General features: G+C 71.7%; 51 protein-coding genes (2 of these 51 running past the window's edge). 26 read left to right on the top strand and 25 right to left on the bottom strand.

Translation table 11 applies throughout. The features are described from left to right. Window positions 1–299, bottom strand: partial view of a LamG-like jellyroll fold domain-containing protein gene (locus tag ACIO1C_RS20030; protein WP_401865362.1) — the beginning only. It extends 1846 nt beyond the left edge of the window; 299 of the gene's 2145 nt are visible here — the first part of the coding sequence; it begins with the start codon at window positions 297–299; the stop codon falls past the left edge of the window. 83 nt (window positions 300–382) lie between these two features. Further along, window positions 383–3109 (bottom strand): bifunctional FO biosynthesis protein CofGH, encoded by a 2727-nt coding sequence (locus ACIO1C_RS20025; protein WP_401865359.1) that lies wholly within the window; start codon window positions 3107–3109, stop codon window positions 383–385. A gap of 386 nt (window positions 3110–3495) precedes the next feature. Between ACIO1C_RS20025 and ACIO1C_RS20020 the strand changes: the two genes are divergently transcribed. After that, on the top strand, window positions 3496–4158 hold the full coding sequence (locus tag ACIO1C_RS20020) for an SGNH/GDSL hydrolase family protein (protein WP_401865356.1): 663 nt from the start codon (window positions 3496–3498) through the stop codon (window positions 4156–4158). 337 nt (window positions 4159–4495) lie between these two features. Next, the gene (locus ACIO1C_RS20015; protein ID WP_401865797.1) at window positions 4496–5986 is read left to right on the top strand and encodes a CehA/McbA family metallohydrolase; all 1491 of its coding nucleotides are present in this window, start codon (window positions 4496–4498) and stop codon (window positions 5984–5986) included. Window positions 5987–6011: 25 nt separating this feature from the next. Here the strand turns inward: ACIO1C_RS20015 and ACIO1C_RS20010 are convergent, their stop codons facing one another. Then, window positions 6012–7409, bottom strand: a complete 1398-nt coding sequence (locus tag ACIO1C_RS20010; RefSeq protein WP_401865353.1) for a sporulation protein — start codon at window positions 7407–7409, stop codon at window positions 6012–6014. A 209-nt stretch (window positions 7410–7618) separates the two neighbouring features. On the opposite strand from ACIO1C_RS20010, the gene ACIO1C_RS20005 reads away from it, so the two are divergent. From ACIO1C_RS20005 to ACIO1C_RS19995, 3 genes are all read left to right on the top strand, one after another. Next, window positions 7619–9385, top strand: a complete 1767-nt coding sequence (locus ACIO1C_RS20005) for an asparagine synthetase B family protein (RefSeq protein ID WP_401865350.1) — start codon at window positions 7619–7621, stop codon at window positions 9383–9385. 28 nt (window positions 9386–9413) lie between these two features. Beyond that, entirely contained in the window at window positions 9414–9854 is a 441-nt protein-coding gene (locus tag ACIO1C_RS20000; protein ID WP_401865347.1) for an NUDIX domain-containing protein, read from the top strand. Between the two features lie 69 nt (window positions 9855–9923). Beyond that, window positions 9924–11243: a UDP-glucose dehydrogenase family protein gene (locus ACIO1C_RS19995; RefSeq protein WP_401865344.1), complete on the top strand. Its 1320-nt coding sequence runs from the start codon at window positions 9924–9926 to the stop codon at window positions 11241–11243. 2 nt (window positions 11244–11245) lie between these two features. Here ACIO1C_RS19995 and ACIO1C_RS19990 read toward each other — a convergent pair whose 3' ends face one another. From ACIO1C_RS19990 to ACIO1C_RS19980, 3 genes are read right to left on the bottom strand one after another with little or no spacing between them, the layout of a single operon-like run. Then, entirely contained in the window at window positions 11246–11440 is a 195-nt protein-coding gene (locus tag ACIO1C_RS19990; protein ID WP_401865342.1) for a DUF397 domain-containing protein, read from the bottom strand. Continuing rightward, window positions 11437–11643 (bottom strand): DUF397 domain-containing protein, encoded by a 207-nt coding sequence (locus tag ACIO1C_RS19985; protein ID WP_401865339.1) that lies wholly within the window; start codon window positions 11641–11643, stop codon window positions 11437–11439. The genes ACIO1C_RS19990 and ACIO1C_RS19985 overlap by 4 nt, the downstream gene beginning before the upstream one ends. Further along, window positions 11640–12533, bottom strand: a complete 894-nt coding sequence (locus tag ACIO1C_RS19980; protein ID WP_401865336.1) for a Scr1 family TA system antitoxin-like transcriptional regulator — start codon at window positions 12531–12533, stop codon at window positions 11640–11642. The genes ACIO1C_RS19985 and ACIO1C_RS19980 overlap by 4 nt, the downstream gene beginning before the upstream one ends. 49 nt (window positions 12534–12582) lie before the next feature. Between ACIO1C_RS19980 and ACIO1C_RS19975 the strand changes: the two genes are divergently transcribed. The 5 genes from ACIO1C_RS19975 to ACIO1C_RS19955 all read left to right on the top strand — a co-directional run bounded on the left by ACIO1C_RS19975 (window position 12583) and on the right by ACIO1C_RS19955 (window position 16902). After that, a complete protein-coding gene (locus tag ACIO1C_RS19975) occupies window positions 12583–12783 on the top strand; it encodes a hypothetical protein (protein WP_401865333.1) in 201 nt (66 codons plus the stop codon). Further along, the gene (locus ACIO1C_RS19970; RefSeq protein ID WP_401865331.1) at window positions 12770–13033 is read left to right on the top strand and encodes a hypothetical protein; all 264 of its coding nucleotides are present in this window, start codon (window positions 12770–12772) and stop codon (window positions 13031–13033) included. The genes ACIO1C_RS19975 and ACIO1C_RS19970 overlap by 14 nt, the downstream gene beginning before the upstream one ends. A gap of 196 nt (window positions 13034–13229) precedes the next feature. After that, window positions 13230–16190, top strand: a complete 2961-nt coding sequence (locus tag ACIO1C_RS19965) for a BTAD domain-containing putative transcriptional regulator (protein ID WP_401865328.1) — start codon at window positions 13230–13232, stop codon at window positions 16188–16190. Between the two features lie 202 nt (window positions 16191–16392). Next, window positions 16393–16566 (top strand): sigma-like protein, encoded by a 174-nt coding sequence (locus tag ACIO1C_RS19960; RefSeq protein ID WP_401865325.1) that lies wholly within the window; start codon window positions 16393–16395, stop codon window positions 16564–16566. Between the two features lie 183 nt (window positions 16567–16749). Further along, window positions 16750–16902: a hypothetical protein gene (locus tag ACIO1C_RS19955; RefSeq protein ID WP_401865322.1), complete on the top strand. Its 153-nt coding sequence runs from the start codon at window positions 16750–16752 to the stop codon at window positions 16900–16902. 71 nt (window positions 16903–16973) lie between these two features. Here the strand turns inward: ACIO1C_RS19955 and ACIO1C_RS19950 are convergent, their stop codons facing one another. From ACIO1C_RS19950 to ACIO1C_RS19940, 3 genes are all read right to left on the bottom strand, one after another. Beyond that, entirely contained in the window at window positions 16974–17516 is a 543-nt protein-coding gene (locus ACIO1C_RS19950; RefSeq protein WP_401865319.1) for a hypothetical protein, read from the bottom strand. A 44-nt stretch (window positions 17517–17560) separates the two neighbouring features. Further along, a complete protein-coding gene (locus ACIO1C_RS19945; protein WP_401865316.1) occupies window positions 17561–19996 on the bottom strand; it encodes a PQQ-binding-like beta-propeller repeat protein in 2436 nt (811 codons plus the stop codon). Window positions 19997–20133: 137 nt separating this feature from the next. After that, complete coding sequence (locus tag ACIO1C_RS19940) at window positions 20134–21060, bottom strand: VOC family protein (RefSeq protein ID WP_401865313.1); 927 nt, start codon at window positions 21058–21060, stop codon at window positions 20134–20136. Between the two features lie 329 nt (window positions 21061–21389). Here ACIO1C_RS19940 and ACIO1C_RS19935 point away from each other — a divergent pair, with 329 nt between their 5' ends. Next, window positions 21390–22037: a TetR family transcriptional regulator gene (locus ACIO1C_RS19935; RefSeq protein ID WP_161311362.1), complete on the top strand. Its 648-nt coding sequence runs from the start codon at window positions 21390–21392 to the stop codon at window positions 22035–22037. Window positions 22038–22254: 217 nt separating this feature from the next. On the opposite strand, the gene ACIO1C_RS19930 is transcribed toward ACIO1C_RS19935, so the two are convergent. Beyond that, window positions 22255–22836 (bottom strand): TetR/AcrR family transcriptional regulator, encoded by a 582-nt coding sequence (locus ACIO1C_RS19930; RefSeq protein ID WP_401865310.1) that lies wholly within the window; start codon window positions 22834–22836, stop codon window positions 22255–22257. A 134-nt stretch (window positions 22837–22970) separates the two neighbouring features. Between ACIO1C_RS19930 and ACIO1C_RS19925 the strand changes: the two genes are divergently transcribed. Then, window positions 22971–23687 (top strand): pyridoxal 5'-phosphate synthase, encoded by a 717-nt coding sequence (locus ACIO1C_RS19925; protein ID WP_401865307.1) that lies wholly within the window; start codon window positions 22971–22973, stop codon window positions 23685–23687. Between the two features lie 185 nt (window positions 23688–23872). Here the strand turns inward: ACIO1C_RS19925 and ACIO1C_RS19920 are convergent, their stop codons facing one another. Next, on the bottom strand, window positions 23873–24211 hold the full coding sequence (locus ACIO1C_RS19920; RefSeq protein ID WP_401865304.1) for a MerR family transcriptional regulator: 339 nt from the start codon (window positions 24209–24211) through the stop codon (window positions 23873–23875). Window positions 24212–25157: 946 nt separating this feature from the next. Here ACIO1C_RS19920 and ACIO1C_RS19915 point away from each other — a divergent pair. The 3 genes from ACIO1C_RS19915 (at window position 25158) to ACIO1C_RS19905 (ending at window position 27796) form a co-directional block, all read left to right on the top strand. Further along, on the top strand, window positions 25158–25409 hold the full coding sequence (locus ACIO1C_RS19915; protein WP_401865301.1) for a hypothetical protein: 252 nt from the start codon (window positions 25158–25160) through the stop codon (window positions 25407–25409). A gap of 673 nt (window positions 25410–26082) precedes the next feature. Next, a complete protein-coding gene (locus ACIO1C_RS19910; protein ID WP_401865299.1) occupies window positions 26083–26841 on the top strand; it encodes an SDR family NAD(P)-dependent oxidoreductase in 759 nt (252 codons plus the stop codon). Between the two features lie 52 nt (window positions 26842–26893). Next, window positions 26894–27796 carry an AraC family transcriptional regulator N-terminal domain-containing protein gene (locus tag ACIO1C_RS19905; protein WP_401865296.1) on the top strand — a complete coding sequence of 301 codons (903 nt, stop codon included), beginning with the start codon at window positions 26894–26896 and terminating at the stop codon, window positions 27794–27796. A gap of 70 nt (window positions 27797–27866) precedes the next feature. Here the strand turns inward: ACIO1C_RS19905 and ACIO1C_RS19900 are convergent, their stop codons facing one another. Continuing rightward, the gene (locus tag ACIO1C_RS19900) at window positions 27867–28481 is read right to left on the bottom strand and encodes a GNAT family N-acetyltransferase (RefSeq protein ID WP_401865293.1); all 615 of its coding nucleotides are present in this window, start codon (window positions 28479–28481) and stop codon (window positions 27867–27869) included. A 227-nt stretch (window positions 28482–28708) separates the two neighbouring features. On the opposite strand from ACIO1C_RS19900, the gene ACIO1C_RS19895 reads away from it, so the two are divergent. Then, entirely contained in the window at window positions 28709–29857 is a 1149-nt protein-coding gene (locus ACIO1C_RS19895) for a flavin-containing monooxygenase (RefSeq protein WP_401865291.1), read from the top strand. A gap of 304 nt (window positions 29858–30161) precedes the next feature. Here ACIO1C_RS19895 and ACIO1C_RS19890 read toward each other — a convergent pair whose 3' ends face one another. The 3 genes from ACIO1C_RS19890 to ACIO1C_RS19880 form a co-directional block, all read right to left on the bottom strand. After that, window positions 30162–30692, bottom strand: a complete 531-nt coding sequence (locus tag ACIO1C_RS19890) for a hypothetical protein (RefSeq protein ID WP_401865288.1) — start codon at window positions 30690–30692, stop codon at window positions 30162–30164. Window positions 30693–30725: 33 nt separating this feature from the next. After that, entirely contained in the window at window positions 30726–32063 is a 1338-nt protein-coding gene (locus tag ACIO1C_RS19885) for an MFS transporter (protein ID WP_401865285.1), read from the bottom strand. 127 nt (window positions 32064–32190) lie between these two features. After that, window positions 32191–33459, bottom strand: a complete 1269-nt coding sequence (locus tag ACIO1C_RS19880; RefSeq protein WP_401865283.1) for an MFS transporter — start codon at window positions 33457–33459, stop codon at window positions 32191–32193. A 124-nt stretch (window positions 33460–33583) separates the two neighbouring features. Between ACIO1C_RS19880 and ACIO1C_RS19875 the strand changes: the two genes are divergently transcribed. After that, the gene (locus ACIO1C_RS19875; protein WP_401865281.1) at window positions 33584–34576 is read left to right on the top strand and encodes a GlxA family transcriptional regulator; all 993 of its coding nucleotides are present in this window, start codon (window positions 33584–33586) and stop codon (window positions 34574–34576) included. Between the two features lie 39 nt (window positions 34577–34615). On the opposite strand, the gene ACIO1C_RS19870 is transcribed toward ACIO1C_RS19875, so the two are convergent. The 3 genes from ACIO1C_RS19870 to ACIO1C_RS19860 all read right to left on the bottom strand — a co-directional run bounded on the left by ACIO1C_RS19870 (window position 34616) and on the right by ACIO1C_RS19860 (window position 36728). Beyond that, window positions 34616–35263: an ATP-binding protein gene (locus ACIO1C_RS19870; protein WP_401865278.1), complete on the bottom strand. Its 648-nt coding sequence runs from the start codon at window positions 35261–35263 to the stop codon at window positions 34616–34618. A 537-nt stretch (window positions 35264–35800) separates the two neighbouring features. Further along, complete coding sequence (locus ACIO1C_RS19865) at window positions 35801–36313, bottom strand: EF-hand domain-containing protein (RefSeq protein ID WP_401865276.1); 513 nt, start codon at window positions 36311–36313, stop codon at window positions 35801–35803. A gap of 40 nt (window positions 36314–36353) precedes the next feature. Continuing rightward, window positions 36354–36728: an STAS domain-containing protein gene (locus tag ACIO1C_RS19860; protein ID WP_401865273.1), complete on the bottom strand. Its 375-nt coding sequence runs from the start codon at window positions 36726–36728 to the stop codon at window positions 36354–36356. A 319-nt stretch (window positions 36729–37047) separates the two neighbouring features. Between ACIO1C_RS19860 and ACIO1C_RS19855 the strand changes: the two genes are divergently transcribed. Both ACIO1C_RS19855 and ACIO1C_RS19850 read left to right on the top strand, forming a co-directional pair. Continuing rightward, window positions 37048–37638: a sigma-70 family RNA polymerase sigma factor gene (locus ACIO1C_RS19855; RefSeq protein WP_401865270.1), complete on the top strand. Its 591-nt coding sequence runs from the start codon at window positions 37048–37050 to the stop codon at window positions 37636–37638. Further along, the gene (locus ACIO1C_RS19850; protein WP_401865267.1) at window positions 37635–39044 is read left to right on the top strand and encodes a zf-HC2 domain-containing protein; all 1410 of its coding nucleotides are present in this window, start codon (window positions 37635–37637) and stop codon (window positions 39042–39044) included. Before ACIO1C_RS19855 ends, ACIO1C_RS19850 begins: the two co-directional genes overlap by 4 nt. Before the next feature lie 299 nt (window positions 39045–39343). Here the strand turns inward: ACIO1C_RS19850 and purU are convergent, their stop codons facing one another. Then, on the bottom strand, window positions 39344–40213 hold the full coding sequence (purU, locus tag ACIO1C_RS19845; protein ID WP_401865264.1) for a formyltetrahydrofolate deformylase: 870 nt from the start codon (window positions 40211–40213) through the stop codon (window positions 39344–39346). Between the two features lie 87 nt (window positions 40214–40300). Then, a complete protein-coding gene (locus tag ACIO1C_RS19840) occupies window positions 40301–40747 on the bottom strand; it encodes a hypothetical protein (RefSeq protein ID WP_327238648.1) in 447 nt (148 codons plus the stop codon). A gap of 174 nt (window positions 40748–40921) precedes the next feature. On the opposite strand from ACIO1C_RS19840, the gene ACIO1C_RS19835 reads away from it, so the two are divergent. Further along, complete coding sequence (locus ACIO1C_RS19835) at window positions 40922–42196, top strand: ABC transporter substrate-binding protein (RefSeq protein ID WP_401865262.1); 1275 nt, start codon at window positions 40922–40924, stop codon at window positions 42194–42196. Between the two features lie 64 nt (window positions 42197–42260). Here ACIO1C_RS19835 and ACIO1C_RS19830 read toward each other — a convergent pair whose 3' ends face one another. Together ACIO1C_RS19830 and ACIO1C_RS19825 are read right to left on the bottom strand one after the other, a co-directional pair. Continuing rightward, on the bottom strand, window positions 42261–43862 hold the full coding sequence (locus ACIO1C_RS19830; RefSeq protein WP_401865259.1) for a hypothetical protein: 1602 nt from the start codon (window positions 43860–43862) through the stop codon (window positions 42261–42263). A gap of 236 nt (window positions 43863–44098) precedes the next feature. Next, on the bottom strand, window positions 44099–45481 hold the full coding sequence (locus ACIO1C_RS19825) for a transcriptional regulator (protein WP_401865257.1): 1383 nt from the start codon (window positions 45479–45481) through the stop codon (window positions 44099–44101). A 302-nt stretch (window positions 45482–45783) separates the two neighbouring features. Here ACIO1C_RS19825 and ACIO1C_RS19820 point away from each other — a divergent pair, with 302 nt between their 5' ends. The 3 genes from ACIO1C_RS19820 to ACIO1C_RS19810 all read left to right on the top strand — a co-directional run bounded on the left by ACIO1C_RS19820 (window position 45784) and on the right by ACIO1C_RS19810 (window position 49026). Then, window positions 45784–46470, top strand: coding sequence for a bifunctional DNA primase/polymerase (locus tag ACIO1C_RS19820; protein ID WP_401865255.1), 687 nt, complete (start codon window positions 45784–45786; stop codon window positions 46468–46470). Between the two features lie 94 nt (window positions 46471–46564). Then, window positions 46565–47443: an ABC transporter ATP-binding protein gene (locus ACIO1C_RS19815; protein ID WP_401865253.1), complete on the top strand. Its 879-nt coding sequence runs from the start codon at window positions 46565–46567 to the stop codon at window positions 47441–47443. After that, window positions 47440–49026, top strand: coding sequence for a transporter (locus ACIO1C_RS19810; RefSeq protein WP_401865250.1), 1587 nt, complete (start codon window positions 47440–47442; stop codon window positions 49024–49026). Before ACIO1C_RS19815 ends, ACIO1C_RS19810 begins: the two co-directional genes overlap by 4 nt. A gap of 646 nt (window positions 49027–49672) precedes the next feature. Here the strand turns inward: ACIO1C_RS19810 and ACIO1C_RS19805 are convergent. Further along, on the bottom strand, window positions 49673–50539 hold the full coding sequence (locus ACIO1C_RS19805; protein ID WP_401865247.1) for an alpha/beta fold hydrolase: 867 nt from the start codon (window positions 50537–50539) through the stop codon (window positions 49673–49675). 484 nt (window positions 50540–51023) lie between these two features. Next, on the bottom strand, window positions 51024–51716 hold the full coding sequence (locus ACIO1C_RS19800) for a metal-dependent transcriptional regulator (protein ID WP_327236096.1): 693 nt from the start codon (window positions 51714–51716) through the stop codon (window positions 51024–51026). A gap of 249 nt (window positions 51717–51965) precedes the next feature. Here ACIO1C_RS19800 and ACIO1C_RS19795 point away from each other — a divergent pair, with 249 nt between their 5' ends. The 3 genes from ACIO1C_RS19795 to ACIO1C_RS19785 all read left to right on the top strand — a co-directional run bounded on the left by ACIO1C_RS19795 (window position 51966) and on the right by ACIO1C_RS19785 (window position 55447). Continuing rightward, the gene (locus ACIO1C_RS19795; RefSeq protein ID WP_327236095.1) at window positions 51966–52721 is read left to right on the top strand and encodes an SIS domain-containing protein; all 756 of its coding nucleotides are present in this window, start codon (window positions 51966–51968) and stop codon (window positions 52719–52721) included. A 541-nt stretch (window positions 52722–53262) separates the two neighbouring features. Next, window positions 53263–53847 carry a carbonic anhydrase gene (locus ACIO1C_RS19790; protein ID WP_401865242.1) on the top strand — a complete coding sequence of 195 codons (585 nt, stop codon included), beginning with the start codon at window positions 53263–53265 and terminating at the stop codon, window positions 53845–53847. Between the two features lie 73 nt (window positions 53848–53920). Then, a complete protein-coding gene (locus ACIO1C_RS19785) occupies window positions 53921–55447 on the top strand; it encodes a SulP family inorganic anion transporter (protein WP_401865239.1) in 1527 nt (508 codons plus the stop codon). Window positions 55448–55596: 149 nt separating this feature from the next. On the opposite strand, the gene ACIO1C_RS19780 is transcribed toward ACIO1C_RS19785, so the two are convergent. Beyond that, on the bottom strand, window positions 55597–56587 hold the 3' portion of the coding sequence (locus ACIO1C_RS19780) for a PAS domain-containing protein (protein ID WP_401865236.1). Its footprint extends 497 nt past the window's final position; the window shows 991 of its 1488 coding nt (coding positions 498–1488); its start codon lies off the right edge, out of view; its stop codon occupies window positions 55597–55599.

Genomic DNA, 56587 nt, shown 5'->3' with positions numbered 1-56587 from the left:
CCGTCGGCGTCCTGCCACCACGCCTCGAACTCGCCTCTGACGCCGGAGAACTCGCCCGGACGGTCGTCCTCCACCGGGTCGTACAGGACCGCGCGCAGAACCGGTGCGTCGCTCACGTACGGCCGGGTCTCCCCCGCCCCGCAGGGTTTGACGCCGGTCTGGAGGTCCGCCACCACCGGCTGCTTCGGCGGCAGATTCTCGGCAGCCGTCGCCGCCACCGCCCCGCCCTGTCCCGCCACCACCGCCGCGACGGCGAGTGCCACCGTCGCGAGGCGTCTTCGGCCTACGTGCCTGGTCATGTGCTGCCCCTCCCCTTCGGCCGCCGGGTTTCGACGGGCCGAAGGGGACGCTAACAACGATCACTGACACAACCCACCGGGTTTCAGACCTCGTTGGGCACCAGCTCGTTGGGCACGGCCTCGTGGGGCGCGGTCTCATTCGGCACCAGCGGCAGCAGTTGGGGCAGATGGCCGTCCGAGGCCTTCGCCGCCGCCACCCGCTCCTCCGGGACCTCGCCGTACAGCGTGGTCCTCGGGCGGGACGGGCGGCCCGCCGCGTCGGCGATGGCGATCAGGTCCTTGACCGAGCGGTACGAGCCGTAACTGGAGCCCGCCATGCGGGAGATGGTCTCCTCCATCAGCGTGCCGCCCAGGTCGTTCGCGCCCGAGCGGAGCATCTCCGCCGCGCCCTCCGTGCCCAGCTTCACCCAGCTCGTCTGGATGTTGGTGATGTGGGGGTGCAGGAGCAGGCGGGCCATCGCCATCACCGCGCGGTTGTCGCGGTCCGTCGGCCCGGGGCGGGCGATGCCTGCCAGGTAGACGGGGGCGTTGGTGTGGATGAAGGGCAGGGTCACGAACTCCGTGAAGCCGCCCGTCTCCTGCTGGATCCTGGACAGCGTGCGGAAGTGGCCCAGCCAGTGGCGCGGCTGGTCGACATGGCCGTACATCATCGTGGAGCTGGAGCGGATGCCCAGCTCGTGCGCCGTCTTGACGACCTCGATCCACGTGGCCGTCGGCAGCTTGCCCTTGGTGAGGATCCAGCGCACCTCGTCGTCCAGGATCTCCGCCGCCGTGCCGGGGATCGAGTCAAGTCCCGCCTCCTTGGCGGCCGTCAGCCACTCGCGGATCGAAAGGCCCGTCCGTGAGGCGCCGTTGACGACCTCCATCGGGGAGAAGGCGTGGACGTGCATGCCCGGGACGCGCTTCTTCACCGCGCGGGCGATGTCGAAGTACGCCGTCCCCGGCAGGTCCGGGTGGATGCCGCCCTGCATGCAGACCTCCACCGCGCCCACCTCCCAGGCCTGTTCGGCGCGGTCGGCGACCTGGTCGAGGGAGAGGGTGTACGCGTCGGCGTCCGTACGGCGCTGGGCGAAGGCGCAGAAACGGCAGCCCGTGTAGCAGACGTTGGTGAAGTTGATGTTGCGCGTCACGATGTACGTGACGTCGTCGCCGACCACGTCCCGGCGCAGCGTGTCGGCGATACGGGTCAACGCGTCCAGCGCCGGACCGTCCGCGTGCAGCAGCGCCAGCGCCTCGTCGTCCGTGAGCTTCGTCGGGTCGGCGGCGGCCTGGCTGAGCGCCTGCTTCACGTCCGCGTCGATGCGGGACGGCACCATGCCGGGCGCGGCGGCCTCGCGCAGCTCCTCCCAGTCGCCGTACACGTGGTCGAAGTCGTCACGGCGGTCGGACGTACGGCCCTCCGTGTCGATCGTGCGGTGCAGATCCGTACGGCCGGAGGCGGTGAAGCCCTCGTCCGGCTCCTGCCAGGGAATGCCGACCGGGGTGACGTCCTCGCGCGCCAGGCCCGTCTCCGGGTCCGACAGCGCCCGCACGTGCGGCATCAGCCGGGGGTCCAGCCACGGCTCGCCCCGCTGGAGGAACTCCGGGTAGATGGTGAGCCGTTCACGCAGCGCGAACCCGGCGGCGGCGGTCCGCTCGGACAGTTCGTCCACCATCGGCCACGGGCGCTCGGGGTTGACGTGGTCGGGGGTGAGCGGGGAGACACCGCCCCAGTCGTCGATACCCGCGCCGATCATCAGCGCGTACTCGCGGTCGACCAGGTTCGGCGGCGCCTGCACGCGCGCCGACGGCCCCATGATGTGCCGGGTCACGGCGATCGCGGCGGCCAGTTCGTACAGATCGGCGTCCGGCATCCCGCGCATGGCCGTGTCCGGCTTGGCGCGGAAGTTCTGGATGATGAACTCCTGGAGGCCGTGGTACGCCCGGCTGGTCTTGCGCAGCGCGAAGAGCGCCTCGGCGCGCTCCTCGTACGTCTCCCCGATGCCGATCAGGATGCCGCTGGTGAAGGGGACGTTGGAGCGGCCCGCGTCCTCCAGCACCCGCAGCCGCACGGCCGGCTCCTTGTCGGGCGAGCCGTGGTGCGGGCCGCCGGGCTCGCTCCACAGGCGGGTCGCGGTCGTCTCCAGCATCATGCCCATCGAGGGCGCGACCGGCTTGAGCCGCTGGAGGTCGGTCCACGTCATGACCCCGGGGTTGAGGTGGGGCAGCAGCCCCGTCTCCTCCAGGACGCGGATGGCCATGGCCCGTACGTACGCGAGTGTGTCGTCGTACCCCTCGGCCTCCAGCCATTCCCGCGCCTCCGGCCACCGGTCCTCGGGCCGGTCGCCGAGCGTGAACAGCGCTTCCTTGCAGCCCATTTCGGCCCCGCGCCGGGCGATGGCCAGGACCTCGTCGGGCGAGAGGAACATGCCGTGCCCGGCGCGGCGGAGCTTGCCGGGCACGGTCACGAACGTGCAGTAGTGGCATTTGTCACGGCACAGCCGGGTCAGCGGGATGAAGACCTTGCGGGAGTACGTGATGATCCCGGGCCGCCCGACCGCCTCCAGGCCGGCGTCCCGGACGCGCGCGGCCGAGGCGCAGAGGTCGGCGAGGTCGTCGCCGCGCGCCTGGAGGAGGACGGCGGCCTCGCCGACGTCCAGCGCGACGCCGTCCCGGGCCCGTTTCAGCGCCCGCCGCATGGAGTTGGCGGTGGGGGCGCTGGGAGGGGTGGGGGCGGTGGGGGCTTCGGCGGCCGGCGCGCCGGCCTGGGTGTCGGCCTGCGCTGCGGTCGGTCGTCCGGCCCTGGGCTGATCAGGCACCTGCGTCGTCATCCTTCGAGGATACGTACGCCCGCGGGAAAGGGCCGGGGCCGCCTTCCGGACAACCCGGGCGGGTACGGATGCGGGTGGACGTGCCGCGAGGCTTGCGCGGCCCGCGAACGCGCAGTAGAAAACAATCAAGATCTCACCTGCGGGGACACGGCCCGGCTGACCCCCGCGACACCCCCGCGCGCGAGAGACCCGCCCCCACCCAGGGCGGTACGGACCCCTGTCCGCTCATTTCCCCTCGTCCCCCCACACGCTGTACCTGAGGAGTTCTGATGCGTTCTCTTTCCCCTGCCCTTTCCCCTGCCCTTCCGCCGGCCACTTCGCCGGCCGCTTCGGCAGCCGGTGCGCCCGCGCGGCGCCGCCGCAGGACCGCCCTGCTGGGTGCGGCGGTGACCGCGGCCTTCGTCGCCGGCCTGATGGCCCCCGCGACCGCCTCAGCCGAGTCCAACGGCGGTCTGCGGATCATGCCGCTCGGTGACTCGATCACCGCCGGCTCCAACATCGCGGGCGCCTACCGAAACCGCCTGTGGGAGCGCGCCGCGACCGACAAGCGCCTGGTCGACTTCGTCGGTACGCAGTACCACGGACCCACCTCGCTCCCCGACCGCGACAACGAGGGCCACTCCGGCTTCCGCATCGACCAGATCGACGCCCAGGTGGCCGACTGGGCGAAGCGGGCCAATCCCCGTACGGTCCTGCTGCACATCGGCACGAACGACATGACCCAGAACTACAACCTCGCCGGGGCTCCGGCCCGGCTGTCCGCCCTGATCGACCACCTCACGGCCGCGGCGCCGAACGCGGACGTCTTCGTCGCGAGCATCATCCCCTTCACCAACCCGGGGGTGGAGGCGCGGGGGAAGGCGTACAACGCGGCGATTCCCGGCATCGTGAACCAGTGGGCGCAGAAGGGCCGCCGCGTCCACTTCGTCGACATGCACAGCGCCCTGACCTCCGCCGACCTCGCGGACGGGGTCCACCCGACGGCGACCGGGTACGCCAAGATGGCCGACCGCTGGTACACGACGCTGCGTACGGGTCCCTGGATCTGACAGCTCCGTAACCCCGTAGCCAGGCAGCGCTACGGCCGCGCCACCGGCCACCGGGCCGGGCGGCGCGGCCGTTCGCGCAAGCGTGCCCCTTCCGTCACGGGCCCCCGTCGTCTCCCCGCCATCCGCCGATCCCCCGCCCTTGCCCACCGGTTCACGGCCGAGGCCGAGACTCCGGGGGAACGATCTCGCGCGACCGCTTGTGTCCTTCTCGACCGCCGGGGGAATCGCCGCCATGCAGCTGGACGACGACACAGACACCGCTACCGCTACCGACACAGACCCACCCACCGACACCGGCGCCGACTCCGGCAACACGCCGGACCGGCGGACGCTCCTCATGACGGGGGCCGCCGCCGCGCTTACGTTGAGTACCGTGAGTTTCGCGAGCCCAGCCTCCGCCGACAGCACCCGCCCCGGGGCGGACGCCGACGGCCCCCAGGTGACCAGGACCGTGCGCGGCACCCTCCCGCCCGGCTCCCCCGACTTCGTCCACCTGCCTGTCGAGGTCCCGCGCGGCGTCCGCGAGCTCCACGTCTCGTACACGTACGAACGCCCGGCCGTCCCCCCGGGCACCCAGGGCAACGCCCTCGACATCGGCATCTTCGACGAGCGCGGCACCGACCTGGGCGGCCGTGGCTTCCGGGGCTGGTCGGGCGGCGCCCGCACCGAGTTCTTCCTGCGTGCCGACGAGGCCACCCCCGGCTACCTCCCCGGCCCCGTACGGGCCGGCACCTGGAACATCGCGCTGGGCCCGTACACCGTCTCCCCGCAGGGTCTGGCGTACGAGGTCACCGTCACGCTCACCCTCGGCCCGCCCGGCACCACCCCCGCCCCCAGCTACCCGCCACGCCGGGCGAAGGGGCGGGGCCGCGCCTGGTACCGGGGCGACTGCCATCTCCACTCCGTGCACTCCGACGGCCGCCGCACCCCGGCCGAGATCGCCGCGCTCGCCCGTACGGCCGGCCTCGACTTCATCAACACCAGCGAGCACAACACGTCCGCCGGGCACCGCGCGTGGAACGGCCTGTGGGGCAACGACCTGCTGATCCTCACCGGCGAGGAGGTCACCACCCGCAACGGCCACGTCCTCGCGATCGGGATGGACGCCGGTACGTTCGTCGACTGGCGCTACCGGGCCCGCGACAACCGCTTCGGGCACTACGCCCGCGAGATCCGCCGCGCGGACGGTCTGGTCGTGCCCGCCCATCCGCACGCGACCTGCATCGGCTGCAACTGGAAGTTCGGCCTGGGCGACGCGGACGCGGTGGAGGTGTGGAACGGCCCGTACACCGTGGACGACGAGGTCTCCCTCGCGGACTGGGACAACACCCTTGTCGTGGGGGGCCGTTCGAACCAGGCCTGGACCCCGGCGATGGGCAACAGCGACGCCCACCGCGACCCCGACGCCATCGGCACCCCGCAGACGGTGGTCCTGGCCGAGGACCTGACCCGCGAGGCGATCCTGGCGGGCATCCGCGCGGGCCACAGCTACGTCGCCGAATCGGCCCGCGTCTCCCTGACGTTCACCGCCTCGGGCGGCCGGGGCGCCCACGCGGGCATCGGCGACCGCCTGCGGGTGGCGGACGACGACCCGGTGACGGTACGCCTGGAGGTCACCGGAGCCCCCGGCTGCACCACCCACTTCGTCACCGACCAGGGCACGCTCCACACCACCACCCTCCCGGCCTCGGGCACCGGCACGGCGGAGTGGCGAACGACGGCGGCGTACGCCACGTACGTCCGCGCGGAGGTCCGCCACCCGCCAACGGTCCCGGGCCTGCCGGGCCCCTTGGCGGCCTTCACCAACCCGGTGTTCCTGGGCGGGTAGCCGGCCCGGCAGCCGCATGCACCACTCACGCGGTTACGCCGAGTTCCCGCTTGGTCCGGTGGATGAACTCGCGGACGGCCGGCTCACGCCGCCAAGGGGCGAGGGCGGTGTTGAACTCGCGGACGTAATCCAGGGCCCGGGACGACTGCACGCGGGCGAGGATGCCGACCGAGCGGTTGCCCAGTTCGAGGCCGTGGTCGAGGTCGCGGGCCTGGAGGTGGGCCGTCCCCACGATCGCCAGGCGCATACCGACGGAACGGGTGAAGGCATCGGACGGCATGGCGGCGGCCCGCTGGTTCCAGGCCAGGGCGGCCTTGGGGTTCTTCAGGTCACGGAAGACCTCGGCGGCGTCGGCGGACAGCCGGGCGTGGTGATAGAAGTCGATCCATGTGGGTTCGTCGCCGCTTCCCTGCTTCGCCTGTTCCAGGAGGGTCTCGGAGGCGGCCAAGGCCCGGGCGGCGGCCCTGGGATCGTTCTCGCGGGCGTGAGCGCGGGCCTCGATCAGCTTGGTGAACGCCAGCACTCTGGGCACGGCCTGTCCCTTGGCCCGCTCGAAGGCGCCCTGGGCCATGTCGAGAGCCTCGCCCGCGAACCCGCGCAGGAGCGACTGCATGGCCATGGTGGTCAGGACATAGCAACCCAGCTGAACGTCCCCGCCGGCCCTCGCCAGACGGAGAGCCTGGATGAAGTGCCTTTGGGCGACGTCGTGTTCTCCGATGTCGAAGGCTGTCCAACCGGCCAGCCTCGAGAGCTCCCCGGTGACCGAGAAGAGTTCGCGGCCGACCTCGTCGGAGAAGGATCCCCGCAGCAACGGGGCCGCCCGCTCCTGGAGACAAGCCGTGACGGAGTCGGCCTTCCAGTTCCCGCCGCCGTATTTGGAGTCCCATCGCCGGGCGTCGTCGGCGGCCTCCCGTAGTTCATCCAGGTCGGCCCGGCCGACCCGGCGGCCACCGTCGTGGTCGGCGGTCTCGTCGGCAGGGGTGACCAGCCACCGGGTCACCGGGGTGGTGAACGCGGACACGGCGAAGCCGGACGCGCCGGTGCTGAGGAAATCGCGGCGGTTCACGGAGCTCCAGAACGAAGTGGCGACGCGGACGGCGCCGGCGGGATCTCGCGGGAAATCCAACCCCACGTTCACGTCCGGTGTCTCCGCATCGCCCATACCGATTTCGGCAAGGCTGACAGGCCGCCCCAGCCGTTCACCGATCGTCTGCGCGAGGAGCTTGGGCACCGGCCACCTCGGTGTCATCCCCCGCCGGCACCAGTTCGCCACGGACGTGTGCGAGTAGTCGGTCGTGATCCCGGCTTGCCGGGCAAGCTGATTGATCCGGTGGGCGAGGTACTTGTGGCTCGCACCGCAGCCCTCGATGAGCCGGGCCAGATCCGCGTTGGGCGGACGGCTCCGGCGGACGGTCGATGCCACGACGTCCCCCTTGTGTCGGGTCACCGAGGGTATTGCCTTCCGGGCCCGCGGCGAACCGCGCACGCGAGTTGTGAGCCCCCCTGCGAGCCCTCCCCGCGATCACCGCCAACCGGTGTGATGAGGGTCCGGGCCACCGCCGTAACCGAAGAAAGCGCCTTCCGGTGGTGGCCACTGCCAAGGCATCCCAACCACCCACGGGGGTGAACCAGATGTGCGGAATCGCAGGACTGGCCGGAGGCGACGCCTCCCGGCACGAGACGACGGTCGGCGCGATGGGCGTCTCCCAGGCCCACCGCGGACCGGACGGCACGAGGCACGCCGCCTCAGCCGACGGGCGGGCGGTGCTGGCCATGAACACCCTGCTGATCGTCGATCCGCAGGCGATGCCAGGCCCCTATCTCGACCGCACGTCCGGGTTACTGCTGGCCTTCAACGGGGAGATCTACAACTTCCGGCAGCAGGCGAAGGGCTGGGGCATCGCCCTGGCCGCCCGCGAGTCGGACGCTCATTTCCTTCTGCGGGCCTGGGCGAAGATCGGCCCGTCCTGCCTGGACGGACTCGACGGCATGTTCGCCCTGGCCGTCTACGACCCGCGCGTTCGCAAGCTCTTCCTCGCCCGCGACCGGCTGGGGGAGAAGCCTCTCTACTGGCGTCTGGACGGCGGGCGGCTCGCGTTCGCCTCCGAGGTCACCACCCTGACCGGCTACGGCAGTGCTCCGCCGGTCCTGCGGCCCGAGATGATCTCCATCGAAACCCCGACCGGCGCCGACACTCCCTTCCAGGGAATCCAGTTACTGGCGCCAGCCACCCTGATGACCTTCGACACCGCCACCAGTTCGCTCGACCAGCGCACCTGGTGGTCGTTGGAGGGATGCCGGCCGTTCGAGGGCGACTACAAGGAGGCGCTGTCCCGCTTCTCGGTCGTGCTGGCCGAGCAGGTCCCGCTGCGGGCCCCGGCCGGCGACTTCGCCCTGCTGTTGTCGGGCGGCCTGGACTCCTCGGTGCTGGCCCACCTGATGCGGCCGCCGGTCTGCGTCACGGTCCGCTACCCGGGTCAGGACCGCCTGGACGAATCGGAATCCGCCGCGGTCGTCGCACGCGACATCGGCGCCGAGTTGATGGTCGTCGAGCCCGAGATCGCGGACTTCACCACCGTGCTTCCGCACATGGTCTCCGCGCTGGACTATCCGATGGGCAACGCGTCGACGTTCTCCGAGTACATGGCCTACCGCAAGGCGTCCGAACTGGGCCTCAAGGTCGTGGTCGGCGGCCTGGGACCGGACGAGTTCCTGATGGGCTACGTCCGTCACGCGGTCGTCCTGTTCGGCCCCGACTCCGTCCTGGCCGCGGGGCTGGAGGCGTACCGGCCGCTGGCCGCGAAGCTGACGCACACCGCCGGCCACAGGCTGGACCCAGCGGAGGCGGTCACCCGGCTCGTCCTGCGCGGCCCGGACCCCGAGGGGCGGATCCGCGACCTGGTCAGCGGCGCGATGAGCAGGGCCGGCGGGGATCCGGCCCGCGCGCTGACACTGGCCGATCTTGCGACGGCCTGGCGGCCGCTGGTACTGACCAGCGACAAACTCGCCTCCGCCTACGGCCTCGAACGCCGCTCGCCCTACCTCGCCCGCGACCTGGTGGAACTGTCCTACCGGCTGCCGGCCGAACACAAGATCGCCGATCCGGCCCAGGGGAAGCGCATCCTGCGAGACGCGGCGAAAGCCCTGGGGCTGCCGCGGGAGGTCTGGGACAGCCGGGACAAGCTCGGCTTCGCCAGTCCCGTACCTTCCTGGCTGAACGGCCCACTCGCAGACTGGGCCGACGATCGGATCCGCACGGCGCTCGCCGTCGCACCGACGGCCTGGCGGCCGTTGCTGGAAAGCGGGCTGAAGCACGGCGGGCGGTTCGACCGCACCCGGACGCAGGCCCTCATGGCAGCCGTCTGGTTCTCGGATCTGACGGTGAGGGCAGCCGCGTGATCCCCGACTCCGTTACTACGGTGGCCGGATGCGATCCGACACCACCGCCTCCCCACAGCCGTCCACCGCCCGAGGAGCGGTCGCGGTCATCACCAACCGGCGCGGAGAACTCCTCCTCCACCTGCGTGACAACCTGCCGGGCGTCATCGCCTGGCCCGATCACTGGAGCCTGTTGGGAGGCGGCGCGGACGACGGCGAATCCCCGGTCGCGGCAATCGTCCGCGAGCTCGACGAAGAAGCCGGCCTGACCGTCGCCGACCTGGCCGAACTCTTCGAGATCCGTGACGTCCACGGCTCCGGGCAGATCATCACGTTCTTCTCCGGCAGCTGGGACGGCGACGAGACCCGGCTGCCTCTCGCCGAGGGCGTCAAGCTCCAGTTCTTCGCCCCCGAACACCTTGGCATCCTCACGATCCCGCCGTTCATCCGTGACGGGATCCACCGCTGTCTGGCCGCCCGGCCCGCCTGATCGGCCCGCCCTTCCGGCGGGACGGGGTGGGGCCACCGCAGGCGGCCCCACCTGGAAGGGCATCTGCTCGTGAAGCTCACCGTCATCGGCTGCGGCTACCTCGGCGCCACTCACGCGGCCTGCATGGCCGAACTCGGCCACGACGTGATCGGCATGGACGCCGACATGGACAAGGTCCACGTCCTCAACTCCGGCAAGGCCCCGTTCTTCGAACGCGGCCTCGACGCTCTGCTGGCCAAGCACACCGCCTCGGGCCGCCTGACGTTCACCGCCTCCTACGCGGAAGCCGCGCAGTTCGGCGATCTGCACTTCATCGGGGTCGGCACTCCGCAGCAGGCCGGAGACAACGCCTACGACCTCACCCCCCTGTTCTCCGCCGTCCGCCGACTCGCCCCCCGCCTGAACAGGCCGGCCGTGGTCGCGGTCAAGTCGACCGTCCCGGTCGGCACCGCACCGCGCGTCGCCGACATCCTGAAGGAGTTCGCCCCGGCGGGCGGGAAGATCGAGGTCGCCTGGAACCCCGAGTTCCTGCGGGAATCGTCCGCCATCGAGGACACCCTCCGCCCCGACCGGCTCGTCCTCGGCTTCCACACCGAGCACTCGTGGGCGGAAGCTGTGCTGCGACAGTGCTTCTCGAAGATCATCGAATCCGGGACGCCGACGATTGTCACCGACTGGGCCACCGCCGAACTCGCGAAAGCCTCCGCGAACTCCTTCCTCGCCACGAAGATCTCGTTCATCAACGCGATGGCCGAGGTCTGTGAGGCGGCGGGCGCCGATGTCGGCCGGCTCGCCGACATCCTCGGCCACGATGCCCGTATCGGCCGACGTGGCATGCGCCCCGGTCTCGGGTTCGGAGGTGGCTGCCTGCCCAAGGACATCCGCGGCTTCATGGCGCGGGCGGGTGAACTCGGCGTCGACCAGGCCCTGACGTTCCTGCACGAGGTCGACGCGATCAACAACCGCCTCCGCGAACGCATGGTCGACCTCGCCCGCGAACAGCTGGACGGCAACCTCGCGGGCAAGCGGATCACCGTCTGGGGAGCCGCCTTCAAACCGGACACCGACGACATCCGCGACTCGCCCGCCCTGGCGGTCGCCCACCAGCTCCACGCGCTCGGAGCCGCTGTCACCGTCACCGACCCCAAGGCCCTGGACAACGCACGTAAGACACACCCCGAGCTCGACTACGTCGATGACCCGATCGCCGCCGTGCACGACGCCGACCTGCTGCTTCACCTGACTGAGTGGGCACACTTCAGCCAGATCGACCCCACCCGGCTCACCGACTCCGCCGCGAGCCCGAAGGTCATCGACGGCCGCGGCACCCTGGACGCCGCCCGCTGGCGCGAAGCGGGCTGGACCGTGCGCGCCTTGGGCCGCCCCTGAAGCTACCTCGCGCCGGCGAACGCCACGAAGGCGTTCCAGGCGGCGGGGGTGAGCATGAGGGCGGGGCCCTCGGGGGTCTTGGAGTCACGGACGGGGACGATGCCGGGGAGGTTGGTGGCGATCTCCAGGCAGTTGCCGCCGTTGTCGCTGCTGTGGCTGGACTTACGCCACAGCTGCGGCGGTTCGGCCTTTGTCATCGCGGCAGACCTGCGGCGAAGGCCACGAACCCCGCCCAGGCGTGGGGGCTCAGCATGAGCACCGGGCCCTCGGGGGACTTCGAGTCACGGACAGGCACGACGCCGGGGACGACGGTGGCGATCTCCAGGCAATCTCCGCCGTTGTTGCTGCTGTAACTGGACTTGCGCCACACGACACCAGGCAGACTGCTCGCGCTGATCATGGTTTCAAATCCTTCAAAGCGTCGGCAATCAGGTCGATCGACCGGCTGGGTGAAAGGGCATCGGCCATGAGCAAATCATAGACGCGAGCAGCCGCCTTCACATGTTCACGCTCGGCCAGGATTTGCCCTTGCAAGAAGCCGTCGACGTACACAACGTCCGGCCCTTCGTCCAGCGTAAGGGCAGAGAAAGGCCCGCCGACTCCCGCGTGCGCTCCGGCGTCGAACGAGACGACTTGAAGCACAACGTTGGGCGTCTCCGCAGCTACCAGAAGGCGATCGAGTTGACCACGCATCGTGTCAACGCGCCCCATACGGCGACGAAGCACGTTCTCGTCCAGCACGATCCACAGCTCCGGGGGCTTGTCCCTTGTGAGGATGTGCTGTCGTTCGAGCCGGGCCGTGACCAGTTCTTCGACGGTGTCGCGATTCAGTCGTCCTGCTGACAGCACCGCTCGCGCGTAGTCCGCCGTCTGCAACAGGCCCGGCACTACCTGCGCCTGGAAAGACCGGATCACCGTCGCCGCCGCCTCAAGATCAACGAACGGCCGGAACCAGGCCGGATACGCGTGCCTGATCACCACCGGACACAGCCGCGTGAAGAATTCGTCGGCGGCGAGCATCTTGTCCGCCACTACCGACAGCGGCTTCGTCGGGAGCCTTCTCGCCGCCTCGACCTTGTTCAGCAGCGAAGGCGCCATCAGCGCCTCCTTCGCGAGGGCGCGTTGCGACATGCCCGCCGCCTCGCGCCGCCTCCGTAACTCCGTGGCGTAAAACGCCAGGACGGATTCCGACGGGTCCAACTCTTCCGCGTACGTCACGTGGACGGCCTTTCTGTGAAAGCACCCTTTGTCAATGCCACCCCCCTGTTGAGCGTACGCGCGGATCGTCACGCTTGTCTCACAGACGGTAATCATTCGATGGAGGAAGGACGCATCCCCTATGTACGAGCAGGAACCCCGGCAACCGGACCCGCCCGAGCCGCCCGGCGGCGAAGTCGAGGCGCTCGACGCGCTCGTGGAGGCCGGGGGCTTCCATCGGCTCGCGCCCGCCTGGGTGCCACGGGAATTCGCCCCGCCCACCATGGAATTGACGCTGCGCGTGGCGCACGGACTGAGGCGGTTGGCCGATGAGCGGCAGTGACGCGCGACGGCTCCTGTCGCAACTGACCGAGGCGTTCGGGGTGGACGGCGTGCTGATCGTCCGGAAGTCGGAGCCGGTCGCCGGGGACGGGGACGGAAACGGGGACGGGGACGGCGCGGACCTCGTCCCCGGCTCCGGACTGCGCTGGCCCAAGTGCCGGTGCGGGCAGCCGGTGTGCCCCGACTACCGTCCGGATCCCGATGGTTCGGAGGGCACGACGGGTTCGTCCGTCCCGTACCGGCCACAGTGAACCCCGTCCCCGCCCGGACACGATCCTGTTGAGGGCTTGTGCAGACCGCTCCTCCCTGCTGACGCGCCCGCCTCCGACAAGGCAGACTGTCGAAGGCAATAGGCGATAACGGAAGTAGCGATACCGGTGGGGCGATACCGCGAAAGCCTCACCGGCGGCGGGGATACGGCAGCGGCAGGAGCGGGGGCAGGGAGCCATGGACCGTGACGGCGGGCCGCGTGGAGCGGATCAGCAGGCCCAGGTGACGCCCGACGGGACGGACGAGGCGGGCACCGCTCTTCGGTTCAGCGTGCTCGGGCCCGTCCGTGCCTGGCTCGGGAGTGACGGCCTGTCCACCGGGTCGCCGCAGCAACGCGCCCTGCTGGCCGCCCTCCTGCTCCGCGAGGGCCGCACCGCCACCGCCGGGGAGCTGATCGACGCCCTCTGGGGCGACGACCCCCCGTCACAGGCGCTCGCCGCCGTACGGACGTACGCCTCCCGTCTCCGCAAGGTGCTGCCCCCGGGGGTCCTGGTCAGCGAGTCGGGCGGGTACGCGCTGCGTGCCAGACCCGACGCCCTCGACCTCGGTGTCGCGCAGGAGTTGGCGGCCGACGCGGAGAAGTCGCGGGCCGCCGGGGACCGTTCGCAGGCGCGGGCGCTCCTCAACAAGTCGCTCGGTCTGTGGGACGGCGAGGCCCTCGCCTCCGTACCCGGGCCGTACGCCGAGACGCAGCGCACCCGGCTGGAGGAGTGGCGGCTCCAACTCACCGAGACCCGGCTGGACCTGGACCTGGAACTGGGCTGCCACGCCGAGGCCGTCTCCGAGCTGACCGCCCTCACCGCCGCGCATCCCCTGCGGGAGCGGCTGCGCGAACTGCTGATGCTGGCGCTGTACCGCAGCGGGCGGCAGGCCGAGGCGCTGGCCGTCTACGCCGACACCCGCCGGCTGCTCGCCGACGAACTGGGCGTCGACCCCCGGCCCGAACTCGCCAAGCTCCAGCACCGGATCCTCCAGGCGGACGCGGAGCTGGCCCGCCCGGTGGAAGAGCCCGCGCCCGTCCACACCGTGATGCGGCCCGCGCAACTGCCCGCGAACGTGCCGGACTTCACCGGCCGCGCCTCGTTCGTACGGGAGCTGGGCGACCGGCTCGCCGCCGCCGACGGGTCCGTGATGGCGGTCTCCGCGCTGGCCGGCATCGGCGGGGTCGGCAAGACGACCCTCGCCGTACACCTGGCGCACGAGGCCCGACCGCATTTCCCCGACGGGCAGTTGTACGTGGACCTCATGGGCGCCGGGCCCCGGGCGGCCGAACCGGAGACCGTACTGGGGGCGTTCCTGAGGGCGTTGGGCACGCCCGACACCGCCATCCCCGACACGTTGGAGGAGCGGTCCGCGCTCTACCGGTCGACGCTGGACGGGCGCCGCATCCTCGTCCTGCTGGACAACGCGCGCGACGCCGCGCAGATCCGCCCGCTGCTGCCCGGGACGACGGGGTGCGCGGCGCTCCTCACCAGCCGGGTCCGGATGGTCGACCTGGCGGGCGCGCACCTGGTCGACCTGGACGTGATGTCGCCGGAGGAAGCGCTCCAGCTGTTCACCCGCATAGTGGGCGAGGAGCGGGTGACCTCGGAGCGCAAGGCGGCGCTGGACGTCGTCGGCGCGTGCGGGTTCCTTCCGCTGGCGATCCGGATCGCGGCGTCGCGGCTGGCGGCCCGCCGTACGTGGACGGTCTCCGTCCTGGCCGCGAAACTCGCCGACGAGCGGCGGCGGCTGGACGAACTCCAGGCGGGCGACCTGGCGGTCAAGGCCACGTTCGAACTGGGCTACGGGCAGCTGGAGCCGGCGCAGGCGCGCGCGTTCCGCCTGCTGGGCCTGGTGGACGGCCCGGACATCTCGCTGGCGGCGGCCGCCGCCGTACTGGACCTGCCGCAGCACGCCGCGGAGGACGTACTGGAGTCGCTGGTCGACACGTCCCTCGTGGAGTCCGCCGCGCCGGGCCGCTACCGCTACCACGATCTGGTACGGCTCTACGCGCGCTCGTGCGCCGAACGCGACGAACACCCCCCGGCCGGGCGGGAGGCGGCGCTGTCGCGGCTGCTGGACTTCTACCTGGCGACGGCGGCGAAGGTCTACGCGATCGAGCGGCCCGGCGACCGGCTCGTGGACCACCTGGAGCCGACGGCGTACGAGGGCCTGTCGTTCGAGGACCGGCACGACGCGCTGGACTGGCTGTACACGGAGGCGGACTGTCTCCTCGCCTGCGCCCAACAAGGCTCGCGCGGGGCCCAACTACGCAAGTCCGTGGATCTGCTGTGGGCCGCGAAAGATCTGGCCGAGTCGGGGGCCAACTCGAAGCAGTACGAGTCGGCCGCGCTGTCGGCGCGGGAAACCGCGCACGCGATCGAGGACAAGCGGGCCGAGGGCCGCGCAAGGACGACGCTCACCAACGTCTACCTCGTCGCGGGCCGTTACATCGAGGCGGACGAGGAAGCGCGGCACATCGCACCACTGGCGCAAGCGGCTCAGGACTCCGTACCCATATTCTGGGCCGACAACGACCGCGGCATCATCGCCTTGATGCAGGGGCGGTACGCGGAGGCGGAGACTCATCTCCTGCGGGCCATCGAGAGTTCTCGCGCGGACCGTAACCGTCCGGGTGAGGCGAGCGCTCTGTGCAACCTCTCCCGTCTCCAGATGTCGCAGGGCCGGACGGACCGGGCGATCGCCCTCGCCCAACAGGGCATCGACATCTACGACCAGATGGGTCTCACCCTGCGCCTCGCGAACGCCCGGTACGCGCTGGGCGCGGCTCTCACCCAGGCCGGGCAGCATGCAGAGGCCCTGGAACAACTCAACGAAGCGCTGGTCACCTTCCGGAAGAACCGGCAACGACTCTGGGAAGGGACGACCTACTTCCGCATGGCCGAAGCCCATCTCGCCGCCGGACAGCAGGCCCAGGCGGCGCAGAACGCGGAGCAGGCGCTGGCGTTCGGATGCATTGGCGGCGACCACACCCGGGCCCGGGTACTGACCGTCCTGGGCAGAGCCCTGAAGAGTATCGGCGAGAACGACCGTGCCCGCGTCTGCTGGCGCGAGGCTCTCGCCCTGGTCGCCGACGAGACCGCTCCTGAGGCAGTCGAAGTGAGCGGGCTTCTCAGCCCGCTCTCCACAGCATGAGAGTCTTGACCGGGGCGTTCATCGAATGTTTATGCCCACCGGACATGCTCAGTGTGTCGATTCGTCGCGTCGGGGGGCAGACGAGTCGCCGGAGGCCCGCTCGGTTCGAGCGGGCCTCCTGGATCCTTGACCGGCGACACCCGGGGGAGTTGCCGGTCAAGGGTCCCCCCGCCCGCGCCGCCGAAACTAGGGGAGACGTTCTATGACTGCCGAGAACAACGAAGAAATCGTCACGATGGACAACCACGCACCCGCGCCGCCGGCGGGCGACAACCCGAAGCCCTTGGACAACCACGCGCCGGTGGCGCCCGTGAAGGGCACCGGCACCGCGACGACGCAGGGCGACAATCACGCGCCCGTCCCGCCCAAGGGCTGACAACTCCGACGGGGGAACGAACGGCCGCGGCGGCGCGGAGGGGGAGCCGTCGCGGCCGTTCCGCGTCCACGACGCAAACATCGCGCCAACCTATGACCGGTTCCTGCCAGCCCCTCGATCATCCTTCACTCCGAACGTAGTGTCGATTATCGAACAGCCGTTCTACTAGTGGAGGAATCGACCATGACTCGCACGAAGAAGATCTTCATCACAGTCGCGTTCGTCATCGCGGCCGGAGCCGGAGCCGCTTCTCCGGCGCTGGCTGACAACCACGCTTCCGTCGCTCCGCAGGACAACCACGCTTCCGTGGCCCCGCTGGACAACCACGCTTCCTGAGCCGAAGCCACAGGGCCCGGACGCCTTTCGCGTCCGGGCCCTGTGCCGCGCGTGGGGCGGTGCGCACCGCCTCAGCTCGTGACGCGGGCCGTCGCCTCGCAGTTGGCAACGTTCCTGAGCACACCCGGGGTCTCCATGCGGACCCGTACCGTCGTGGACTCGCCGCTGTCCAGGGTGACTTCGGTGTCCGCGTTGTCGAGTACGGCACCCGACGCGCTCCGGAAGTCCACGTCGACCTCGTAGGTCGCGGTGGCGCCGGTCGGGGCCTGGACCCGTACCGTCGCGTACGTGACGGCCTTCCGCTTGCCCTTGGCCTTGCGGACGCAGGTGACGACCTCGGCCACGACGTCATTCTTCGAGGTCGCCCCGGCGGTCGGGGCGCTGGTGTACGAGTCGCCCGACGAGTAGTCCGCGTCGGTGCCGGAGTCGGAGTCATAGTCCGCGTCGGATCCGCTGTACGAACCGTTGCTCTTCTTGGAGTTGGAGCAGCCTCCCCCGCCGCCGCCCGATCCCTTGCTCTTGCCGCTCTTGCCGCCATGGCCCGACGAGAAGCCCGTCAGGGCCAGGACCACCGCGACCAGTACCGCCGCGAATTTCAGACGTCGACGTATCAAGTCCGTTTCTCTCCCCCGTTGTTACTCATGGACCGACCCCGACGCTACCGTGCCCCGCCCCCGCGCCCCGTGGCCGTCCCCTTCACCGCGTCCAGCGCGTACACGCAGCGGTCCTTGCTGCACGCGTACACCACACCCCGCCGCGCCACCGGCGACCCGGTGATCTCGCCGCCCGTCGCCAGCTTCCAGCGCAGCTGGCCGCCGCTCGCGTCCAGCGTGTACAGCACGTGGTCCGCCGAGCCGAAGTGGAGTCGGCCGTCGGCGACGACCGGCGCGCCGATCACCTCGCCGCCCGCCGCGAACCGCCACTTGGGCGTGCCCGTCACCGCGTCCAGCGTGTAGAGCGCGCTGCCGCTGCCGACATGAACGTTGCCGTCCGCCACCAGCACCGGCTCGATGGACTGGCGGGACTCCGTGGCGATCCGCCAGCGGTCCTTGCCGTTCGCGGCGTCGAGCGCGTACACCGTGCCGAGGTAGTCCGCGAGGTACACCCCGCCGCCCGTCACCGCGGGCCCCGGCGCGAAGGCCGGCGGGGAGAGGAAGACGGCGGGCGCCTCGAAGTGCCAGTGCACCCGGCCGCTCACGATGTCGATCGCCAGCACGCGCGTCCCGGCGGAGACGTACAGCCGCCCGTCGGGCGCGGGCCTGACCCGTACCGGCACACCGCCGCAGGACGCGGCGTCCCCGACGGGGTACGACCAGCGCTCCGCGCCGGAGCGCGCGTCGAGCGCCCGCAGCCGGGCGTCCTGCCACACGTACACCGTGTCGTCGAAGACGGCGGGCCCGGCCTCCGGGGTCTCGAAGTCCGTCTGCGCCCCGGACGTCTCCCACAGCTTCTGCCCGCCGGCCGCGTCCCAGGCCTGGACACCGCCCCCGCGTGTGCCGGTGACCACCGTGCCCCGGTCGACCTTGAGGGAGTACACCCAGGCGTCGGTCTGGAGGCGCCAGCGCTCGCTGCCGTCCTGGCCGTCGAGCGCGTAGAGCGTGGGCCCGTCCGAGGCGTGGATACGGCCCCCGGCCACGGCCATCGCCCAGGCCACGTCACGTGTCTTGAACTGCCTGCGCCCGCTGCCCACGTCCAGCGCGTGGACCTCGAACGACGTCACGTACAGCAGATCGCCGTCGACGACCGGCGTGCCCCACACGTCGTTCGACATCCGGAACCGCCAGGGGCGCCAGCGCCCCGGCGTGCCGTCGGGCGCCTGCGCGGGCGCCGGGACCGGCGGGACGACCGGACTGGTGACGCTCTCCGCACCGGCGACGGTGAGCCCGGCGGGCGGCCGGATCCAGCCGGTGGCGGGGCCCGCCTCGGCGGCCACCGCGCCCCGCGCGTCCGCCACCCGGGGGCCCGGCCCGATCGGCACGGGGGAGCCCGCGAGCCGTACCGGACTGGCGGCGGCCGGGGACGGTGGGGAGTGCGGCGCGGGAAAGGACGCCGGCGGCGCGGGGCGGGTCCCGCCACCGCCGCGCGGGTCGTTGCCCTGGCGCCAGGCGGACTCCCGCTCCGGGTTGTGCGGGGGCCGGGGCGGCGGGGGCGGTAGTACGGGCGCCGGAGGCCGTACCGGCGGTACGGGAGCGGGGCCGCGCCCGCCCGCCCTGCGGCGCTCGATCATGGCCGTCGCGAGATCCGGCAGCCAGGCCGACGCCGTACCGCTGTCGTCGCTGCCCGAGGCGAAGAGATGCGGCGCCAGCTGGGCCTGGAGGTCGGCGGGCGAGGGGCGGCGCGTGGCGTCCATCTGCATGCAGGAGTCGATGAGGGGTCTCAGCTCGTCCGGCAGGCCCTCCAGGTCCGGGCGCTCGCGCAGCAGCATGAAGACCGTCTCGACGGGATTGCCGCCGTGGTAGGGCGCGTGCCCGGTCGCGGCGAAGACGAGCGTCGAGCCGAGCGAGAAGATGTCGCTGGCGCCCGTGACGCTGCGCGAGTCCCTGGCCTGCTCGGGCGACATGTACGCGGGGGTGCCGACGGCGACGTTGGTCATGGTCAGCCGGGTGTTGGAGACACCGGAGGCGATCCCGAAGTCGATGACGCGCGGGCCGTCCTCCACCACGAGGACGTTCGAGGGCTTCATGTCGCGGTGGACCAGATTCGCGCCGTGGATGGACTGGAGCGCCTCGGCGATCCCCGCCGCCAGCCAGCGCACCGCCTGGGCCGGCATCGGACCGCACTCATTCACTATTTCTTCCAGCGAGGGCGCCGGTACGTAGGCGGTGGCCAGCCAGGGCACGGCAGCCCGGGGGTCGGCGTCCACGACCGCGGCGGTGTAGAACCCGCTGACGGCGCGGGCGGCCTCCACCTCACGCGTGAAGCGGACCCGGAACAGCTGGTCCTCGGCAAGTTCGGTACGGACCGTCTTGATCGCGACCCGGCGTCCCGATGCCGAACGCGCGAGATAGACCAGCCCCATGCCGCCGGCTCCGAGCCGTCCCAGCACCTCGAAAGGGCCGATACGCCTCGGGTCGTGCTGCGTCAGCTGCTCCACTTGCCTGCCACCTCCCCGTACGGGCCACAAAGGTACGGCCCCGTGCCCCCTGATTCTTCCTGTCGGAGGCATCGGTTGCGAACCCGGGGGCGGATCGGAGTGTCCTACCGCGATCCGGACAACACGTGTGCCCGCGCTTACGCCGATTGCCCGGCTTCCTTGTCGTTCTCTGCGGACTTTTTACTTTCCTGGGTCCCGTCCTCGTGGTCCGGCTCATGTTCCCGCGTCTGTTCCGGCCTCTCTTCCTGCTTCTGTGCCGGTTCCGGTTCCCGTTCCGGTTCTTCCAGTACGGCGAAGGACGCGCCCTGGTTGTCGTTGAACACCGCCATCCGCCCGTACTCGATGTCGAACGGCGGGGCCGTCACCCGGCCGCCGAGCCGGACGACGGCCGCGGCCGTCGCGTCGCAGTCAGCCACCGCGAAGTAGTTGAGGAAGTGGCCCGGCATCTCCACCGGGAAGGCGTCGGTGATCACGCTGCGGCCGCCGATCGCGGTGTCCTGGCCCGGTTCCGTACCGGCCGGGGACCACATGCGGAAGTCCACAGCGTCGTCGGACACGTCCGTGCCCCGGAAGCCGAAGACGGTCTCGTAGAAGGGGTCCACGCTCGCCTTGTCGCGGGTGTAGACCTCGGTCCAGCAGAAGGATCCCGGCCGGCCCTTCTTCTCGAAGCCCGTGTTGTCCCCGCCCTGCCAGAGGCCGAACACGGCGCCGGCCGGGTCCGCCGCCAGTGCCACGACCCCGAACGCTCCCAGCGACATCGGCTCGCGCACCATCTGGCCGCCCGCGGCCCGGATCGTACGGCTGAGGGCGGCGGCGTCGGGGGTGGCGAAGTAGACGCCCCAGGCGGTCGGCATCCGGCCGTCCCGCTTGGCGGCGAGGCCGGCCACGCGCTTTCCCTCGCTGAAGGCCTCCGTGTAGTGCCCGCCGGCGGCGGGACCGTCAATGCCGTCGCTGTCGTCGCCGAAGGTCCAGCCGAACAGCTCTCCGTAGAAGCGCTTGCCCGCCTCCAGGTCGGGGAGCGACACATCCACCCAGCACGGCGTGCCTTCCGCGAATGCGGCCATGAGCCAGGATCCTTCCGTGCGCCTTCCGCGTGTGGTGCCCGTCACAGCCAAGTTAAGGCGCCACGGGGCGGGGCGCAGGCCAGAAAATAGAACATATGCACCATTAGCACGACATGATCCCTGTGGGCACTTGGGTCGCACGGCAAAGTTGTCCACCGAAGTTGTCCACAGGCTGTTAATAACACCATTGGCGGGCGGGGTGGTGCCGATCGGCTTCCGAACCACTTCCGGTGCGGTCAGGAGCGTTCCGGACCCGTGTGCGGAAGGGGTGGTTCCCCATTTGCAGTCGGCCAAATCGCGCTCAGATCACCCGTCGGTAAGCTGACGGCATGACAGGACAAGTACGCACCGTCGACGGCCGCGTGGCTGGTCGACGCGGCCAGGCGACGCGGCAGAAGCTGCTCGACTGCCTCAGCGAGATGCTCAGCTCCTCGCCGTACCGGGACGTCAAAGTCATCGACGTCGCCCGGAAGGCGGGGACTTCACCTGCGACCTTCTACCAATACTTCCCGGATGTCGAGGGCGCTGTCCTCGAAATCGCCGAGGAAATGGCCAAAGAGGGCACCGGGTTGACCGGACTGGTCTCCGGCCGCTCCTGGGCCGGCAAGGCCGGCTGGCAGACGTCGGAAGATCTGGTGGAAGGTTTCCTCGACTTCTGGCGCAAGCACGACGCGATCCTGAGGGTCGTCGATCTGGGCGCCGCGGAGGGGGACAAGCGGTTCAACAAGATCCGCATGAAGGTCCTCAACTCCGTCACCAACTCCCTTACGGACTCCGTGAAGGAGCTCCAGTCCAAGGGCCGGGTCGACAAGGACGTCAGCCCCGCGGCGCTGGCCGGCTCCCTGGTCGTCCTGCTGGCCTCGGTGGCCTCGCACCAGAAGAGCTTCCAGGGCTGGGGTGTGAAGCAGGCCGAACTGAAGCCGAATCTGGCGCTGTTGGTGCACCTCGGCATCACCGGCAGGAAGCCCACGAAGTAATCGCGCCGCGCGAGCCGGCGCAGCGGCCGGCGGGCACGGCACGGGCGTGCCCCACTTCCCCCGTCTCCCCCGTCCTGTCACGCCGGCGGCGGATCAGACGACTGATCCTCTGATCCCCGCCGGCGCTCCCGTCCCAGGAGGGAGCCGGCGTTCGGGCCGGGTGGCGGCGTCAGGCCGTGCGTGCGTGGTGGCGTCAGGCCGTACGTGTGTGGTGGCGTCAGGCCGTATCGGCGGGGAGCAACCGTTCCACCAGTGCGCCGAGCAGTGCGCCCGCGTCCTCGGCGGGGAAGACCCCCGGGAGCGTCAACCGCTCCACCACCAGCCAGTTGGTCGCCAGATAGATCATCCTGACGGCGTCGCCGTCGCCGGGCAGACCGGCGTCCAGATGCCGCTGCACGTTCGCGTCGACGTCTTCCCGTACCCGCTCGGTGAGCACCGCGCGCAGGGCCGGGCGGCGGGTGGCCTCCAGCCGCAGTTCGAGCAGGGCGAGGTAGCCCGTACGGAACGCGGTGACCCGTTCCACCACCTCCCGCACCAGTTCCACCAGCCGCGCCCGGGTGACCGGTCCCCCGGACATCGCGGCCAGCGTCGCGTCGTCGGGGCGCAGCCGCTCGTAGATACGGCCGCCGGCCTGGGTGAGGAGGTCGTCGCGGTTGGCGAAGTAGTTGGACGCGGTGCCGCCGGGCACGACCGCTTCGGCGTCGACGGCCCGGAAGGTGAGACCACGGGCGCCTTCCCGGGCGAGCACCTCGATGGCCGCGTCGACGAGGGCGGCGCGCCGGGCCAGGTTCTGTCGCATGCGGCGTTCGCGCCTTTCCCTTTCCCTTTCCCTTGGGCCCTTTCCCTTGGGCCCTTTCCCTTGGGCCCTTTCCCTTGGGACCACTCCGAGTGTAGTGCCGTCGGGGGTGGAGGCGGCCGGGTTGAATGGCGTGCATGGACGACGAACGAGGCGAGGGCCAGGACGGGCGCCGGGACGAGCGCCGGGGCGAGAGTCGGCAGGAGGCCTTCCGGGCGCTGCTGCGCGCCCAGCGCGTCTGGGACACGGAGCTGCCCGCCTTCGACCCCGCCACCGCGCCCGGCGAACCGCTGCCGCTCTTCCACCGGTGGTTCGCCGAGGCGGTGGCGGCCGGCCAGCCCGAGCCCCACACGATGACCCTCGCGACCGCCGACGAGCGGGGCCGGCCCGACGTACGGACCCTGATGCTGCACGACGCGGATGTACGGGGCTGGCACTTCGCCACCCATGCGACCAGCCGCAAGGGGCGCCAGCTGGCCGGCCGTCCCGAGGCCGCGCTCGGCTTCTACTGGGCGGCGCAGGGCCGTGCGGTACGGCTCCGGGGCGCGGTGGCGGTGGCCGACGCGACGGAGACCCGGGCGGACCTGCGGGCCCGGTCCACGGGCGCGCTGGCCGCCGCGCTGGTAGGGCGGCAGAGCGAAGTCCTCGGCTCGCTGGAGGAGTTGGCGCGGGTGAGCGAGGACGCGTGGGAGCGGGCCGGACACGATCCGGCGCCCGAGGCGCGGTCGTGGACGGGGTATGTGCTGGTGCCGGACGAGGTGGAGTTCTTCCAGGGGGACACGCACAGACGGCACGTACGGCTGCGGTACCGGCGTGAAGGCGCCACCTGGGCAAGGGAGTTGCTCTGGCCCTGAGCCTGTCGTCCCACCTCTGGTCAGACTCGGCTGCCCCGCCCCTCTCGCCGTACGTTGGACCGCGAGTCGGCGTGGTGATCCTGGCCGGTCCTGAGTCGGTCGTACGGCGGGCACCGGGACCGTTCCGGCTGGCGTACGGGAGTGGTGGCGGCGGCCGGGAAGCCGCGGGTCGCCGCCGTCGCGTCTCAGACCGCGGCCCTGGGGTCCCCGGGTTCGGCGGTGCGCCGGTACTCGGCGTTGATGCGCCGGGCCTCTTCGAGCTGGTCTTCGAGGATCACGATGCGGCAGGCGGCCTCGATGGGGGTGCCCTGGTCGACCAGCTCCCGGGCGCGCGCGGCGATGCGCAGCTGGTAGCGGGAGTAGCGGCGGTGTCCGCCGGCGGAGCGGAGCGGGGTGATGAGGCGGGCTTCGCCGATGGCTCGGAGGAAGCCCTGGGTGGTGCCGAGCATCTCGGCGGCCCTGCCCATCGTGTAGGCCGGGTAGTCGTCGTCATCGAGACGGCCGAACGTATCGTCTGCGGTCATCTGCACCTCTCTCATGGAACGCGTGGAGGGGCCTTGGTGCCACTTGGCACCAAGGCCCCGAAGGAACTGCTACACCATCCGCCGGCCCTGATTCGGCACCGGCCTTCTGTGTCCGCATGCCCACCCGGGAGAGGATGGGGATTGCGGGGATCGCGGTTGCTTGACCGGAGACCACCTCACTATCGATGTCCTGCGGTACCCGGGCCCAGTGATTCCGCCCGGGCGATCCTGATGGCGCTCGCCTCCTCCGTTCTTCCCTCTGGGATCGATCACTTGCCTGGTGCTGTTACTGCTCTCCTGCGTACTGCTGGTGATGCCTACTGCTGGTGATGCGTACTGCTCGGTGGCCTGTAACAGCGCCACGCTTTCGGCAGCCAGCCCCGTCGCCCGTCCTGCGTCTGCTCCGGCTCGGAACCCCACTGCCGAACCTCCCGGTGCGCGCGCCCGCAGCCGACGCCTTCACCGAGGTGCTGCTCACCTACCCACGCTGCTGGGGTACTGCTCACGGCGGCCCCTGATCACCTCGGGCCACCCGGTCCGGTCGCCAGTCCCGTCACCGTCCTGCTACCGCTCTGGCTTCGGAACTCCACCACCGAACCGTCCTGCGCAAACGTCCTGCATACCGCAACTGCTGCACTGCTGCCGGGCAGTTCATCTCTGCCAGGCCCTGCTGTCCTTCTGGCTACGAGAGAAACCATAACCACACCGAGCCTCAATGTCTACTCCGGCCGACACAGATTTCCGCGTGTCCGTCGATGAGGCAATCAGGGTCCGCCGGATCCGCCGGATTGGACAGCACTCGGCAGGCGGCCCGATCCACAGCTCTTCCGAATACCGGGATTGCAATGAACCGTGCCGGGCCGGCACGTGAGCTTCCGGATGCGGCGCATGGACACCTACGCGACGGTGGAGAGACCGCCTGAGGGCTACCACCACTGGGAGTGTCATGATTGTCAAGTTTCTGCACGACAAGGGACTGCGCAGCGACCACGCATACACCGTGGCGTGTCTGACGATCGGCTTGTCCGTCGCGTCCTGGGCGGCTTCGCTGAAGGTCGAGCCGGCCGGGCTCGCCCGGGCCGACCGGGTAGGAACGTGGGTGGGCACCTGGCCGGCCACCTGGTTCGGACTGGGCTTGGCACTGGCCCAGCACGAGCAGAAGGAACCTGAGGAACTTGCGGAATCAACCTTCGGCTGACCCCTCTGGCGTCAGCGGAACGCGCGCTTCGTCACAGCGGTCGAAGAACCCGCCTTCGCGGCAGGCGCGACGGAGGTGGGACATGCCGTAGTTCTCGGAGTCCTCTCCGGTGTCCAGCCGGATTCCGTCGTCGCACTCGCGGTGCGAGCAAGCGCTCCGCCGGGGCGGACCCCGCCGGATCAGCCACCCGTACGGGCCGGTGGCCCGGACTTCGCCACCGGCCTCCTCCAAGCGGCCGGTAAGCCGGTCGGCCTGTAGCCGCGGCGCACCCTCCGGCGCCACTCCCAGGCCCGCCGGCAGTGCCGGCTCCGCCTTCGCGCCGCCTCCACCTGGTCCTGCCGCCACCCGGACAGACGGCCCCGGTCGCGCGCTGTCCCACCCGCTCGTCGACCGGGGACTCCTTCGGCATTTCCCCGCGCGCCGGGCCGCCCTGAGCCATCGTCGCCCGGGCCTCGGCAACGACGTCCCTGCCGTGGGCGACCTGGCAGGCCTCCCGCACCATCGGCAGCGGCCCGAACGGCGGGCGCGTGCCTGACGTTCTCGCGGGCCGGGTCGGGAGGATTGGGCAAGAGTCCGGGAGGATCGGTCTTTCCGCGCGCCGGGCCCGGCGGTTGTCTGGGAGTAACACATCCCGTACGGAGCAACCGGACTCCGCAGGCCCAGGAGGCACCCCATGAACGTAGCCGTCGTCACCGGCGCCAGCTCAGGCATCGGGCAGAGCGCGGCCCTTCAGATCGCCCGGCGGGGCTCCGGCGTCATCCTGACGTACAGCTCCAACGAGCAAGGGGCCAAGGACACGGTCGCGCGGATCGAAGAGCGGGGCGGCACCGCCGTGGCCCTGCGCCTGGACCTCGCCGACAGCGCGGGATTCCCCGCCTTCCAGGCCGAGGTGGCTGACGTGTTGCGCCGGACCTTCGAGCGGGATTCCTTCGACCAGCTGGTCAACAACGCCGGATTCGCCGGCATGGCGATGATCGAGGACACCGTGGAGGAGGAGTTCGACCGGCTCACACGCGGCCTGTTCAAGGGCCCCTTCTTCCTCACCCAGGCCCTGCTGCCGCTCCTGGCCGACGGGGGCGCCGTCGTCAACGTCACCAGCAATTCCACCCTGCCCCAGGTGACCGCGCCGGGCTACTCCGTCTACGCGGCCCTCAAGGGGGCCGTGGTCGTGCTCACCCGCTACATGGCCAAGGAGTTCAGCGCGCGCGGCATCCGCGTGAACTCGGTCGCCCCTGGCGCGACCGTCACGCGTTTCGCCGGTGACGCCTTCGCCAAGAACCCGGAGATCATCCCGGAGCTGGCGAAGACGTTCGCTCTCGGGCGGGTCGGCGAGCCCGACGACGTCGGCATGGTCATCGCCACGCTGGTCTCCGAGGAGGGCCGGTGGATCACCGGCCAGGACATCGAGGTCTCCGGCGGCCAGAACCTCTGAGCCCGGCACGCTGCCGAGCGCCCGCGGGGGCGCTCCGCGCGAGACTGGGACCATGCTTCCGCTGGACGAGATGCGCGCTCTCCTGCTCCGGCAGGCGCGCGCCGACATGACCACGGCGATCGACGGGGTCCGCGCCTGCCGGTTCGACCGTACCGACGCTCCCGCGCCCGGCATGTCCGGGACCGTGCTCGCCGTGATCGCCCAGGGCCGCAAGCGTCTCGCGCTGGGCGAGCACCTCCACGAGTACGGGCCCGGCCAGTACCTCGTCGCCTCCGCCGACCTGCCCGTCACCGGGCACGTCCTCGACACCGGCGGGCCCACCCTCGGCTTCGGCATGACCCTCAGCCCCGCGGCCATCGCCGAGCTGCTCCTGGAAGCCGACCCCCACGACCTGCCGGCCCCCGCGGACACCGCCGTGCCCCCGGGCATCGCGGTCTCCACGGCCCCGCCCCCGCTGCTGGACGCCGTCGTGCGCCTGCTGCGGCTCCTGGACGAGCCGGCCGACCGCAAGATCCTCGCTCCGATGATCAAGCGCGAAATCCTCTGGCACCTCCTGCGCGGCGAGCAAGGAGGAACCATCCGTCAGCTGGGCCTCGCCGACAGCGGTCTGGCCCACATCAACCGCGCGGTGCGGCGGATCCGGGAGAACTACGCCGAGCCGTTCCGCGTCGAAGACCTCGCACAGATCGCGGGCATGAGCGTGTCCGCCTTCCATCGCAACTTCCAGACCGTGACCGGCATGAGCCCCATCCAGTTCCAGAAGCGCATCCGCCTCCAGGAGGCCCGGCTCCTGCTGGCCGGACGCCCGTCCGACGTCAGCGGTGTGGGCCTCCGGGTCGGCTACGACAGCCCGTCCCAGTTCAGCCGCGAATACCGCCGCCTGTTCGGCACACCGCCCAGCAAGGACACCACCCTGCGCGACCCCTCGGCGGAACACGCCGCCGCCTTGCCTTGAGGGCCCCCTGTCGGCTCTGCCGGCCCTGACAACCCTGCCGGCCCGCTGTGATCGGCCCCGGAGCGTGGTCTCAGCCTCCGGGGAGGCCGTCCAGCCGTACGTCCGGGTCCGTCGCCAGTCTGGCGTGTTGGTGGACGTCCTGGAACCGGTCCGTACGGCCGGAGGCGAACATCCCGTCCCGGATGGTGCCTTCGTACGGGTAACCGCAGCGCTCCGCGATCCGGCACGAGGCGTCGTGGCCCAGCGCGTGGCCCAGGTCGATCCGGTGCAGACCTGCCTCCTCGAACCCCCAGCGGCCGCACACGGCCAGCGCGCGGCCGGCGACCCCCTGGCCGCGGGCCTCCGGCAGCACCCAGTACCCCACACGCGCGCTGCGCATCCGCAGGTCGATCAGGGCCAGGCCGACGTGCCCGAGGATCCGCCCGTCCGCCGCGTCGGTCACGCAGAAGTGCGCCATCTCGCCGTTCTCCCGGCCCTCCGCGCGCTGGCGGATGTGCTCCGCCGCGCCGGCCTCGTCGGTGACGGGGACGAGCGGGGTGTTCCACCGCAGGAACTCGGGGTCGGTGTGGCCGCGCACCAGCGTGGCCTCGTCGCCCGTGCGCCACGGGCGCAGGCGCAGGCCGTGTCCGAGGACGTCGGCAGGTGCGGGGAGGCGGCGGCGGTCGTTGTATATGTCACGGTTCACCCGCCCATTCAACCTCTCCCTTCACGTGGCGGCGGCGACGGCCCTGACCGGTGAGGGACCGCACCAGCTCGTACGCGCCCCCGCTCACCACCCACTCCCCCTGCTCACCACCCACTCCCCCTGCTCACCACCCGCTCACCCCCGCTCACCACCCCGCGTGATCGATTCGCAACCGAACCCCGTCTTGACCGAGACCAAACAATTGGTGCCGCGATTACGCTCGGTACATGGCCGCCGACACCGACCCCAGCACCGACCTGCCCGTGTACGTCATCGGCGGTGGCCCGGGTGGGCTCGCCGTCGCCGCCGCCCTGCGCGAACGGGGCGTCCGTACCGTCGTACTGGAGAAGTCCGAGGCCGTCGCGGCCTCTTGGCGCCGCCACTACAGCCGGCTGCGTCTGCACACCACCCGGCGGAAGTCGGCGCTCCCGGGGCTCAAGATCCCGCGCTCGGCCGGGCGTTGGGTGGCGCGGGAGGACGTGGTCCGCTACCTGGAGGCGTACGCGGAACACCACGCGCTGGAGATCGTCACCGGAGTCGAGGTCACGCGCGTCGAGCGCGCCCCGGGCGGTGTCGGCTGGTTGCTGCACGCGACGGGCGGGCGGCAGCTGACCGGGCGCGGGGTCGTCGTGGCGACCGGCTACAACCACACGCCCAAGCTGCCCGACTGGCCCGGACGCGAGGCGTACGAAGGGGAGTTGCTGCACGCGGGCGAGTACCGCGACGCGGTGCCGTACGCGGGCAAGGACGTCCTGGTCGTCGGCGTCGGCAACACGGGCGCGGAGATCGCGGTCGACCTGGTCGAGGGGGGTGCGGCGCGGGTACGGCTCGCGGTGCGTACCGTCCCGCACATCGTGCGCCGCTCGACGCTGGGGTGGCCGGCGCAGTCGTCCGGCATCCTGGTCCGCCGTCTGCCGGCCCCGCTCGTGAACCCGCTCTCCGCGCTCCAGGCCCGGATCGCCCTCCCCGACCTGACGTCGAAGGGCCTGCCCCGGCCGGACACGGGCCTGCTGTCGCGGGCGCGCGAGGGCGCGATACCGGTGCAGGACGTGGGCCTGGTCGACGCGGTCCGCAAGGGCCGGGTGGAGCCGGTGGCGGCGGTGGAGTCCTTCGAGGAGGACAAGGTCGTCCTCGCGGACGGCACCCGGATCGCCCCGGACGTGGTGATAGCGGCGACGGGCTACCAGCGCGCCCTGGAGGGCCTGGTGGGCGACCTGGACATCCTCGACGCCCGCGGCCGCCCCCGCGTCCACGGCTCCCGCACCGCCCCCGACGCCCCCGGCCTCCACTTCACCGGCTTCACGAACCCGATCAGCGGAATGCTCCGCGAACTGTCCCGGGACGCGCGCCGGATAGCGAAGGCGCTGTCCCGGTAGGCGGCGCGGTCTCGCCAGGGTCGGGAGGCCCGCCACGATCGGGTGACCGGCCGACCGTTCCCTCGGACCGAGTGAGCGGCATCGTGGTACGAGGGCCTCTCCACCGAACTGCTCGCCACGAAGGGGGTGCTGCTGGGTGAGCCGCACACCACGCAGTTGGAGCGAGCTGAGGGCCGACGCGCTCACGCACCCCGAGCCCCGCGAGGCGTACGACGAAGCACGTATCGAGTACGAACTCGGTCTCGCTGTACGTGCGCGGCGCGAGGCACTTGGGACGCCCCAGGCGCAGCCGCGATCCGGCCCCTCACGGCCACCCCACCGCCGCCCCGCCCCCCAGCAGGACGGCGCACGCGACCGTGGCGAGTGAAACCTGCCCGAACATCCGCCCGTTGGACACGATCCGCCCCCGCTCGACGCCCCGGACGTAGACCCCGGCGGCCACCAGCGGCGGCACCGAGCCGCCCACCAGCCAGAGCCACGCCTCGCCGTACGGCACCCCGCGCTCCCCCAGGACGGCCGCGTACCCCGAGCCGAGAAGCACCAGCGCCCCCGCGCACCAGACCCACACGGGGCCGCGCGCCCAGCGGCCGGCGCACCAGCGGCCGAGCGTGAGGACGGGCAGGGTCAGCAGGGCGGTGTGGACCAGTGCCGTGAGCACCACGGCCACGGGAAAGAGCACCGCGAGGAGGAGGACCCCCAGGGCCGGATCGTCGTTCGCGTAGGGGCCGCCCCCGGGCATCACGATCCACAGCACGGTCGCCACCACCGCCTCCCCGCAGAAGGCGAGGACGGCGGCCTGGATGGCGGTGTCCGACCACCGGCGATACGGCAACACGCCCCGCACCCTACGCGCGGCGCGCCGCCGCTCTCACGCCACCGCCACCACCGGCTTGTCGGTAGGCGTGGGCGTACGGCGGATCACCAACGCCATCAGCGCCGCCGCCGCGCACAGCGCGCCCGACGCGTACCAGACCACGTCGTACGAGCCGAAGACGTCTCTCGCCACGCCGCCCGCGAAGGCGACGATCGCCGCGCCCATCTGGTGGGAGGCGAGGACCCAGCCGAAGACGATCGCGCTGTCCTCGCCGTAGTGCTCGCGGCACAGGGCGATCGTCGGCGGGACCGTGGCGACCCAGTCCAGGCCGTAGAAGATGATGAAGAACAGCATCGGCGGATGCACGCTCGGCGCCAGCAGCATCGGCAGGAACAGCAACGAGACGCCGCGCAGGGCGTAGTAGACGGCCAGCAGCCGCCGCGCCTCGAAGCGGTCGGTGAACCAGCCGGAGGCGATCGTGCCGATCACGTCGAAGACCCCGATGACCGCGAGCAGCGAGGCCGCCGCCGTGATCGGCATGCCGTGGTCGTGCGCCGCCGGTACGAAGTGGGTCTTGACCAGGCCGTTCGTCGAGGCACCACAGATCGCGAAGGTCCCGGCCAGCAGCCAGAACGGGCCGGTGCGGGCCGCCGACACCAGCACCTTGACCGCTCGCCGCGCCGCCCCCGGCACCGGCCCCGGCTTGGGTACGTAGGTCTCCGCGCCGTACGCCGCCAGCCCGACGTCCGCCGGGTGGTCCCGCAGCAGCAGCCAGACGAACGGGACCACCGCGATCGCGGAGAGCGAGACCGTGATCGAGGCCGGCCGCCAGCCGTGGTTCTCCACCAGCCAGGAGAGGAACGGCAGGAACACCAACTGCCCGGACGCGCCCGCCGCCGTGAGGATGCCGGTCACCAGTCCGCGCTTGGCGACGAACCAGCGGTTGGTGACGGTCGCCGCGAAGGCCAGCGCCATCGAGCCGCTGCCGAGACCGACCAGGACGCCCCAGAACAGGACCAGTTGCCAGGCCGCCGTCATCCAGACCGTGAGCAGCGCGCCGACCGAGATGATCGTCAGGGCGACGGCCACCACCCGGCGGATCCCGAAGCGGTCCATCAGCGCGGCGGCGAACGGCGCGGTCAGTCCGTACAGCGCCAGGTTGACCGAGACCGCGAACCCGATCGTGCCGCGCGACCAGTCGAACTCCTTGTGCAGCGGGTCGATCAGCAGTCCGGGCAGCGAGGCGAAGGCCGCGGCGCCGACGATCGTCACGAACGTGACGACGGCGACGAACCACGCCCGGTGGATCCGGCCCGGGGCGCGGGGAGCGCCGGTGGCCGTCGCCGGGGGCGCGGGAACGTCTTCCGCGGAACGTTCGGTTGTCTGTGTCACGTCAATCAGGATCTCGGAGGCCGGGAGCACGGGCGAGTGGCCCGACGGACACCATTCGCTAGGATCGGGCCATGGGAGTGGAGGAGAGGATGCGCTCGGTGATCGTCACGCCGCCCCTGGAGAAACGTCACTTCACACGCCTCAGCCCCCGCACCGGCCGCGCCGCCAGCAGCACCCCGCACACCCCCACGTTGATCACCGCCCCCGCGACCAGCACGTCCCGTACCCCGATCGACTCCGCCACCGGACCGGCCAGCGCCCGGCCCACCGCCAGCATGATGAGCGAGCCCGCCACGTCGTACGCGTGGAGGCGGTTGAGCGCCTCGTTCGGGATCTGCGTCTGTACGGTCGTCGACCACATCACCAGCCAGAACGCCAGCGAGACACCGCCCACGAAGAAGCCCCCGGCCAGCACGGGTACGGGGACGTCGTACGCGAGCACCAACACGTTCGGGATCACCCCGAACAGCGCGAACGTCCCCGCGAACAGCGGCCGGTTCGGCCGCAGCCGCATCGCGATCAGCGCGCCCACGACCTCGCCCGCGCCGTTGAAGGTCATCATCAGCCCGTACATCGCGGAGCTGTGCCGGCCGGTGACCACCACCGCCTCCAGCGGGGTGATCGGGCCGAGCACGGTGATCCCGTACACCGACCACACCGCGATGACCCCCCACAGCCAGGAGCGGGCCCGGAACTCCCGCCAGCCGCCGACGAGTTCGGAGAGCATCGACTCCCCCTTCACCGGCGCCATGGAGTCCATCCGGATGAAGAGGAAACAGATTCCGCTGATCCCGAAGGTCGCCGCGTTGACCCCGAAGATCATGCCGGGGCCGCCGAACCCGGCCAGCGCGCCCGCGATCGCGGGACCCGCCATCGCGGTCACCGACTCCGCGACCCGCAACACCGCGTTGCCGCGCTGCACATCGGGCGCCATCAGCGGCAGCATGCTGGCCACGCCGGGCTGGAAGACGGCGGCGCCCAGACCGTTGAGCGCGCTCAGCGCGTACACCAGCCAGAGCGGCGGCGCCCCGGTGGCGAACGCCCCGGCCAGGACCACCGTGCTGACCAGCCGCACCACGTCGGCGAGGACCATCATCCTTCGCGGGGTGAACCGGTCGGCCAGCACCCCGCCGACGATCACGAACCCGGCGAAACACACCATCCACGAGCCGAGCGCGAAGCTGACGGCCGAGGCGCCGTGCCCGGTGTCGAGCAGCCCCGCCGCGAGGGCGACGGGCACCATGCCGTCGCCGAAGCGGGCGACGGTACGGGCGAGGAAGAAGAGCCGGAAGTTACGGTTCCAGAGCGTGGCCCCCGGGTGGTTGTCCGGGCGGTCGTCCGGCGGAGCCGGCAGCGGTTCGGGGGAGGCCTGGGCCGTTATGTGCTTGTGGGTCACAGAAGGGACAGATATCAAGGAACTGGTCTGGACCACCAGGGGGTATCCAGCACGCGGACCGCGGCACGGCGACCGACGGCGCCCCGTACATCGATCGGACAGCGACCCGACAGGAGAGAGCGCCATGCAGGACCGACCGCCCCACCGCGTCGTCGTACTCGCCCTCGAAGGGCTGCTCCCCTTCGAACTCGGCATCCCCCACCGGATCTTCGGCCGCCCGACCGACGCCGGGGGCAGGCCGCTGTACGAGGTCGTCACGTGCTCGGTCCTGCCTCCGGGCCCCGTACGTACCGATTCGGATTTCTCGATCCTCGTCGAGAGCGGGCCCGAGGCGCTCGCCACCGCCGACACCGTGATCATCCCGGCCTCCTACGAGCTGGGCCCCGTCTACGACGAGGGCCGGCTCACCGACGAGCTGTCCGCCGCCTTCGCCCACCTGCGGCCCGGCACCCGGCTGGTCTCCATCTGCACGGGCAGCTTCGTGCTGGCGGCGGCCGGATTCCTCGACGGCCGCCCCGCCACCACCCACTGGTCCTCCGCCGCCCACTTCCAGCGGCTCTTCCCCCAGGTGAAGGTGGACGCGGACGTCCTGTTCGTCGACGACGGGGACGTCCTGACCTCGGCCGGGGTCGCCGCGGGGATCGATCTCTGCCTGCACATCGTGCGGCGCGACCACGGCACGGCGGTCGCCAACGAGGTGGCGCGCCGGACGGTCGTCCCCCCGCACCGGGACGGCGGCCAGGCCCAGTACATCGAACGCCCCCTCCCCGAGCCGCAGTTGGCGACCACCACCGGGGCGAGGACCTGGGCGCTGGTCCGCCTCCACGAACCGATCCAGCTCCGGGACATGGCGGAGCAACAGTCCATGTCCGTACGGACGTTCACGCGCCGCTTCCGTGAGGAGACGGGGATCAGCCCGGGGCAGTGGCTGGTGCGGCAGCGGGTCGAACTGGCCCGGCACCTCCTGGAGTCGACGGATCTCTCCGTCGACCAGGTGGCACGGGACGCGGGGTTCGGTACGGCGCAGTCGATGCGCCAGCACCTCCAGTCGGCGCTGGGTGTCGCGCCGACGGTCTACCGCCGTACGTTCCGGGCGGGAGCGGTACCCAGCAGGTGACCCGGGCGCTCCCGGCGCCGAAACCACAGGCCCAGTGCCTCACGCCGTACGGGTCACGGCCCTCGCCGACCGGTAGGCGGGAGCGGGCGCCGGGGACGCCGGGACCTTCGACGGGGGAGGCGGGGAGAGAGGCGCCGGCGGCCTGGGAGGCCGGGACGCGGCGGCCGGGGGCACCGGAGTGGCCTCGGACGCGCGGGCCGCGCGGGGCGGTTCGGGTGTACCCGTCCCTGCCCCCGTACCCGCTGCCGTGTCCGTGCCCGAACCCGTCGCGGACCGCGGCGTGGGCGTACATCGGTCCACTTCGCACCAGATGCGCTTGCCCGCCCCCTCCGGCTGCCATCCCCAGCGGTCGGCGAGTCCGTCCACCAGCTCAAGACCGCGGCCGTTGGTGGCCTCGCTGTTCGCGTGGCGCGGGCGCGGCGGGCAGGCGCTGGAGTCCGCGACCTCCACCCGTACCGTCCCGGCCTCCGCCGCGCCCGAGCCGAAGAGCATCCGCAGCACGGCCGGACAGCCCGTGTGCACCACCGCGTTGGTCACCAGCTCGGAGATGAGCAGGATCAGCGTCTCCGCGACCGGCTCGTCCTCCTCCATCCCGGAACCCACGAGCCGCGACCGGGCCCACCGACGGGCCCGCCCCACCTCCGCGGGATCGGGCCCAACCTCCAACTGAACCAGAAGCACCTGCACCGCTCACACCATCCGAACCGGCGGACACATCGCCTCGCGCGTCGACAAGGTCCTCAACAAGGTCACAGAACGTGATTCCCTTGCGACACAGCATGGTTGACGTACAGTCACCGCAACAAGCGCTTCGGGCATATTCCAGCGCGAAGGAGTACGCGTGGTGCATACTGTGCGACGCACGTCACGGGGAGTCGAACACGGGCGCGCACGGCGCCCTGACGGCGTGCGAGCGGCGCACATTCGGGCTTCCGGCGCCGCCGTACCGGCAACACCGTGACCCTCGCGCCTCAGGACCTCTCGCACCCGAGCGAGCGTACCGGAGCACCCGCGCGACTCCGGGCCGTGACGGCCCGCCGTAAGGACACAACCCGGTATCGACCTCGGAGCGCGGGCGGTCACCACACACGGTGACACAAAAGAGTGCTGAGGCCAGAGCTTTCGGGCGCGGTGTCAGAGCCCTGGGCCCGGTGCCAGAGCCGTCAGACCCGTCAGAGCCTTCGGGCGCAGTGGGGGCCGGATGAGCGGCCGGCCCCGGCACTGTCAGGGCTCGGGCGTGACGTAGTACGCGGCGAAGCCGGTGAGGATCTCGTCCTCCTGGATCCGGCCGTCGCCGTCCGCGTCGAGGGCCGCGGCCGCCAGCGCGGCGGCGTCCGGGTCGACACCGAGGACGCGCAGCGCGCGCTCGGCCGCCGCCGGGGTGACGCCGTCACCGTCCTCGTCGGCCACGGCGATCGCCGCGTGCAGGAACGGCCGGGCGATCTCGGCGAACCGCTGCGGGCTGTCGCGCAGCCGCTTCACCGCGCCGGTGAGGAACTCCTGCTTGCTGACACGCTGGTCGCCGTCGACGTCCGCGATGCCCGCCATGCCCTGCCAGAACGCCTCGGCGCCGCTGTAGAGCGCCTGTCCCTTGTCGGAACGCGCCGTCACGCCGAACTCGGCGAGCAGGTGCGCCGCGGCGCCGCTGAAGTCCTCGCGGTCGATGAAACCGTTGCCGTCCTGGTCGAACGCCGCGAACCGGCGGGCGATCTTGCCCTCGTACTCTGTGCTGTCCATGGCGGGAGCGTACGACGACGGACCGCCGTCGTGTGGGGGGTCAGGCGGACAGCGGCCTGACCCCGTCCTCCACGGCGCTCGTCACATCGGGATAGATCTGGAACAGACGCCGGACACCGAGGGCCGCGAGGACCCGGTTGACATGGGATCCGTCCTCCGCGCCCCGGGCCGGCAGGACGATGCGCAGGCCGCCCCCGCAGGAGCGGATCAGCCGGCGGGCCGCGATGAGTACGCCGACCCCGCTGGAATCGCAGAAGAAGACCTGCGAGAGGTCGAGCACCAGGGTGTGACGGCCCGCCGCGACGGCGTCATGGACCCGCTGGCGGATCTCTGGGGAGGTGATGAGGTCCAGCTCGCCTGTGATGCAGAACACGGTCCACGGTCCCCGCTCGGTCTCGTCCACCTTGAGCGTCACGTGCCCGAACCCCTCTCTTCAGTTTGTGGGGGATTCCGGGGCTCTCCTCCAGCTCCCCCATGGACTGGGGCGTTTCCCCACCTGTCCTCCGCCAAACGCGACCCGCGAAGAGTGGCGTGATTCCGACCCCACCCGGCCGAAGAGGGGCGCACTTGACGCAAAGGGGCGTGCGTTGTCGGTCCCGCCGACTACATTCGAAGAGGCAGCGGGCTGCCGCGTCATGGGGGACAGTGACACGGAAGCGGAAGAAGAGAAGCGGGCGGAAGCGGGGCAGAGGCAGAGGCACGGCCGTCAGGCCGAGGACAGGGGTGGGGGTCGCATGGCGAAGGAGACACCGCCCCGCTGGGACCGCAGGATGCAGCAGCGGCTCTCGCGGGGCGAGGCCGCCGCGCTCGGCGAGCTGTACGACCGGTTCGCGTCGCTGGTGCACAGCCTCGCCCACCGCGTGCTGGACGACGACGCGGACGCGGACCGCGTCACCCGCGAGGTCTTCGGGCACGTGTGGGAGAACCCGGACGCGTACGACCCCCGGCAGGGCTCCCTGCGGTCGTGGGTGGCCAGGCTGGCCCGGCAGAAGGCCGTGGAGCGGCTCCGGCAGACCGAGTCCGCCGCGTACGAAGCGGCCGGTGAGGACACGGCGGAGGGGCTCGCGGAGCTGGAGCTCAAGGTGCGCCGGGCCGCCGCGGCGGCCCGCGCGGACTACATAGTCAGCTCGATGCCCACGTCCTTGCGGGCCGCGCTGGAACTGGCTTATTTCCAGCGCAGGGACTACCGCCAGACCGCGGCTGACCTCGGTGTCACGGAGGACGAGGCCCGCCGCCGGCTGAGGCTGGGACTGCAACTGCTCTCCACGGCCAACACCCAAGCGCTGGAGGGCTTCTCGCCTCCGGGGAACGGACGCTCCCTGTGACCGGCCCGCTGGACGGCGATCCCGACGACGGGCGGGCCGGGCCCGACGAGCCGGGTGGCCGCCGGAGGCGCTTGCCCTGGCTGCCGGGTCCGCGCGCGGCCCCCGACGACCTGGAGCCGGGGCCGATGACCCGGCCTGCCCGGCCGGCGCGGCCCGCCACGCCCGCCGAGCCCGCGCTGCCCACCGAGCCCGCGCTGCCCGATCTGTCCACCCTGCCCGCGACCCCGGAACTGTCCGAGCCTGCCGGCACACCCCCTTCCGACCGGGGCGGCAAACGGCAGAAGGGGCTGTCGCACAAGGTGCTCAAGTCGCTCCTCGGCGCCTGGGCCCTGTCCGCCTGCTCCGCCGAGGAGACCGACCTGGTCGAGGCGCACCTCACCGAATGCGCCCCCTGCGCCGACGAGGCCCTGCGGCTGAGAGACGCCGTCGGACTGCTCCAGGACGACCGCAGCCTGGATCTCGACCCGATGCTCCGCTCCCGGGTGCTGGAGAACTGTCTCGGCCGCCGCCCCGCCCGTATCCCCGTGCCCGGCTGGGCCGCCTCGTACGACGCCGAGACCGCCCGGCTCGACGCGCTGCTGCGGGACTTCGGCGACGAGGAGTGGCGCGCGCCGGTGACGCTCAAGTGGTTCCAGGACGAGCGGACCGCGTCGCGCGAGACGACCGTCGCCGGGGTCATCGGCCATCTGTTGGCCGTGGACGGCCTGGTGTCCGCCGCCCTCGGCCTGGACGACCCGCTCGCGGCCCCGCTCGGCGAATCGCTCGGCGCCGCGGTGCCCGTGGCACCGGCGGACCGTACGGCGCGCTTCTGGCGCGACTCCGCGTTCCCGCCCACCCGTACCGTCCGGGGTCCCTGGCGCGAGCAGAGCCACACCCTCATCCGCACGGTGTCGTTCGCCGGGCGCGGGGCCGCCGAACTGTCCGTGTCGTACGGGGACTTCGCGCTGCCCCTGCGTGACGCGCTGCTCGACCGCGCCTTCGAGTGCTGGATGCACGGCGGGGACATCGCGGAGGCCGTGGACTATCCGTACGCCCCGCCCTCGGGACCCCATCTGCACCGGATGGTCGACCTGGCGGCCCGGCTGCTGCCCGCCGCCCTCGCCGCCCGCCGCCGGGGCGGTCTCGCCTCGCCCGCCCAGGGGTTGGTGACGCCGGGCGCTCCCGGCCGGTCGCTGCACCTGGAGGTCGAGGGCCCGGGCGGCGGGGACTGGTACATCCCGCTCGACTCCCCCGCCGCCGTCGGCTCCCGCGAACTCGCCGTGGCCCAGATCGCCCTGGACGGCGTGGAGTTCTGCCAGCTGGTGGCGGGCCACGTGTCGCCGGAGGAAGCGGCGGCCGGGCAGGACGGCGACCGCGAGGCGATCAGGGACGTTCTGCTCGCGGCGGCGGCGATGAGCCGTATCTGAGGGTGTCCGTCGCGCTTACTGATGTCCTCAAACGCCGGACGGGCTTGTTTTGACCTCTGCCCGGTGCGCGGGCGCGGCTTACCGATGTCCTCAAACGCCGGACGGGCTTGAATTGCCCCGGTGCGGGTCAAGGATGTCCTCAAGCGCCGGACGGGCTTAAAGACCCGGAGCGGGCCGGGTTGTTTTGGCCCGGCCCCCGGCAACCGACCCGCGCACAAAAAGCCGGCCCGCAGCGGGCACAACCAAGCCCGTCCGGCGATTGAGGACAAAAGCCCGGCCGCCAGGCCGCCACGAACGGCTCAGGCGAAGACGACCGTACGGTGCCCGTTCAGCAGGATCCGGTGCTCCGCGTGCCACTTCACCGCCCGCGCCAGCGCCTGGCACTCCACATCGCGGCCGATCGCCACCAGTTGCTCCGGTGTCACCCCGTGGCCGACACGCTCGACCTCCTGCTCGATGATCGGGCCCTCGTCCAGCTCCGCCGTCACGTAGTGCGCGGTCGCGCCGATCAGCTTCACCCCGCGCGCGTGCGCCTGGTGGTAGGGCTTCGCGCCCTTGAAGCTCGGCAGGAAGGAGTGGTGGATGTTGATGATCCGGCCGTTCAGCTGCTTGCAGAGGTCGTCCGAGATGACCTGCATGTAGCGCGCCAGCACCACCAGCTCGACCTCCTCCGCACGCACCAGCTCCAGCAGCTCGGCTTCCGCCCCCGCCTTGGTGTCGGCGGTCACCGGGATGTGGTGGAAGGGGATGTCGTACGAGGCGACCAGCTCGGCGAAGTCGGCGTGGTTCGAGACCACCGCGGCGATGTCCACCGGGAGCGCGCCGGTCCTGGACCGGAAGAGCAGGTCGTTCAGGCAGTGCCCGAACTTGCTGACGAGCAGCACGATCCGCATCCGCTGGTCGGCGTTGTGGATCTCCCAGTCCATCCGGAACGCGTCGCCCACGGCGGCGAAGCTCGCCCGCAGCTTCTCCAGGGTGGTCACCGGCGTCTCCGCCGAGAAGTGGACCCGCATGAAGAAGAGACCCGTGTCGTGGTCCCCGAACTGCTGGCTGTCCTCGATGTTGCAGCCGGTGATGAAGAGGTAGCTCGACACGGCGTGCACGATCCCCTGCTTGTCCGGGCAGGACAGCGTGAGGACGTACTGCTGCGTTCGCGAGGGGGTGGTCATGACGTCAGAGGATCCCACATCCTCCGGGCACGGGCCGGTTTCCGCCAGAACGTGGACAACACGCGGAAGAGCCCGGGCCGGACGGCCCTACGCGCTGCGCGTCATGATCCGCAGCACGTCGAGCGACCGCGGCAGCTCGTCCGGGTCGTCCCCGTCGCTCGCCGCCAGCCGTACGTGCGCCTCGCGGGCCGCCCGTACCGCCTCCGGCCACCCGTGGTGCTCCAGATAGGCCGAGACGGGTGCGTCCGCGCCCACCTGGTGCATGATGCGCAGCACCCGCAGCACGGCGAGATCGACCAGCGCGGCCTCTCCGGAGTCGCGGAATATGGTGCCGACGTATTTCTCGGCGGACCAGTTGTCCAGCCAGGTGTCCTCGACCAGCCGGTAGACGGCGTCGGTGACGTCACCGAACCCCTCGCGGCCCGGCAGCCAGTACTCCTGGTGGAACACGGGATCGGAAAGCATATGCAGCGCCGAGCGCACATTGGTGCGCCAGCGCCACCACGGCATGTCATTGAGCGGCATGCCGCCCATGGTGGGGGAGCGACGGGCAGGACGGGAAGAGTTCTCGGAACCTTGCTGCACGGTCGTTGATCGTACGTTCCGTCCGGAGACGGAGTTCCGGTCCCCCGCAATTCACCTGGATGTCACCGGATGTTGCGTCTCGCTCACTCCGACGTTACCCAGGAGGCGGAAGGGTCTCTCCCTATGACAGGTCGGCGGCGCCCCATCACTGTCCGTACGCACACGAATACCTGGAGCGCGAGGATCCGCGCGCTGTGTACGGCGGTGGCGGGAGCCTCGCTGATCACCGGCTGCGGTGTGATCCCCGGCACCTCGGGCGGTTCGCCGGCCCCCATCACCGTGATGACCTTCGCCCCCGTCGGCACGAACGCCACCAACATGCCGGGGATGCCGGCCATGGCGAAGGCGTACGCCCGCTGGGTCAACGCCTCGGGCGGTCTCGACGGCCACGAGCTGCGCGTCCTCACCTGCAACGAGCGCAACGACTCGTCGGCCGCCGCCGACTGCGCGCGCCGGGCGGTGAAGGAGGACGCGGTCGCGGTGGTGGGCTCGTACAGCCAGTTCGGCAAGGAGATCATGGCGCCGCTGGAGGCCGCGTCGATCCCGTTCATCGGGGGGTACGGCATGTCCGAGGAGGAGTTCACCAGCTTCCTCTCGTACCCGGTGAACGGCGGTCAGGCGACCCTCCTGGCGGGCAACGGGCAGCAGCTCGCCCCCGACTGCGACCACACCGCGCTCGTACGGCCCGACACGATCACCGGCGACGACCTGCCCGACCTCCTCGACTCCGGTCTGGCCCACGCACGCAGGGCCTCGGCGGCGGACATACGCGCGGCCGAGGACGCGACGGACTACACGAAGCCCGCCGAGCAGGCGCGGGCGCGCGCCGGGGACGGCGGGTGCGTGACGGCGGTGCTGGGCGAGAAGACGGAAACGTTCTTCGACTCGTACCGCCGGGTGCCCGAGGACGGCAGGAACGTCCGGGTCTCCTCGGTGCTCGGCAGCGTCGGGCAGCCCCTGATCGACAGTACGGGCGGGAAGGACGGCCCCTTCGAGGGGGCGCTCCTCACCGGCTGGTACCCGGTGGCGACGGATCCGGCGTGGAAGCCGATGCGGGACGTGATCGAGAAGCACGCCTTCCAGGACGACGCGATCGACCCGGCGGACCCGGGGGTGCAGACCACGTGGATCGCGTACACGGCGCTCAAGGCGGTCGTCGAGGCGGTCCATGAGGACGTGATCACGCCAGGGAAGCTCACCAACGCGCTGGACCGGGGCGTCAAGGTGGACACCGGCGGCCTCACGCCGCCCCTGCGCTGGCGGTACGAGGACATGCTGGGCGCACCGGGCTTCCCCCGGATCGTGAACCGGGACGTCACGTTCCAGGTGGTACGGGACGGCCGGCTGATCGCGGAGCGCAAGGGCTTCGTGGACGTCGGCAAGACGCTCGGGTCGTAGCGCGCGGCCGACGAGGGGCCCGGGGGCCTGGGGACCGCGGTCCTCAGGCCCCCGGGCCCCTTCGCTACAGCTGGGTCGAGTCCCGCTGGGAGAGGTCGTACTTGGTCGCGATGCCGTTCCACAGGCCCGAGGCCTTGTTCTTGGCCGCTGTGGCCTCGCCGCTCGCCTGGTTGCCCTTGGCCGCTTCCCGGGTGGTGCGGGCCCGCCCCTGCTTGCAGCCCTTGCCCGTCTGGGCCTCGCGGGCCCACTGCGCGTAGTGGTCGTCCGCCGAGGCCGACGCCTGCCAGGCCGTGGTCAGGGACGACGCCAGCTGCTCGTGGTCGGGCAGCTTGTCGATCGGGAGGGACTTGAGCCGGGTCACCAGGTCCCTGCGCTGCTCGGCGGCGTCGTGCAGGTCGGTCGCCGCCTGCTCCAGGTTGGTGCACGTCTTGATGTCGTTGACCGCGCGGATCACCGCCTCGCGGCTGTTGTTGCTGTCGCCCAGCAGCTTGTCGAGCCCCTCGGCCTGCGCCTTCACCGGGTCGGCCGCGTCCTGCGATGCGGGCTCGGAGGCGGGGGTGCTCTCCGACGCCACGTTCTTCCCGGTGCCCTGCGGGCTGTCGTCCCCGCCGCTCATCAGCGCGCCCGCGCCCAGGCCGAGCACGGCGCAGCCGACAACGACCGCCGCGATCAGCGGGAGGCGCGACTTGCGCCCGCCCGTGTCGCGCCCCGGCGGGGGCTCGTAGGGGGGCGCGGGGGGCTGCTGACCGTACGGCTGGGGGGCGCGCGCCTGCGGCGGCCGGCCCTGGCTCATGTCGATCGCGGGCATCTGCTGGGTGGAGTTGGCGCCCGAGCCGTCGTCCGTACGGAAGAGGTTGTCGAACTCGGCGGGCGGCGGGCGCTCGCCGGGCTCGCCGGGGCGGACCGCGTACGAGGGGTCCTGCGCGGGCACCGGCGCGATGAACTGCGTGGCATCCGCGTCCGAGCCGTGCGCCGGGACGGGCGCGATGAACTGCGTCGCGTCCGAGGAACGCTCCGGGGGCAGCATGCCGGGCCCGGGGCCCTGCGGGACCGGTGCGATGAACTGCGTGGCGTCCGCGTTGCCCGCGGCGGGCACGGGCGGCAGGAACTGGGTGGCGTCGGCGTTTCCGGCGGCGGACGCCTCGGCGGGGAGCGGCTGTCCGTACCCCTGGGCGGGGTCGTAGGACTGGCCCTGCCCGTAACTCTGTCCGTACTGCTGGCCCTGGTGGCCCTGGTGCTGCCCCTGGCCGTACGACTGCTGCTGGTCCTGCCCGTACGGCTGGCCCTGCTGGCCGTATCCCTGTCCCGGTCCGGCTCCCGGGTCCGGCTGCCCGTAGCCCTGCCCCTGCTGCCCGTACGCCTGATCCTGCCCCTGGCTCTGCCCGTACTGCTGGTACGGCTCCTGAGCGGCCTGCTGCCCCGGCCCCGGCGCCTGCTGCGCGCCGTACCCGCCCTCGCCGTACCCCGGCTCCGTCCCGGGCCGTCCGCCGCCGTCCTGCGGCCCCCAGGGCTGTCCCCACGGCTGGCCGCCCGCCGGGGCGACCTGCTCCCCGGAGACGCTGGGCGGGATCCAGGGCTCGCTGCCGTCGCCGGGCAGCACGACGCCTTCGTGCGCGGGGCGAGCGGCCGGGTACTCCCGCTCGTCCCCTTGTCCGCTGTGCGTCACCGGGACTCCTACGTCGTGGAACGTGTGGACCTACGGAAATCGTCGGTTCACGCTACCGGGTGAATCCCGGGCTCTGCCACGCCCGTAGATCCGCTCCCGTTCCGTCCCGCCAGGACACGGCTATAGCGACCGAATTCGCCCGTTCTGCCGGTGACTTGATATGCACCACACCCTCACACCCGCAGACCTTCGCCCCCTCCTACCCCCACCGCACTCCCTCACGCCCACGCCCACGCTCACGCCGCCTGGATCTCCAGCCGGGCCGTGAACTCACGGACGGACGGCTCGCTCCCGTACGGCTCCAGGCGCTGCTGGAGGTCGTCCAGATACTCCGCGCCCCGGCTGGAGCGCAGCGTCCCCATCAGCTCCATCGCACGGGTGCCCGTCCGGCACGCCTCCTCGACCTCCCGCTGCTGGACCTGTGCCGTGGCCAGCAGGACCATGCCGATCGCCCGCCGCCGCGCCCGGGACTCGGGGTGGCCGTCGATCGAGTCCCCGGCGTGCCGGGCCGCGGCGTCGGGGCGGCCCAGGTCGCGGTAGCAGTGCGCCAACTCGTCGGCGAGATAGGCGTGGTCGAAGTGCGCGATCCACTCGGGGTCGTCGCCCGAGACGTCCTCCGCCTGCTCCAGCGCCGCGAGCGCCCGGCCCGCGACCTCCTGGCACTGGCGCAGGTCGCCCATGAGCGCGTGCCCCCGCGCCTCCGCCGCGTAGAACATGGCCTGCGCGCGCGGCGGCACCTGCCCGCGCGCCCCTTCCTGCGCGGCCCTGGCCAACTGGGCGATCTCCCGGGGATTCCCGAGCTGGGCGGCCAGATGACTCATGGACGCGGCCAGGACGTACCCGCCGTACCCCCGGTCCCCCGACGCCTGCGCGAGCCGCAGCGCCTGGATGTAGTACCGCTGGGCGAGGCCGGGCTGGCCCGTGTCGACCGCCATGTAACCGGCCAGCTCCGTCAGCCGGGAGACGGCGGCGAAGAGCCGGCGGCCGACCGATTCGCGGTACGAGCCCGACAGCAGCCCCGACACCACGCTGTTCAGGTAGTGGACCAGGACCGGGCGGACATGGCCGCTGCCGAAGCGGTGGTCCAGGTCGATCAGCGCCACGGTCATGGCCCGGACCGCCTCGACGTCCGAATCCCCCACCCGCGCGCCGGTGTTCCGCGCGACCGCCGGGTCCGCGCCCGTGATCAGCCAGTCCCTGCTGGGCTCGACCAGCGCGGACGACGCGACCGCCGAGCCGGAGAGGAAGTCACGGCGCCCCACGTCGCTGCGCCACAACTCGCAGACCTGCTCGACCGCGCCGACAACGGTCGGGGCGAACTGGAGGCCGACGCCCGACGCGAGGTTCTTGCCGTTGGCCATCCCCGTCTCGTCGATGGTGACCGTACGGTTCAGCTTCCGGCCCAGCGCCTCGGCGATGATGCCGGGCGCCCGGCCGCGCGGCTGCTGCCCGCGCAGCCACCGCGCCACCGATGTCTTGTCGTAGCGCAGGTCGAGCCCGCGCTCGGCCCCGACCATGTTGACCCGCCGGGCGAGCCCCGCGTTGGAGCACCCGGCTTCCTGGATGAGTGCTTGGAGCCGTTCGTTCGGCTGGCGCGCGACGAGAGGCCTGGCTGCCAATGGATACCCCCTGTGGCCGCAGTGATCAGCTCACTGATCACTGCCCGGCAGAAATGCAGAGAATGCGTGGCTTGGGCTGAATCGGAGATATTTCGAGGAACCTCGTGAAACATGGCGTGTTTTGGCCATGCGGGTGTACTTGCTCTGATGTGGGCCGCACCTGTCCCATCGTGCCCGACCACGGAGCGTGCGTACCCGCCAACGGGCCTCCGCGGGCCCGCGCGCCCCCGTCCATGCATCCATGCGCCCCGCATGCGGGTCGGCGCGCGGTACGCCCGTAACCGGAGGTGACGGCGGGAGTTGTGCTCTGCGTGGAAGAGACCCTCGGCGTCACGGGCGCGGCACAGATCCCTCATCAGCGTGGCGAACTGCCGCTGGACTGCGCGGTGCGGTACACGGAAGAACGGCACTGGGACGTGTTCCCCGGCACCTGGCTGGAGGCGGTGGCGAGCACGGAGCGTTGCTCGTGCGGCGATACGGCCTGCGCCCAGCCGGGGGCGCACGCGACGGGCCCCGACTGGGAGCGGCAGGCCACGGGCAGTGCGCCCGCGGCGCGCAGGCTGTGGTCGGAGCGGCCCCGGGCCGCCGTCCTGCTGCCGACGGGACGCACCTTCGACGCCCTGGACGTACCGGAGTCGGCCGGATTCCTGGCGCTCGCCAGGATGGAGCGGATGCGCCTCACGCTCGGCCCGGTGACCTGGACCCCGGACCGGCGGTTGCTGTTCTTCGTCCTGCCGGGCGCGGCCCTCAAGGTGGACGGCCTCGTGACGGGGCTGGGCTGGGCGCCCTCCGCGATCGACCTGGTCACGCACGGCGAGGGGGAGTACGTGGCGGCGCCGCCGACCCGTCTCGGCGGCCACGGCGCGGTGCAGTGGGCCCGCCGCCCCACCCCGGCCAACCGCTGGCTGCCGGACGCCGACGAGCTGATCAGCCCGCTGGCGTACGCGTGCGGACGGGACGCGGCGGCGGAACGGGCGCGAAAGAGCTGATCACGCCCGGGCAGACACAGCCGACGGGCGTACGTAGGGTGGTCGTCCCGGTCGGTACGGGAACCGGCACGGGGAGACCGAAAGGTAGTGCTCCATGCCGGAAGAACAGCACGGACCGGGCGGGACGTCCGCGACAGCGGGCCCCCCGGCGGACATAGGAACAGCTCCACCCCTCGTGGGGACGGCCCCACCCGCGCCGGAAACGGCCCCGCCGGCCGTCCAGGTCGAGGGACTGTGGAAGCGCTTCGGCGAGCAGATCGCCGTCGCGGGCATCGATCTCTCCCTGCCCGCGGGCAGGTTCGTCGGACTGGTCGGGCCGAACGGGGCGGGCAAGACGACCACCCTCTCCATGGTCACCGGCCTGCTCCGGCCCGACCAGGGACGGGTACGGGTCGCCGGGCACGACGTGTGGGGCGACCCGGTGGCGGTCAAGGCCCGCATCGGCGTGCTGCCCGAGGGCCTGCGGCTCTTCGAGCGGCTCTCCGGTCGTGAACTCCTCGGCTACACCGGGCGGCTGCGGGGGCTGCCCGGCGACGAGGTCGACCAGCGGGCCACCCAGCTCCTCGACGTACTGGACCTGGCCGGCGCGCAGCACAAGCTCGTCGTGGACTACTCGACCGGTATGCGGAAGAAGATCGGGCTCGCCGCCGCCCTCCTCCACAACCCCGAAGTCCTCTTCCTGGACGAGCCGTTCGAGGGCGTCGACCCCGTCTCCGCGCAGACCGTGCGGACCGTGCTGGAGCGCTACACCGAGTCGGGCGCGACCGTCGTCTTCTCCAGCCATGTGATGGAACTCGTCGAGTCGCTGTGCGACTGGGTCGCCGTGATGGCGGGCGGCCGCATCCGCGTGCAGGGGACCCTCGCGGAGGTACGGGGCGACGCGCCGTCCCTCCAGAGCGCCTTCCTCGAACTGGTCGGCGCGCACGGGCGCGGGACCGGGGAGACCCTCGACTGGCTGGGCGGGGCCCGGTGAACACGGCCGCGCTGACCCCGCTCTTCGTACGGCTGAAGCTCTCGCTCCTGCGCAACGGGCTGCGCCAGTCGTCCGGCCGCAAGGCCGTGTACATCACCTCGCTCGTCATCACCCTGCTCTTCGCGGCCCTCCAACTCCTCGGCCTCGTCCTGCTGCGCGGCAACGCCCACGCGAGCACCGTGACCGTGCTGCTGGCCGCCGTGCTGGCGGTGGGCTGGGCGGTGATGCCGCTGTTCTTCCCCGGCGGCGACGAGACCCTCGACCCGACCAAGCTGGTGATGCTGCCGCTGCGCCCGCGCCCGCTGATCGGCGCGCTGCTCGTGGCGTCGCTGGTGGGGATCGGGCCGCTGTTCGCGCTCTGCCTGCTGGTCGGCTCCGTGGTGGCGTCGGCGCGGAGCGCGGCGGGGGTGGTCGCGGCGGTGGTCGCCGTACCGCTCGCGCTGCTGGTGTACGTGGCGCTGGCGCGGGCGGTCGCGGCGGCGAACATCCGGCTGCTGACCTCGCGCAAGGGCCGTGACCTCGCGGTCCTGAGCGGGCTGGTGATCGCGGTCGGCGCGCAGTTCGTCAGCTTCGGGGTGCAGCGGCTCGGTGACGCGGGCGGCCTCTCGGAGCTGACGCCGGCGGCGGACGTCGTACGGTGGCTGCCGCCGGCGTCGGCGCTGGGGGCGGTGGACTCGGCGAGTGAGGGCGCGTACGGAAGCGCGGCGCTCCAACTGCTGCTCTCTCTCGCCGCGTTGGGCGCACTCCTCTACGCCTGGCAGCGGTCGCTGGTGAAGCTCATGACGGCGCCGGACGGCTCCACGCTGTCGGCGGCGGAGCCGACGCGGAAGGGTTCGCGGTCCGTGCTGTCCTTGCCGTCCTCGCTCCGGCTGCCGGAGGGGCGCAGCGGCGCGGTGATCGTACGCAGCCTGCGGTACGCGTGGCGTGACCCGAAGACGAAGGCGGGCTGGGTGACGTCGTTGGCGGTGGGTCTGATCGTGCCGCTGCTCAACGCGGTGCAGGGGAGCGGGTCGATCTATCTGTCGCTCTTCGCGGTGGGGATGATCGGGGTGCAGATGAGCAACCAGTTCGGGCAGGACACCTCCGCGTTCTGGATGGTGGCCCTGACGATTTCGTCGCCGCGCGACGCGTACCTCGAACTGCGGGCGCGGGCGCTGGCGTTGCTCCTGATCTCGGTGCCGTACGCGCTCCTGGTCGTCGTGCTGACGGCCGCCGTCCTGGGCGACTGGGGCGCGCTGCCCCAAGCGCTCGGCCTCTCCTTCGCCGCGCTGGGCGCGCTGCTGGGGACGGGCGCGGTTTCTTCCGCGCGCCTGGCGTACTCGATCCCGCAGGACAGCGGCTACAAGAACGTGGGACCGGGCCAGGCGGGTCTGGCGTGGCTGTCGATGCTGGGGGGTGTGCTGGTGGCGGGGGCGGTGTGTGCGCCTGTGGTGGCCGTGGCGTTCTGGCTCGACGCCGGGTGGCTCTCGCTGCCCCTGGGCGTGGCGTACGGGGGCCTCGTGGCCGAGGCGGGACTCCGTCTGGCGGCACCCCAGACGTCCCGGCGTCTGCCGGAGATCTTGTCGGCGGTCAGCAAGGGCTGACGTTGCGTGTGCGGCGGGGTGCCGGGGTCTTGGTGCGGGTTTGGCGTCTGCCCGGTGCGGTGGGCGCGGCTTACTGCTTGTCCTCAATCGCCGGACGGGCTTGGTTTGTCGTGGTGACGGGGGGCGGGGCCTCCGGAGGCAGGGGTGTCCGGACTGCTATCCTCACCGCGCTTCGCGCGAGTTGCGACGCTTTACGTCCGGACACCCCTGCCTCCTCCGACCCCGCCCCCCTCACGCCGGACGGGAGACTGAACGACCCCGCCCGCACCGGGGTGGGCCGACGCCTCAACGCGGGCCCGGTAGCGGAGACGACTTCCCCCGCCCCGGGGTGGGCCGGGTTGTTTTGGCGCGGGCCTGGAAGGGGGACGGGCAGGGGTCGTGTCCGGAACGTAGAGCGTGTTTTGTGTCGCATGGCGACCGTCACGCAATTCGGAGTTGCTGAACGCGACGTAAAACATGCAGTGCAGGACACGACCCCTGACCGGCCCCCGGCAACCGACCCGCACCCTGGCCACCGGCCCGCAGCGGGCACAATCAAGCCCGTCCGGCGATTGAGGACAACCGTGACCCGCACCCGGCACCGGGCAGACGCCAAACCAAGCCAGTCCGGCGATTGAGGACAAAGCCGGCCGCCAGGCCAAGGGCGCTACGGCGCAACCACCCCGTCCAGGAAAGGCTCGATCGCCGCGCGCCACGCGTCCGGGCGGTCGTAGTGGACCAGGTGCCCCGCATCCGCCACCTCCGCGTACGCGCCACGCGGCAGCACCCGCACCATCTCCTGCGCCTCCGCCCGCCCCAGCTCACCGTCCAGGCCCCGCACCACCAGCGTCGGGCAACGGACCTGCGCCAGCTCCTCCCAGTGCGCGTCGTGCACCCACGTCTCCCGCGACGTCAGCATCTGGCGGCGCGAGAACACCGGGCCCCACCCGTCCGCGCGCTCCGCCATCACCTCCGCGTAGAACTCCCCCCGCGCCGGCGTCGCGCGCTCCACCCACGGGTCGTCCTCGCCGAACCACTTCCTGACGTCCGCCAGCGTGGCGAACGGGACCGGCCACGCCTTGAACCAGTCCTCCCACTCCCGCTGCGACGCCGCGCCCAGCGCGGACGCCCGCATGTCGCAGATGATCAGCGCCCGCACCAGGTCGGGCCGCTTCGCCGCGAGCTGCCACGCGGTCAGCGCGCCCATCGAGTGCCCGATCAGGGTGACCGGCGCCAGCCCGAGCTGTTCGACCACGGCCTCCGCGTCGGCCACGTACGCCTCGCGGGTGAAGGGGCCCTCCGCCGGCTTCTCGCTGCGCCCGTGGCCGCGCTGGTCGAGCGCGACCGCGCGGTGCCGCTCGGCGAGCCACCGGGCCGTCGAGGCCCAGTGCGAGGCGCGGCCCATCAGGCCGTGAAGCAGTAACACGGCGGACTCCCGCCCGCCGGACTCCCCGCCCCGTTTGGGCGGCTCCCCGAACTCCCAGGCGGCGAGGCGTACCCCCTCGGCTCCGGTCACATCGATGCGCTGAACCATGCGTCCTGGCACCCCCTTCGGTCCTGAGTGGTCGAGTCCGACCCCGCCAGACTATCGAACTCCCATTCGAAAACGCCGTTCCGGTCTACAACACCGCTCGTTCGAGTGACCCCGCTCGGGGATTGCCGGACGCGCCCGAGGGGAGATCTTCTCCGGGAGGCGGACCACTCGGGGATGAGGGTCCGAAAGCGCCGACCCTGGGAGCTCGGGGCTCCGGGTCGGCGCGGGGGAGGAAGGGCTCCGGTGCCGTGAGGCGCCGGAGCCCTCTCCGTACGGAGGGGAGAGGGAAAGAGAATGCGGCACGCACGAAGCGCACAGGGCGTCACGGCGGGGCAACGCGCCGTACCCGTGTCCGTTCCGCCACATCACCGCTCCCTCCCCGATGTCTGCCTGACATATGCCCCGGCGGACAGCCCGGCACGCGCCCCCGGCGCTCAGGACGAACAGACACCGCGCCAAGCGCGGAGCGCAGAGCGCCGCGCGCTCAGCGCTTGGCCACGAACACGTGCGACGCCACCTCCGCGTCCAGCTCCGCCGCCTCGCCGCTGCTCCCGACCAGCACCCCGCCGGGGGACTCCGTCACGCTCACCACGGACCCGGGCTGCACCCCGGCCCGCCGCAGCGTGTACATCAGCTGGGCGTCGGTCTGGATCGGCTCGCCGATCCGCCGCACCACCACCGTCTTGCCCTCCGCGCCCGGATCCAGCTCCGCCAGGCTCACCATGCCCGCGTCGAGGAACGGGTCGGCCTCCGCCTTCTCGCCCAGCTCCTCCAGACCCGGGATCGGATTGCCGTACGGCGACTCCGTCGGGTGGCGCAGCAGCTCCAGGACGCGCCGCTCCACCGCCTCGCTCATCACGTGCTCCCAGCGACACGCCTCCGCGTGCACCTGCTCCCACTCCAGGCCGATCACGTCGACCAGGAGGCACTCCGCGAGCCGGTGCTTGCGCATGACGCGGATCGCCAGCCTGCGCCCTTCCTCCGTCAGTTCGAGATGCCGGTCGCCCGCCACCTGGACCAGGCCGTCGCGCTCCATGCGGGCCACGGTCTGGCTCACCGTGGGCCCGCTCTGGTCCAGCCGCTCGGCGATCCGGGCGCGCATCGGGACCACACCTTCCTCTTCGAGCTCAAGGATGGTGCGGAGATACATCTCCGTGGTGTCGATCAGTCCGGACATACGTGCCCCTCGATAATCGTGCGCTGGCCCTGACCCAATTCTGACGCATACCGCCGACAACCGTGCCGTGCCGGAGGCGCCGATGCGGCGGCGGCCCGCGAAAGCGGACGGGAGACGCACGGGAGACGGGCGGGAGACAGGCGGGAAGCGCACGGGAAGCGTATTGACAGAGCAATGGTCCAGACCTCAACGTGATCCGCGGCACCGGCATTCCCCCACCTCCCGCCCCACCCCTGGAAGGGCTCCCCCATGAGCGAGAGCAAGCTGGCCGATCAGTTCTTCGACGCCGCGATCGGCCTGCTCCAGCGCGTACGGGACACGGAGTCCGCGAACATCGCCGCGGCCGGGCGGGCGATCGCCGACACCGTCGCGGCCGGGGGCCGGCTCTTCGCCTTCGGTGCCGGGCACTCCTCGCTCGCCGCGCAGGACGTCGTCTACCGCGCGGGCGGCTTCGCCCTGATGAACCTGCTGGCCGTGCCGGGTGTGGTGGGCGTCGACGTCATGCCCGCCACGCTCGGCTCGGCGCTGGAGCGGGTGGAGGGCCTGGCGACGACCGTCCTCGACGCGAGCCCGGCCACCGCGGGGGACGTGCTGGTGGTCATCTCCCTCTCCGGGCGCAACATCCTGCCCGTCGAGATGGCGTCGCACGCGCGTGCGCTCGGCCTGACCGTCATCGGCGTCACGTCGGTGGCGTACGCGAGCAGCACCGAGTCCCGCAACTCCCTCGGCGGCTTCCTCAAGGACCACTGCGACATCGTCCTCGACAACGGGATCGCCGTCGGGGACGCGGAACTGACCGCCGACGGCATCGAGGCGCCCTTCGCCCCCGCGTCGACGGTCGTCACCAGCGCCCTGATGCAGGCGATGATGGCGGCGGCGGCCGGCGAACTCGTCGAGCGCGGCACCGAGCCTCCGCTGTTGCGATCCGGCAATGTGGACGGCGGGCCCGAGTGGAACGTACGGGTGATGACCGAGTACCGCGACCGGATCTTCTACCGCCACTGACGAACACTGGTGGTACGGGAAGACACGGCCGGGGTCCCTGGGATTCGCTCCAGGGGATCCCGGCCGTTCGTTTTACGTGAAAACACTACTTTGCGTCACCCGCGCGCCGCTTGGCGAAATTTTGATCTTTCACGCGAAGGTAATGCTCGGGCAAAGTAGAGGAAGCTCAGGTGTTGCATCATCAGAGCTGACGGCCCGACGGCGCACACCATCGCGCCGTTTGCCGTACGGAACCCGAAAGAAGAACCCAGGAAGACCGGTCCGCGCCGAGGAAATCTCAGGCGGTCGGCGGCACCACGGAAAGGGCGAGCTTGTGAGATCCCGACCCGACCGCGTGCCCGCCGTCAGACGCCGGACCGTCTCGACCTGACCCGGCTTCCCGGACGACCCCACGGCGGCCGCTCCACCGGCCTCCTCCCCGCCGCGATCCGGCGGGGTCAGCGGCCACGGGCCGCCCAGGACGTCCACCCGCTCCACACCCCCCACTGACCCGACCACACCGCGCCCCGGCCAGACCGAGGGTTGCAGGAGGCAGGCCATCATGAAGTCACTCATCGACCACGCCCGTTCCTTCTCCGTCCAGGTGGCGGAGCGTCCCGAGGAATTCCGAGAACTCGCCGCGGGGCAGACCCCGCAGGCACTCTTCATCACCTGCTCGGACTCACGGGTGATCCCGTCCCTGATCACCGGCGCCCGTCCCGGCGAGCTCTTCGAGCTCCGTACGGCGGGCAACATCGTCCCCCGCTACGACGAACGGCGCCCCAGCGGCGAGACCGCGACCATCGAGTACGCGCTGCGCGTGCTCGGCATCCGCGACATCGTCGTCTGCGGGCACTCCCACTGCGGGGCGGTCGGCGCCCTCGTGCGCGGCGACGACCTCTCCGCGCTGCCCGCCGTCCGCGGCTGGCTCGACCACGGAGTGCCCTCACTGCCGGCCGACCAGGGCCTGGCCCACGCCGTCCGCCACCACGCGGCGGCGCAGCTCGACACGCTCCGCGGCTATCCCTCCGTGCGGGAGCGGATCGCCGAGGGCACGCTTTCCCTGCATGCCTGGTACTACGAAGTGGACACCGGGGCGATCAGCGCCCACCGGCCCGACCTGGACGGGGAGTTCAAACCGCTGTGACGGCGACATCGCCCGCACGGCGCCTTCCCCACCACTCGTCCGCTCTCGGACCGCACAGCTAGGAACCCTCGTCATGCTCACGCTGTTGAAGGACCCCCGGGTCCTGAGGCGCGACATTCTCGCGTCCCTCGTCGTCTTTCTCGTCGCGCTCCCCCTGTGTGTCGGCGTCGCCGTCGCCTCCGGGGTCCCGGCCGAACTGGGCCTGGTCACCGGTATCGTCGGCGGGCTCGTCGTCGGCTTCCTGCCGGGGAGCTCACTCCAGGTCAGCGGCCCGGCCGCCGGCCTGACCGTGCTCGTGTACGAAGCCGTGAAGGAGTTCGGCACCGGCGCGCTCGGTGCCATCGTGCTCGTCTCCGGTCTGCTCCAACTCGCCCTAGGCGCATTCGGGTTCGGCCGCTGGTTCCGGGCCATCTCGGTCGCCGTCGTCCAGGGGATGCTCGCGGGCATCGGGCTCGTGCTCATCCTCGGGCAGGTGTACGCCATGGCGGACACCGCCCAGCCCTCCGGCGGCCTCGGCAAGCTCGCCGGGCTGCCGGGGCTGGCCTGGGACATCGTCACCGACGGTACGACGCTCACCGCGTTCCTCGTCGGCGCGGGGACGGTCGCCGTCCTGGTGCTCTGGCCGCGCTTCCCGGACCGCGTGCGGGCGGTCCCGGGGCCGCTGGCGGCCGTGGCGCTGGCCACCGGGGTGACGGTCGTGTTCGACCTGCCGCTCGCCAAGGTGGAGGTACGGGGGCTGCTGGCCTCCGTCCAGCCGCCGGGCCTCGGCGACTTCGGCCAGCTGGCCGGGGTCGCGGGGATCGGCACCCTGCTCGCCTTCACCCTGATCGCCTCCGCCGAGAGTCTGTTCAGCGCCGCCGCCGTCGACCGGATGCACGACGGGCCGCGCACGGACTACAACAAGGAGCTGATGGCACAGGGTGTGGGGAACACGGTCTGCGGGGCGCTCGGCGCGCTGCCGATGACGGCCGTCATCGTCCGTAGCGCCGCCAACGTCCAGGCGGGGGCGCGGACTTCGCTCTCCCGCATCCTGCACGGCCTGTGGCTGCTGCTGTTCGCGGCGCTGTTCCCGGCCGCCATCGGCGTCATCCCGCTGGCCTCGCTGGCGGGTGTGCTGGTGTACGCCGGCTGCAAGCTCGTCCCAGTGAAGGAGCTGGTGCCGCTGTGGCGCGAGCACCGGGGCGAGGCCGTGGTCCTCGCGGTCACGTCGGTGGCGATCCTGGTCACCAACCTCTTCGAGGGGGTGGTCCTCGGGCTGCTCCTCGCGGTGGTGAAGACGGCGTGGGAGATCTCCCACCTGCACGTCGACGTACGGGAGCTGACCGGCGGCCGGCTGGTGGTGTCGGTCACCGGCAACGCCACGTTCCTGCGACTGCCGCGGATAATGGAGGAGTTGGAGGACCTCCCGAAGGACCGTCCCATCGAGCTGGACCTGTCGGGTCTGCGCCACCTCGACCACGCGTGCCGCATCGCGCTGGAGAACTGGGCCCTGCGGCACAACGACGCGGAGACGGAGCCCGTACGGCTGCTGCCCCCGGCGGCGGCGCTGCCACGGGCCCGGGGCGTGGACGAGAGGACGACGGGCTCGGGCGCGGGCTGACAGGCCTCGCCCCTCCCCTGATCAACCCCCTCCCCTGATCAACCTGGTGCGATCCGCCGGGCGGGCCCCGGGCCGTCTCTCAGAGACGGCCCGGGCGTCCCGTCCGGCGGCCGGCGGCGCGACCCGTCCGACGCCCGGAAGGGCGGACGCTACTCGCGTAGCTCTCGTGCGAGGTCCAGCGAGGCCGCCACCCGGAGCGTCACGTCCTCCGCGTACACCGCGTCGGGCCGTTCGAACGCCGGCCGGCTCGCGCTCCGCAGGAACGTCACCACGCCCAGCGACCTCCCCCGGCTCCTCAGCACCGTGCACAGCGCGTGCACCGTGTCCGGCGGCCACTGCCGCGACACCGCCCACGCCGGCGGCGCGGCGGCACCGCCCGGCGCGCTCGCCCGGACCGAACCGATCCGGGCCATCGCCTGGAGCGCCGGGTGCCCGTCCCCGTACCGCACCGGAATCCCGCCCGTGACCAGCGGCATGCCCGGCCCCGCGCCCCCGCCGGAAGGCGTCGCCGCCGCCCGTACCAGCCGTACCGGCCCGTCCGACGCCGAGGCGACAAACGCCGCCGGGCGCTCCCCCTCCACCACCAGATCGAGCAGCGCGTGGTCCGCGAAGCCCGCCAGCGCGAAGTCCAGATGGACCGTCGCCGCCTCCGCCGGGTCCTCGCACTCCGACGCCGCCCGCGCCGCCCGGTGCAGCTGACTGGAGCGGAACCGCAGCCGGTCCGCGTCCTGCGCCGCCAGCTTCGTCTCCGTGATGTCCTGGAACATCCAGCTCACGCCCAGCGGCACCGGCTCCTCCGCCAGCGGGGACGCCAGCCGCAGGAACCCGCTGCGCCAGCAGCGCCGCCGCCGGCCGCCCTCCGCCGTACGGACCGTGACCCACAGCTCCACCAGGTCGCGGGGCGCGCCCTCGGCCAGGACGTGGTGGAGCGCTCCCTCGACCTCCTCGACGCCCTGCGTGATCAGCTCGCCGAGGGGCCGGCCGAGCACGGACGTACGCCCAAAACCGAGCGCCCGCGCCGCGTGTGCGTTGACGACGGTCGGCCGCAGGTCGACGTCGAGGAGGACCACACCCCAGGACGCCTCGTCGAAGAGGGCCTCGCTGAGCGCTATGGACCGTTCCAGGTCGATCTGCGCGTGG

This window comes from Streptomyces sp. NPDC087420, assembly GCF_044744165.1.
Lineage (GTDB): Bacteria > Actinomycetota > Actinomycetes > Streptomycetales > Streptomycetaceae > Streptomyces.
Note: the sequence above shows the minus strand (reverse complement) of the source record. Positions and strands in the feature narration are given on the sequence as shown.

Excerpts from the sequence above, each read along its gene's own strand:
- ACIO1C_RS20025 (WP_401865359.1), bottom strand. The coding sequence starts at position 3,109 with ATGACGACGCAGGTGCCTGATCAGCCCAGGGCCGGACGACCGACCGCA.
- ACIO1C_RS20015 (WP_401865797.1), top strand. The coding sequence starts at position 4,496 with ATGACGGGGGCCGCCGCCGCGCTTACGTTGAGTACCGTGAGTTTCGCG.
- ACIO1C_RS20005 (WP_401865350.1), top strand. The coding sequence starts at position 7,619 with ATGTGCGGAATCGCAGGACTGGCCGGAGGCGACGCCTCCCGGCACGAG.
- ACIO1C_RS20000 (WP_401865347.1), top strand. The coding sequence starts at position 9,414 with ATGCGATCCGACACCACCGCCTCCCCACAGCCGTCCACCGCCCGAGGA.
- ACIO1C_RS19990 (WP_401865342.1), bottom strand. The coding sequence starts at position 11,440 with ATGACAAAGGCCGAACCGCCGCAGCTGTGGCGTAAGTCCAGCCACAGC.
- ACIO1C_RS19985 (WP_401865339.1), bottom strand. The coding sequence starts at position 11,643 with ATGATCAGCGCGAGCAGTCTGCCTGGTGTCGTGTGGCGCAAGTCCAGT.
- ACIO1C_RS19975 (WP_401865333.1), top strand. The coding sequence starts at position 12,583 with ATGTACGAGCAGGAACCCCGGCAACCGGACCCGCCCGAGCCGCCCGGC.
- ACIO1C_RS19970 (WP_401865331.1), top strand. The coding sequence starts at position 12,770 with ATGAGCGGCAGTGACGCGCGACGGCTCCTGTCGCAACTGACCGAGGCG.
- ACIO1C_RS19965 (WP_401865328.1), top strand. The coding sequence starts at position 13,230 with ATGGACCGTGACGGCGGGCCGCGTGGAGCGGATCAGCAGGCCCAGGTG.
- ACIO1C_RS19960 (WP_401865325.1), top strand. The coding sequence starts at position 16,393 with ATGACTGCCGAGAACAACGAAGAAATCGTCACGATGGACAACCACGCA.
- ACIO1C_RS19955 (WP_401865322.1), top strand. The coding sequence starts at position 16,750 with ATGACTCGCACGAAGAAGATCTTCATCACAGTCGCGTTCGTCATCGCG.
- ACIO1C_RS19940 (WP_401865313.1), bottom strand. The coding sequence starts at position 21,060 with ATGGCCGCATTCGCGGAAGGCACGCCGTGCTGGGTGGATGTGTCGCTC.
- ACIO1C_RS19935 (WP_161311362.1), top strand. The coding sequence starts at position 21,390 with ATGACAGGACAAGTACGCACCGTCGACGGCCGCGTGGCTGGTCGACGC.
- ACIO1C_RS19930 (WP_401865310.1), bottom strand. The coding sequence starts at position 22,836 with ATGCGACAGAACCTGGCCCGGCGCGCCGCCCTCGTCGACGCGGCCATC.
- ACIO1C_RS19925 (WP_401865307.1), top strand. The coding sequence starts at position 22,971 with ATGGACGACGAACGAGGCGAGGGCCAGGACGGGCGCCGGGACGAGCGC.
- ACIO1C_RS19920 (WP_401865304.1), bottom strand. The coding sequence starts at position 24,211 with ATGACCGCAGACGATACGTTCGGCCGTCTCGATGACGACGACTACCCG.
- ACIO1C_RS19915 (WP_401865301.1), top strand. The coding sequence starts at position 25,158 with ATGATTGTCAAGTTTCTGCACGACAAGGGACTGCGCAGCGACCACGCA.
- ACIO1C_RS19910 (WP_401865299.1), top strand. The coding sequence starts at position 26,083 with ATGAACGTAGCCGTCGTCACCGGCGCCAGCTCAGGCATCGGGCAGAGC.
- ACIO1C_RS19905 (WP_401865296.1), top strand. The coding sequence starts at position 26,894 with ATGCTTCCGCTGGACGAGATGCGCGCTCTCCTGCTCCGGCAGGCGCGC.
- ACIO1C_RS19895 (WP_401865291.1), top strand. The coding sequence starts at position 28,709 with ATGGCCGCCGACACCGACCCCAGCACCGACCTGCCCGTGTACGTCATC.
- ACIO1C_RS19875 (WP_401865281.1), top strand. The coding sequence starts at position 33,584 with ATGCAGGACCGACCGCCCCACCGCGTCGTCGTACTCGCCCTCGAAGGG.
- ACIO1C_RS19865 (WP_401865276.1), bottom strand. The coding sequence starts at position 36,313 with ATGGACAGCACAGAGTACGAGGGCAAGATCGCCCGCCGGTTCGCGGCG.
- ACIO1C_RS19855 (WP_401865270.1), top strand. The coding sequence starts at position 37,048 with ATGGCGAAGGAGACACCGCCCCGCTGGGACCGCAGGATGCAGCAGCGG.
- purU (WP_401865264.1), bottom strand. The coding sequence starts at position 40,213 with ATGACCACCCCCTCGCGAACGCAGCAGTACGTCCTCACGCTGTCCTGC.
- ACIO1C_RS19840 (WP_327238648.1), bottom strand. The coding sequence starts at position 40,747 with ATGGGCGGCATGCCGCTCAATGACATGCCGTGGTGGCGCTGGCGCACC.
- ACIO1C_RS19835 (WP_401865262.1), top strand. The coding sequence starts at position 40,922 with ATGACAGGTCGGCGGCGCCCCATCACTGTCCGTACGCACACGAATACC.
- ACIO1C_RS19815 (WP_401865253.1), top strand. The coding sequence starts at position 46,565 with ATGCCGGAAGAACAGCACGGACCGGGCGGGACGTCCGCGACAGCGGGC.
- ACIO1C_RS19805 (WP_401865247.1), bottom strand. The coding sequence starts at position 50,539 with ATGGTTCAGCGCATCGATGTGACCGGAGCCGAGGGGGTACGCCTCGCC.
- ACIO1C_RS19800 (WP_327236096.1), bottom strand. The coding sequence starts at position 51,716 with ATGTCCGGACTGATCGACACCACGGAGATGTATCTCCGCACCATCCTT.
- ACIO1C_RS19795 (WP_327236095.1), top strand. The coding sequence starts at position 51,966 with ATGAGCGAGAGCAAGCTGGCCGATCAGTTCTTCGACGCCGCGATCGGC.
- ACIO1C_RS19790 (WP_401865242.1), top strand. The coding sequence starts at position 53,263 with ATGAAGTCACTCATCGACCACGCCCGTTCCTTCTCCGTCCAGGTGGCG.
- ACIO1C_RS19785 (WP_401865239.1), top strand. The coding sequence starts at position 53,921 with ATGCTCACGCTGTTGAAGGACCCCCGGGTCCTGAGGCGCGACATTCTC.